This window comes from Staphylococcus schweitzeri, from assembly GCF_002902405.1.
GTDB classification, from domain to species: Bacteria; Bacillota; Bacilli; order Staphylococcales; family Staphylococcaceae; genus Staphylococcus; species Staphylococcus schweitzeri.
The window spans coordinates 43,568-101,238 of the sequence record NZ_PPQS01000012.1 but is presented as its reverse complement, the minus strand read 5'-3'; the positions used below and the strand labels follow the sequence as shown (position 1 = coordinate 101,238).

Genomic DNA, 57,671 nt, shown 5'->3' with positions numbered 1-57,671 from the left:
TTTCAATGATTTTATTAAACACTATAATTTTTAAAATCCGTGTTACTTATTATATACATGACATAGTCATAATCACAAATATTAACAGGTATCTTGAGGTAATTTATAGAATGTTTTATATTAATATCGTGAATCGCTAAAGTCAATAAAAGTGACTGTCATGTTATCTATTAGATAACACAGCAGCCACTTATAAAAAATGATAGAGTAAATTTAAAATCGGCGCAATTCAATTAACGATTGTCTTACGCCTTAATTCGTATATTTATATATTTAACCTTAAACAAGTGTATATGCTTCATGTAATTTAGAAAGTTCTTTTTCAAGACGTAACATAATTTGTTTACCATCTTCACGGTCAACTAAACCTAATTTAACAGCAAAATCTACTTCTTTTTGAAGTCCAAACATTTGAGTATCAAGTACTTCTTCATATAACGGGCATGAAGGTAAAGTTAAATTATCTAGTTGGACTTTGATCAGATGTAAGATTTCATCTGCATCTTTAGTCAATTGTTTCAAAGCTGCATTTTTCATTGTCGATTGTTTCGCCATGACACGCTCCCCCTCTATATAAATTCTAAAGTCTTAATAAAAGTTTATCTTACTAAATATTAAAAAGCAAGTAGATTTAAAATGTGTCTTTGGCAATTTGTGTTAAAATGTTGATATACAAATCATAGGGAGTGGGAAAATGATACAAATTAAAGGAGCCGTAAAGTTTCCTATAACATTAGATAGTACGACTTGGATTTTCGATGATAGAAAAGTCAGCATTGAAGATTTAGAAAAAGGTGTCTTTGATGGTTCAAAGCCGATTGACTTTGAAAATAACCATGAATGGAATCGTGCTATTTTAGAAGGTCAAACTAATCCACCTACGTTAAATTCTGAAATTAAATATAAAAAGCGTGCTATGTTAGAAGGTTCATTTGTAATTAATATGACACCTTTCTTCAAACATGCGGAACCTATAGATTCCGCATCTACAATTCGTTTATCAAATGATCAAAATCATTTAGATATACCTTTGGATTTATTACCATATTTATTTTTCCAATTCGCTAAAGATGGTAAACGTCTATACGACGATAATGGAGTAGATAGCTTTATTTATAATCAAGAAAATGGTTATTCAAATCAAATAAACCATGTCACATACATTGAGGTGTTTTAGTTTGCGACAAGTGCAATGTATTATCTGTGACGCTAAGGTATTTATAGATGAACGTACAACCGAATCTAAAAGGCTAAAAAATAATCCAATACGTACATTTATGTGTGACGATTGTAAGAGTCGTTTAGATACGCCTAAGCAGAGAGCACAACATTATCCTCTCGATTAATAGCGACATTGAACTGTTCAATCAATATTAAAAGAGAAGCTAAGTAAAATTCATCACTTAGCTTCTCTTTTATTTATCTTACTTTAAACATATTTTAATTACTCGTTTTCTTGCATCATTTGTTTAATACGTTTTGCTTCTTTTTCACGAACGTTTTTATTTAAAATTTTCTTTCTCAAACGGATACTTTCTGGTGTAACCTCAACCAATTCATCATCATTAATGAATTGTAATGCTTCTTCTAAAGTTAGAATACGAGGTCTATTCATTGTTTGAGTTTGGTCTTTCGTTGCAGAACGTACGTTTGTTTGATGTTTAGTCTTAGTGATATTAACTGTTAAGTCATTTTCACGATTATGTTCACCAACAATCATACCTTCATAAACTTCTGTACCAGGTTCCATGAAGTTAACCCCTCTGTCTTCAAGTCCTAATATTGCATACGTACTTGCAGATCCTTGGTCCATAGAAATTAAAGCACCATTACGTCGTCCACCGATTTGAGCTTTAATACGTGGTCTGAACTCTTCAAACGTATGATTGATAATACCATAACCTCTTGTCATAGACATAAACTCAGTTGTATAACCAATCATACCACGGGCAGGTACATTGAAGATTAAACGCGTTAATCCATTATCAGTTGTAGTCATATCGACCATTTCACCTTTACGTGCTCCTAATGATTCAATAACTGCACCAGCATTTTCTTGAGGTACTTCACATTGAACACGCTCAAATGGTTCACACATAACTCCGTCAATTTCTTTAATAATTACTTGTGGTTTAGATACTTGTAATTCATATCCTTCACGACGCATGTTTTCAATTAGAATCGATAAATGTAATTCTCCACGTCCAGCAACAACCCATGTATCAGGTGAATCTGTATTTGAAACTTTCAATGATACATCAGTCTCTAATTGTTGATTTAAACGCTCTTGTATTTGACGGGCTGTTACGAAATCACCTTCACGTCCAGCAAATGGTGAATTATTTACTTTAAAAGTCATTTCAAGTGTTGGTTCGTCAATACGTAATACTGGTAATGCTTCTTGATGATCATGTGGTGTTACAGTTTCACCAACGTTGATATCTTCCATTCCTGAAACAGCAATTAAGTCACCAGCCTGTGCTTCTTCAATTTCAAGACGTTTTAATCCAAAGTAACCAAACATTTTAGTTACACGGAAGTTTTTAACTGTACCATCTAATTTAATTAAAGATACGTTATCCCCAACGCGCATTTTACCTCTGAATACACGACCAATACCAATACGACCAACATAGTCATTATAGTCTAGTAATGCAACTTGGAATTGTAATGGTTCATCGCTATTGTCAATAGGGGCTGGAACATAATCAATAATTGTTTCATATAAAGATTGTAAATTATCATCTTGTTTTTCAGAATCTAAACTAGCAGTTCCATTTACAGCTGAAGCATATACTACAGGGAAATCTAATTGTTCATCATTAGCTTCTAGTTCAATAAACAAATCTAATACTTCATCTACGACGCCTTCTGGGCGAGCTGATGGTTTATCTATTTTATTAACAACAACAACTGGTTTCAAGTTTTGTTCTAATGCTTTTTTAAGTACAAAACGTGTTTGAGGCATTGTACCTTCATATGCATCTACTACTAAAACAACACCGTCTACCATTTTCATAATACGTTCTACTTCTCCACCAAAGTCGGCGTGCCCCGGTGTATCTAAAATATTAATACGTGTACCTTTATAATCAACAGCCGTATTTTTGGCTAGAATTGTTATACCACGTTCTCTCTCGATGTCATTAGAGTCCATTGCACGTTCATCAACATGTTCATTTTCTCTGAATATACCAGATTGTTTTAACAACTCATCTACGAGTGTTGTTTTACCATGGTCAACGTGAGCAATAATTGCTATATTGCGGACATCTTCTCTTTTATTAGTCATATAATTAATTTCCTTCTTTCTTAAGTAAAATCCCACTTTTAATTACAACTTTTTTATTATATCATATAATTGAGAAAAGATAAGCAAAAGGTGGGGATAGGATGAAACAAAAAAAATCTAAAAATATCTTTTGGGTATTTTCTATATTAGCTATTATTTTCTTAGTATTATTCAGTTTTGCAGCTGGTGCATCAAATGTGCCAATGATGATTTTAACATTTATATTACTCGTTGCAACCTTTGGTATTGGATTTACTACTAAAAAAAAGTATCGAGAAAATGATTGGTTATAAGCTTTAATGCTAGCATCACGCGTCTAGTGTGAGCAATTTAAATATTTAGATATATAAATATAAACCGTTACCACTTATGAGCGTGATTTTATTTTATAACTATTAAACAGAGTGACATGCTTCCTAAGATTAATAGGACGACATGTCACTCTTTGTTTTATAATTATTTAGTTTTTCTATTAAAACGTTTTTGATGTAAATTGATTAACGCTTCTCGATGAGGATTTAAATAATCTTCCACGATTTCTCTATGAACGCCACGATTTCCAACTAAAATTGAATTTGGACCACTAATTGTTAACGAATCGTCTAATAAGTTTGAAGCTTTACCATTTACTTCATTTAATATTACTAGCCCACCTGCAAAGTCCCATGGCTGTAGTCTTGGTGTCATATACGCTTCTAAATTTCCTGTCGCAACAGATACAATTTCAAGAGCAGCACTACCATATGCTCTTGCACTTCTTGAGTCATTAACGATATCTTTGAAAATATCTCCTAATACCGGTTTAGTTAACCAATTTGGATTTATTCCAATAATACTTTGCTTTAATTTTGAATCTTTTAAAAGTGGCATACGCTGATTTCGTCGGAATGCGCCTTCTCCAACTTTTGCATGGTATAATACATCCGCCATTACATCATATACAAAACCAGCATAAGGTTTTCCTTCAATAAAAATACCAATTGAAATTGCGAAATTTTCTTGTTGGTGTACAAAATTTAAAGTACCATCGATTGGATCTACAACCCATACCGTACCTTGAGATGTATCGATGTCATGACCATGCCCTTCTTCACCTAAAACTTGATGGTCTGGATAAGTTTTTAAAATCGTATCAAAAATGTAATCTTCAGTAGCCTTATCAACATTAGTAACTAAGTCATTTGGGTTTGACTTTGTTTCAATCGTCAAATTTTGCTCCATTAATTGCTTAATTCTGATTCCTGCCTCTTGAATAAGTCCTTGGGCAAATTCGTAAAGTGCCATAACATCATCTCCTAACATACCCTATTATACATCATCATTTTATAAAAATAACTTTTTAAGATTAAAATAAATATGTTTAATTAAATACGAGCGTCTTTATCCGCAATCGAGAGAACATATGCTACAATATTTTTAAAGATGTAACAGGAGGTAACCTATGACAAAATATACATTTACGCCTAAAGATTTTAAAGCATTTGATGTTGATGGCTTAGATGCTAGAATGGAAGCTTTAAATGAATATATACGACCACAACTTTATCAATTAGGAGATTATTTCAGCGATTTCTTTACAAGCCAAACTGGAGAAACATTTTATCCTCATGTCGCAAAACACGCAAGAAGAAGTGTAAACCCTCCTAAAGATACTTGGGTTGCATTTGCAACAAACAAACGAGGTTATAAAATGCTACCACATTTCCAAATTGGAATGTTCAAAGACCAATTATTTGTAATGTTTGGTATTATGCATGAAGCAAAAGATAAGGCATCACGTGCAAAAGTATTCGAAAGAAAGTTTAAAGCTATCAAACAATTACCAAATGATTATCGTGTTTGCTTAGATCATATGAAACCTGATAAACCATTTATAAAAGATTTATCAGATGATGATCTAAAAGAGGCAATTCAAAGAGCCATTAATGTTAAAAAAGGTGAATTTTTTATTGCTCGAGCAATTACACCTCAAGATAAACGATTAAAAAGCGACAAAGCATTTCTTGCTTTTCTGGAGGAAACATTCGATCAATTTTTACCATTCTATACTGCATAATTATTTTGGAATCAAGTTATAATTTCAAATTCAATAAGCGCCTAATCACATCGTTGATTTCGCGCTTATTTTTTTCTTCCAAAACTCACCTGCCAACATAATAGTTAATACTTTTAAAAAAATTAAAATAATTTTAGGTTGACCTAAACATTTTATTAGGTTATTATATTGTCCATAAGAAGTAGAGGTGAGTCAAAATGAATAACAAACAACAATCAACAAAAGAACAATTAAGTTTAGATGAAATTAATAATACTATAAAATTCGATCATCGCAGTTCAAACAAACAAAAATTCTTATCATTTCTTGGACCTGGTCTATTAGTCGCAGTTGGTTACATGGATCCTGGAAACTGGATAACATCTATGCAAGGTGGCGCACAATATGGCTATACTTTGCTATTCGTAATTCTTATTTCAAGCTTATCAGCAATGTTACTTCAGAGTATGACGGTAAGATTAGGCATAGCAACAGGTATGGACTTAGCTCAAATGACAAGACATTATTTATCGAGACCTATTGCAATTATATTTTGGATTATTGCAGAACTCGCAATCATTGCCACTGACATTGCAGAAGTTATTGGGAGTGCAATTGCACTTAACCTACTATTTAATATACCTTTAATTGTTGGCGCATTAATAACAGTACTTGACGTGTTTTTACTATTATTTATTATGAAGTATGGTTTCAGAAAAATTGAAGCTATTGTTGGAACTTTGATTTTTACAGTGCTTTTCATTTTCATATTTGAAGTGTATATTTCTTCACCACAATTAAATGAAGTATTGAACGGATTTATACCACAAAAAGAAATTATTACTAATAATGGTATTCTCTATATTGCATTAGGTATTATAGGGGCAACAATTATGCCGCATAATTTATATTTACATTCTTCAATTGTCCAATCAAGAACATACTCAAGACATAACAATGAGGACAAGGCACAAGCGATTAAATTTGCTACAATTGATTCAAATATTCAATTATCAATTGCATTTGTAGTCAATTGTTTATTACTTATATTAGGTGCATCACTATTTTTCAATTCCAATGCAGATGATTTAGGTGGTTTCTATGATTTATATCACGCGTTGAAAACCGAACCAGTACTTGGTGCGACAATGGGTGCAATTATGAGTACGTTATTTGCCGTTGCATTACTAGCGTCGGGGCAAAATTCAACCATTACTGGTACACTAGCTGGCCAAATTGTTATGGAAGGATTTTTGAAATTACACATACCAAATTGGTTACGACGTTTAATTACACGCTCACTTGCTGTCATTCCTGTTATTGTATGTTTAATCATCTTTAATGGTAACGCAGCAAAAATAGAACAGTTACTAGTTTTCTCACAAGTATTCTTAAGTATTGCATTGCCATTTTGTTTAATACCTTTACAATTGGCTACTAGTAATAAAAAATTAATGGGTCCATTTTATAATAAAACTTGGGTGAATATTATTTCATGGACACTCATCATAATTCTTAGTATTTTAAATGTATATTTAATCATCGAAACATTCCAAGAATTACAAGTATAATAAAAAACCATTAAAATGTATGTCGTGCCTTTTTTAATCAACTACATTTTAATGGTTTTTCTATTTACGATATTAGTTAATGATAAATATATTCATCGTCTTTATGGCGTTTTTCCGTATAGTTTTTTTCAGTCTGTTCTTTTTTAGAAATTAACATAAATATTACAACAATCCATAAAATAATCGCTAATAAATTTAATGCTATGAAACTGATAATGACTGCAAAGACAAAAAGTGATATCGCTAATTTTCTACGCCCTTTTATACAAATTGTTGCAAATATACCATAAAGCGTTGAAATTAATAAAATAATAGCCAGAACGCCTATTGATGTAGTAATCATATCTAAAGACACATCACTCCCATTTTTAGACAACTGCTTTGCTAATTCTTCCCTCTGTGTCGCATTACCATTTTTTAATGAAACATATGATAGGCCTAAGATTAAAAGATAAATAATACTAATACTATTTGCAATCCAAGACATAATTAATTCAGGTTTTCTATTCATGTTATTATCCTTTCTATTTGTATTAGGTGAACTAAGGTATATTTATATTTTAAATATACGAAGTTTAATTTACTTGTATATTACCATATTTCCACTTTCTTTTTTAAATTTTTATCGATAATGCATTAATAATTTAATTTGACTTTTAAGGCATATTCATTTTCAATGCAAGATCTATTTATACTCGTCTTTTGTAGCTGTTATTACAAACTAAAATTAAGTAGCATTGATTTAAAAAAAGCCAAATTAGTATGAAGTAATTCTATATCTTCTACACTAATCTGGCTTAATTTATTTATTCATGTTTGTTATTGTCCTTAACTTCACTTGAATTGCGTTCTTCGGTAATATCATTGTTGTAAATTTGACGTCGCTCTTCAAAATTCATTCGACGTTGACTAACTGCACTAGGTTGGTTTTTTCTGTGTTCTTTCATTCGTTGATTATATGCTTTTCGTTTTTCTTTCTTTTTAGCTTTAATTGCAGCTTTTTCTCTTTTTTGTTGAGCCTTAAGATCTTTAGGATCAACTTCCGGTTCTGAATAATACCCATCATCTTCAATACCTAATTCTTCGGTACTTTTTTGTTTGTATTTAGCTTGTCGAGATAATACTGATGGTTCGCCCTCGCTTGTTTCCACGGTATTATATTCGCTTTCAACTGCACGTTTTGGAAATTGATCATATTTGTCTTTCTCTTGATCATATGCAGTATGTGCTTTCTCCGCTTCACTTTCATGTTTAGGTGCTTCAAAGTATTCATCCCTTGGTTGAGGTCTTTCATAAACTGGTTCCCGATAATCATAATATGGCTCATTATAACCTTCATAATATTGCGGACCAACCATTTCAACTTTATCTTTTCTAATAAACATCATCATTGCAATTATAAAGAATAAAATTGGTATGATTAATGTAACAATAAGTAAGATTAAAGGAATCGTTACAAAAGCTGATATTAAGAATAAAAAGCCTGATAAAATTCTAATATTCATTGAAATAAGTGCTAAAAATGAAATTAACAAACACACAATAAAGTATACGATAATCGCCCATATACCATTTTGTAACCAAATTACAAATTGTGTTGTATTATAGCCGTTACCAGCTAATAATTGCTGAATAAAAGCATTGTTGTTTAATGTATTTTCAAGATTAGCAATTGATGTATTATTACTAAATGAAACAAGTGCTATAAACATAGTAATAATGGTAAGCACTAATAACATTACCCAACTTAGCCAACCTAGAACTTTTTCAGTTAATCTACTTACTGGACGTTTAATTTGAGTAAATTGTTCTCCAGTCATTCGTTACAACTCCTTATAGTACTTATCCAGTTATTATAACTAAATATAAAGCAAATAACTACTATTTATGATTTTTATTTTAATGACATTTTGAAATTCAAAAAGTTTTCGTTGTACTCACTTAGAACTTCTTGTCCTAAATCTTTGTATACTTCAAGACGTTTTTGTTCTTGTTTTGTTGGATAAAATCGGTGATCATCTTTGATTTCTTTAGGTAATAAATCTCGTGCCGCTTTGTTTGGAGTCGCATAACCTACAAATTCCGTATTTTGCTTGTTATTTTTAGCATCCAATAAGAAATTCATAAATTTATAAGCACCTTCTTTATTTTGAGCTGTTCTAGGAATCACCATATTATCAAACCATAGATTAGAACCTTCTTTTGGAATAACGTAATTGTATTTATCTCCTTCTTGTACTAAAGGTGCTGCCACGCCGCTCCAAACTACTGCAATATTACCTTCATTTTGCTGAAGCATCATAGTAATTTCATCACCAACTACACCTCTTACTTGTGGTGATAATTTTGTTAGATCCCTTTCTGCTTCTTTAAGATGGTAAGGATTACGGTCATTAAGATTATACCCAAGTTTATTTAAACTCATGCCCATAATTTCTCTGGCACCATCAACTAATAATATTTGATTTTTAAATTTAGAATTATATAATGATTTCCAACTATCAAATGTTTCATTTGGATACTTTTCCGTATTGTAAAGTATTCCTACAGTTCCAAAAAAATAAGGTAATGAATACTTATTATCTTTATCGAATGACATGTTCATATAATCAGGATCTAAATTTTTAATATTAGGTACCTTTTTATGATTAATCGGTAACAATAGGTTATCTCTTTTAAGTTTTTGTACAGTATATTCACTAGGAAATGCAACATCATAATGTGTTCCACCATTACGAATTTTTGCTTCCATTGCTTCATTTGAATCAAATGTTTCATAAACAACTTGAATGCCAGTTTCTTTTTCAAACTTTTTAATTAAATCCGGATCAATATATTCGCCCCAATTGTAAACATAAATCTTTTGGTTCGTGTGCACTTGTTCTTTTGATTTAAACCAATGACTTACAGCAAGGCATATCATGCCAACAACTAAAGCACCTATAATGAGTTGTAAAAATCTTTTCATTATTTTACACCTCGTTTCATTAGCTTTTTCTTATTCATCACATATTGAATTAAATAATATCCAAGAATACCTAATACAATGACTGCAAATAATAATGTCGAAATTGCATTTATTTCCATACTAATTCCTTTTCGTGCCATCGCATAAACTTCAACAGACAGAACACTAAAACCATTACCAGTTACGAAGAAACTTACAGTAAAGTCATCTAATGAATATGTTAAAGCCATAAAGAATCCGCCTATAATTGAAGGTAAAATATTGGGAATGATGACATTACTTAACAATTGTGGTTCAGTTGCTCCTAAATCTCTTGCAGCGTTTAACATGTTGTTATTCATTTCATAAAGTTGTGGTAATACGATAATAACAACTATTGGAATACAAAATGCAATGTGCGATGTAAGTACTGTCCAAAAGCCTAATCCTAAACCCGTGAAATGACCGATAGTTGTAAACATAATTAAAAATGAAGCACCTATAACCACATCTGATGACACCATTAACACATTATTAAGTGTTAAAAGAGTAACTTTAAATTTCTTATTTCTTAAATAATAAATGGCAATCGCACCAAAAGTTCCAATAACTGTAGATATAGATGCAGCAATAAGTGCCACAGCAATCGTATTAAAAATGACAGACATTAAATGGTCATTTTGAAATAAAGATTGATAATGTTCTAATGTAAAATGCTCAAAGTGAATCATATTACCTGCCGAATTAAATGAATAGAACATTAAAAAGAATATAGGGATGTATAAAATTGCTAATAATATCCCTATATATAACTTTCCATACCATTTCATGTGATTCACCCTCTCCCATTAGATGATTTTGTAATGATTAAAATGAATGCCATAAATACAATAAGGAATATTGCAATGGTTGATCCCATGCCATAATTTTGAATTGTTAAAAATTGTTCTTCAATTGCTGTACCAATATTTATCACTTTGTTACCTGCAATTAAGCGTGTAATCATAAATAGAGATAATGATGGAATAAAAGTTACTTGAATACCAGTCATTACACCTTCTTTAGTCAATGGCATAATCACTTTTCTAAATGTATAAAAAGGACTAGCTCCTAAATCACTAGATGCTTGTAATAAATTATTTGGTATTGCCTTCATACTATTAAAAATAGGTAAAATCATAAATGGTATATAAATGTAACTTGCTACTACTAAAAACGCACCTGTTGTAAATAATAAATTAAACGACGGTAAATTAAATAAATGGAAAAATTGATTAATTAAACCATCATGACTTAATAATCCAATAAAAGCGTACGTCTTCAACAATAAATTTATCCATGTCGGAATAATCATTATCATTAACAAGATGTTTTGAAATTTTGAGCGAGTAATATAGTAAGCTGCTGGATAACTGATAACTAGCGTAATAATTGTAATCAAAGAAGCATATAATATTGAATATGCAAACATTTTCAAATATTTAGTAGTAAAAATTTGTTGATAATTGGTGAAGCTGAAGTTTCCATTAATATCTAAAAATGAGAAATACACGAGTAATACTACAGGTATAATAATAAATATGACCATCCATAATAAGTATGGAATTAAAAGTAATTTATTAGTATTACGCATTGTCAACTTCCTCATAACTTTCAATACGTTTATCAAATTCTTCTTCTGTTTCTCCAGGTACCATAATATGAATGGCTTCAGGATCAAAATAAAGACCAACTTCACTGCCTACTTCAGCTTTTTTAGTCGTTTGTATTACCCATTCATAACCTTTATTGTCTATGCAACATATTTCATAGTGAACCCCTCTAAATAACATAGAATCAACCGTTGCTTTAAACAAACCTTCTTCTGCTTTAATTAACGAAATATCTTCAGGTCGAATAACGACCTCTACTTTTTTGTTTCTAGGAATACCCATATCAACACATTCAAAATCTTGACCATAAATATTCACAACATAATCTCTAACCATGCGCCCTTCAACTATGTTGGACTCTCCAATGAAATCAGCTACAAATCGATTGACAGGCTCATCGTAAATATCTGTAGGTGTACCAAATTGTTGAATCTTCCCATCTTTCAACACAAATAGATAATCACTTAGTGCCAAAGCTTCTTCTTGATCATGTGTAACGAATATAAAGGTAATCCCTAGACGTGATTGTAATTCTCTTAATTCATATTGCATTTCAGTACGTAATTTTAAATCTAAGGCCGATAAGGATTCGTCTAATAATAAAATTTCTGGTTCATTTACAATAGCACGTGCAATCGCAACACGTTGCTTTTGTCCACCACTCATTTCATTAATGTTTCGTTTCTCATAACCTGATAGTTTAACTAACTTTAATGCTTCTTTTACTTTTTCATCGATTTGTACTTTGGATAACTTTTTTAATTTCAAACCGAAAGCAATATTATCATAAACATTTAAATGGGGAAACAATGCATAATCTTGGAAGACCGTATTCACTTTTCGTTTGTTTGGCGGTAAGTTTCCTATTGGTTTGTTTTGATAAATTACTTCACCACTATCCGGATACTCAAACCCTGCTATTAATTTTAAAATTGTTGTTTTTCCACAACCTGAAGGACCTAATAATGTATAAAAGTATCCCGATTCAATATCAATATCTATCTCGTCTAAGATATTAAGATCATCATAGCTTTTACTAACTGATTTAAATGATAATAATGGTTTCATATAAGATCCCCCCTATAAATATGAAGCTGTTGCTACAATAAGTATTCGTGTTTCAACGTTTGATTCATTAGATAAGCGATGATTGTCACGCGCTTTAAAATACAAAACGTCTTCTTCTTGTGCTTGATATATTTCTTTACCTAAATTAAGTGTAATTTGACCTGACATGCAATAAATAAATGTATCAGACTCTGATGGATTAAAAGTTTTATATGAAGCACCAGGCTTTAACGTGAGAATCAATGGCTCCATATCATATTCGTTTGATTTAGATACTAACCAATTTAATATGTAACCTTCATCATATTCATCATAAATAACTTGCTCTGCCTTCTTATATAACACTTTTTCATTTTCAGTTTCTTTAAAAAAATCACTGGGTGTTGTTCCTAATACCTCAATGATGTTTAAAAATGTTTCCATACTTGGCGATGCATGTTCACTTTCAATTTGTGATATATATCCTTTTGATAAGTCTGTACGTTCAGCAAGTTCTTCTTGCGTGAGATTTTTAATTCTTCTAAGATTTTTAATTTTATTACCTATGTTCATTATTTTTCCACCTAAAAAAGCTATATTAAGTTTACTATTATCAAACATTTTGTTTAACACTTGATAAAGGTACCAAAATATAGCTTTATTAGCAATAGATTTTATCGAAAAATCTCTTTAAAATTTATCCTTTCAAACAAATTATTATTTTGCTGTCACATATTGATCTTCAGTGTGAGCTTTAACATTTTGAACAGCTTTGTAACTATTGTATCCGCTACTTTTTTCAAATGTATTGAAAATTTGCTTCTCTTCCGCTTTGCCAGGAACTATTGATTTAAATACTTTATACGCTTGCATAAATTTGCCTGCATTAACTCCTGATTCATAATATTTTTCAACATGATTAAAAAATGTTATTACTGAAAGCATTTCCTCATTGCTCCAGTCTAAATCGATAGGATATTCATATTCCATTGAAAACCACCTCCACTCATTTATTAGCAACGCTAGTATAACATGTCATTTTGATATCGAAATAGTATTTTATAATACTTTGGTTTTAATATACTAAATAAATTAGTCATACATTAAAAAGAGCCGTAGCAAGCGCTACAGCTCTAAAAGAATGAATCTTTATAAAATCAGAAATTACATTGTATGGATTGGGTATCCGATAGCTTTTTCAGCTGCTTCCATAGTCATCTCACCTAATGTTGGATGCGCATGGATAGTTAATGCGATATCTTCAGCATTCATACCAGCTTCAATTGCTAAACCTAACTCAGAGATAATATCTGATGCACCAGTACCTACTACTTGAGCGCCAATTAAAGTATCATCTTCTTTAAGTGTAATAAGTTTAACAAATCCGTTAGTATCATCTAATGATAAAGCACGACCATTTGCTGCGTATGGGAATTTAGAAGCTTTAATTGCTAAACCTTCTTCTTTAGCTTGTGCTTCTGAATAACCAACTGTAGCTAATTCTGGTTCAGTAAAGCATACTGCTGGCATACCAATATAATCCACTTCAGCAGCTTGACCATCAATTGCTTCAGCAGCAACTTTAGCTTCATAGCTAGCTTTGTGAGCAAGTGGTAAACCTGGAACGATATCACCAATTGCATAGATATTGCTGATAGAAGTACGGCTTTGTTTGTCAACTTCTAATAATCCACGATCTGCAAATTTAATGCCTAATTCTTCAAGACCTAATTCATCAGTATTTGGACGACGACCTACAGTTACTAATACATAATCAGCTTCGATTGCTTTTTCTTCACCTTTAGCTTCATAAGTAACTTTAACACCGTTATCTGTTTCTTCAGCTGATTTAGCCATAGCCTCAGTAACGATTTCAACACCTTTTTCTTTCATACCTTTTTTAACAGGTTGTGTCATTTGTTTTTCGAAGCCACCTAAAATATCTTTAGCACCTTCAAGGATAGTTACTTCTGAACCAAAGTTAGCAAATGCTGTACCTAACTCAGAACCAATGTATCCTCCACCAACTACAACTAATTTTCCTGGTACTTCTTGTAAGTTTAAAGCACCTGTTGAGTCGATAACACGTTTACCAAATTTGAAATTAGGAATTTCAATTGGTCTTGAACCTGTTGCAATAATTGCATTTTTAAAGTTGTATGTTTGCGCACTTTTTTCGTCCATAACACGTAAGCTATTGTTATCTACGAAATATGCTTCACCTTTAACGATGTTTACTTTGTTACCTTTAAGTAAGCCTTCAACACCACCAGTTAATTTGTTTACAACTGATGACTTGAATTCTTGAACTTTTTGGAAGTTTAATGAAACGCTCTCAGCAATAACACCTAAGTTTTCAGAATGTTGTGCTTCAACAAAACGGTGAGAAGCATGTAGTAATGCTTTAGAAGGAATACAACCAACGTTTAAGCATACACCACCTAAATTACCTTTCTCAACGATTGTTACTTTTTGTCCTAATTGAGCTGCACGAATTGCTGCAACGTATCCACCAGGACCTGCTCCGATTACAATAGTATCTGTTTCAATTGGGAAATCTCCAACTACCATGTTTTACCCCTCCATTAATAATAATTCTGGATTATTTAATAAACGTTTAATATGATTCATTGCATTTTGTCCAGTTGCACCATCGATTTGTCTGTGGTCAAAGCTTAATGATAATGCTAATACTGGTGCAGCAACAATTTCACCATCTTTAACGATTGGTTTTTGAGCAATACGGCCAATTCCTAAGATTGCTACTTCTGGGTGATTGATAACTGGAGTGAACCATTGTCCACCAGCTGAACCGATATTACTGATTGTACATGTAGCACCTTTCATTTCATCGGCTGTTAATTTACCATCACGTGCTTTAACAGCTAATTCATTAATTTCATCTGAAATTTGGAAAATAGACTTACGATCAGCATGTTTAACAACAGGTACTAATAATCCTCTATCAGTGTCTGCTGCAATACCAATATTCCAGTAATGTTTATGAACGATTTCACCAGCTTCTTCATTGAATGAAGTGTTAAGTGCTGGGTATTTTTTCAATGCAGAAACAAGTGCTTTAACAACATAAGGTAAGAATGTTAATTTAGTACCTTGTTCAGCTGCAATTTCTTTAAATTTCTTACGGTGATCCCATAATGCTTGAACATCAATTTCATCCATTAATGTTACGTGAGGCGCAGTATGTTTAGAGTTAACCATTGCTTTTGCAATTGCTCTACGCATTGCTGGGATTTTTTCAGTTGTTTCTGGGAAGTCACCTTCTAATGATACTGCTGCTGGTGCTGCTGGTGTTTCAGCAACTTCTTCAGTTGAAGCTGAAGCAGCTGATTCATTAGTAGCTGCTGGTGCACCACCATTTAAGTATGCATCAACATCTTCTTTAGTAATACGACCATTTTTACCTGAACCTGGAACTGCTTTAATATTAACACCTTTTTCACGAGCGTATTTACGCACTGATGGCATTGCTTTTACAGTTCTGTTTTCATCTACTTCTTCACTTTGAGTTGCTGCTGGTGCTTGTTCAGCTGGCGCTTCCTCTTTAGCTGGTTCTTCTTTAGCTGATGAATCATCATCATGACCTTTAAATTGCATATCTTCTGCATCTGGTGCATCGATTCTAACAATTACATCACCTACTACAGCTACTGTACCTTCTTCAACAACTACTTCTTCTACAGTACCAGAAACTGGTGAAGGAATTTCTACTACTGATTTGTCGTTTTGTACTTCTGCTAAAACATCGTCTTCTTCAATAGTATCTCCAGCTTTAACAAACCATTTTACAATTTCACCTTCGTGGATACCTTCCCCGATATCGGGTAATCTAAATTCAAATGCCACGTTTTTGCCCTCCTAGATTTCGCAAATTAATCATTTTATTTTAATCAATAAGACTAAAATACGCTAACTTCGTTAATTTTTATATTAATTAAAATTCTAAAGTTTCTTTTGCTTTTTCGATGATGTCGTTTTTGTTTGGTAACCAAACATTTTCAGCTTGTGTGAATGGATAAATAGTATCTGCCGCTGCAACTCTTCCGATTGGAGCTTCTAATGAAAGGATTGCACGTTCACTAATTTCAGCCACTACTGCTGCACCAACACCTGCTTGACGTTGTGCTTCTTGAACAACAAGTGCACGACCAGTTTTTTCAACTGAAGCTACTATTGTATCTACATCAAGTGGTTGAACAGTACGTAAGTCAATAACTTCAACAGAGTAACCATCTTTTTCAAGTTCTTCTGCAGCTTTCATTGATTCTTGAACCATTGCACCATAAGTGATGATTGAAATGTCGTTACCTTCTTTTTTAACATTCGCTTTACCAATGTCAATTGTATATTCTTCTTCAGGTACTTCTTCACGGAATGAACGATATAATTTCATATGTTCTAAATATACGACTGGGTCATTACTTCTAATAGAAGAAATTAATAAACCTTTAGCGTCATATGGGCCTGAAGGAATTACAACTTTAAGACCAGGAGATTGAGCTAAAATACCTTCTAAGTTATCTGCGTGTAATTCAGGTGTGTGAACGCCACCGCCGAATGGGCTACGAATTGTAACAGGTGCAGTTTTAGTACCACCTGAACGGAAACGTGTACGAGCAATTTGTCCAGCAATTGCATCAAATACTTCAAATACGAAACCTAAGAATTGTACTTCCATAACTGGACGGAATCCTTCAACTGCAAGACCCATTGCTAAACCACCGATTCCAGATTCAGCTAATGGTGTATCGAATACTCTATCTTCACCAAATTCTTTTTGTAGTCCTTCAGTAACACGGAAAACACCGCCGTTAACACCAACGTCTTCACCAAAAATTAATACATCTTGGTTATTTTTAAGTTCAGTTTTAAGCGCGTCATTAATCGCTTGAACCATTGTCATTTGTGCCATGGCTTACTTCGACTCCTTCTCTTTGTAAATTTCATATTGTTCTGCTAAGTTTTGAGGCATATCTTCATACATAATTTCCATTAGAGAAGTAACAGTTTGTTTTTCAGTGTTATCAGCCTCTTTGATTGCTGCTTTAATATCAGATTTCGCACGTTCAATAACTTCATTTTCTTTTTCTTCATTCCATAAACCTTTGTTTTCAAGGAATTTACGGAAACGTACTAATGGATCTTTTTTCTCCCATTCAGCATCTTCATCTGAAGTTCTGTAACGAGTTGGATCGTCACCAGCCATTGTATGTGGACCATAACGGTAAGTCATAGTTTCAATTAATGTTGGACCCTCGCCTGCAACAGCGCGATCACGTGCCTCTTTAGTTGCTTGATATACAGCTAATGCATCCATACCATCAACTTGGATACCAGGAATACCTACAGCGATTGCTTTTTGAGCTAATGTCTCAGCAGCAGTTTGCTTGCTTCTTGGAGTTGAAATTGCATAGTTATTATTTTGAATAACGAAAATTGCAGGTGCTTTATAAGCTGCTGCAAAGTTAATACCTTCGTAGAAATCACCTTGTGATGAACCACCGTCACCAGTGTATGTGATTGCTACTGCTTTTTTACCACGTTTTTTAAGTGCGAAAGCAACACCAGCAGCTTGGATATATTGCGCACCAATAATGATTTGTGGGCTTAATGCATTAACACCTTCAGGGAATTGATTTCCTTTGAAGTGACCTCTTGAGAATAAGAAAGCTTCTGTTAATGGTAAACCATGCCAAATAATTTGAGGAACATCTCTGTATCCAGGTAAGATGTAATCTTCTTTTTCTAAAGCGTATTGAGACGCTAATTGTGATGCTTCTTGACCAGCAGTTGGTGCATAGAAACCTAAACGTCCTTGTCTGTTTAATGAGATAGAACGTTGGTCAAGGATTCGAGTCCATACCATTCTTTCCATTAATTCTACTAATTGTTCATCCGTAAGATCAGGTACTAAGTCTTCATTTACGACGTTACCATTCTCATCCAAAATTTGAACCATTTCAAATTTCGATTGAGTATCATTTAAAACTTTTACTGCATCGAATTGGGCTTGTAACTTAGGAGCCATTCAATTCACCATACCTTTCCCATAATTGTATAGAAATTCATTTTATCCTAATTAATTGTACCATAAATAAATGGCACTGTTAAACCATTTGAAAAAGTTCTGTTTTAATAAAAAAGATACAGATAATAGAAACTGTATTAGTTGTTTCTTGTTACCTGTATCATTATTTTATACGAACTGATTTACATCTTGTTTTTCTCTTGCAATCTTTTTATTTACTTTTGAATATTTATCTGTTATTTCTTTTAATTTTTTATAGTTTTGTCCGATTGTTTTTTCTTTTTCTTTTACACCTTGTTGTGTAGCGTCATTTTGACTTAAATATTCAAATAAAGCTTTTTCTGAATTGACAGCTGTTTTATATGCTTCTGCATATTTAACGTGCAACTTATATTTTTCTTTTAACGCATCATTAAGTTGCTCTACCTCTTTACGTTTAACATCATTTCCAATGGTATCGATATGACTCCCTGCTTTTTTATAGTCTTGTTCAGATTTTTTGATTGCATCCTCTTCTTTTTTAAATTCCTTGAGTCGTTCATCTGCATTTTTAATTAAATCTTTGACGGCTTTTTCTCGGACTGATGCATCTTGACTATTTGCATTAGAAGTTAGTTTATTCTTTTTCTCGTCTAATTCAGCAATCTTTTTACCAACTGAATTGATTGGTTCTTCGTCTTTCTTAATTTTATCCATTTGCTCTATATACGCCTTGATTTCTTTTTTATCTGTAGTACATCCGGCAAGTAAGACACTTGATGCTAATACTACTGCGACTGTTTTTCCAAATTTCATTACTTGTACCTCCACTTGCTATATAAATAAATGATAAATAAAATCTTATCGGAAATCAATTTTTAAACAACTTATATCCTAATGCTCCTCTTAAGTATATTTGTTGACAGTTGCGTAATTTATAATATAATTTTTAAAGTTAAGAAGATAATTGAAATTCTATATTAAAATTGCAATACAAAGCTCACTTGGACAATTTTAAATGCAATTCTTAACACATAAAAATTTAAATTACTATCCGAAATAAATTATGATGGTATTAGGTTCGTTTTTATAATATTAATTGAAATGTATGAGTATCTTAACAACCTTCTTACTGTCATTCAACTAAAACAAATTAAAACAACAATTAAGGAAGGTGTATTATATGTTAACAATGAAAGATATTATTAGAGATGGGCACCCTACATTACGTCAAAAAGCTGCCGAATTAGAATTGCCTTTATCTAATGAAGATAAAGAAACTTTAATCGCAATGAGAGAATTTTTAGTGAACAGCCAAGATGAAGAAATTGCTAAACGCTATGGACTACGTTCAGGTGTTGGTTTAGCAGCTCCACAAATAAACATATCTAAACGCATGATTGCAGTACTTATACCGGATGATGGAAATGGCAAGGCCTATGACTATATGCTTGTAAACCCGAAAATTGTTAGCCATAGTGTACAAGAAGCGTATTTACCTACTGGTGAAGGTTGCCTAAGTGTTGATGAAAACATTGCTGGTCTTGTTCATCGTCATAATCGTATTACGATTAAAGCGAAAGACATCGAAGGCAATGATATTCAATTAAGATTAAAAGGTTACCCCGCCATCGTATTCCAACATGAAATAGATCATTTAAATGGTGTAATGTTTTATGATCATATTGACAAAGATCATCCGTTACAACCACATGCAGATGCTGTAGGCGTCTAAATAATATTATGATTTTGGAGGTTCAAGACAAAGAATAGTCTTGAACCTTTTTTATAACAAAGTACTATGTTTTAATTTTACTCATGTGCATATACGATTTTTCTTCATTAAATTTGCTGATTTCCTCATCAAAATTAACAGTTTAAATTATAAACATTAAATCTTTCTTATTAGCATTTCCTAATGTGTGAATTTATTTTTATAAATCCAACTGTACTTTTATTCAAAATCCTAGCTTTTCAGTGAGATAAACTGCTTTATTTATTATCATTCATCATGTAAAATAAGATTTAACTGAAATTTTAGTGATGTTTCACTAACTTTTTAAAATGAACGACAAGATGACCCTAGTTTCTAATCAATATAATTGTTAAATCAATTTTTAGGTTCATAAAATGATTTGCAATAAAAATGATTTTATCGTAGATACTACATTTCGATTTTTACTAGGATTAACAATAAATTAAACAAACATTCTTAGGAGGAATTTTTAACATGGCAGTATTTAAAGTTTTTTATCAACATAATAGAGATGAAGTAATTGTGCGTGAGAATACACAATCGCTTTATGTTGAAGCTCAAACAGAAGAACAAGTACGTCGTTACTTGAAAGATCGTAATTTTAACATTGAATTTATTACTAAATTAGAGGGCGCACATTTAGATTACGAAAAAGAAAATTCAGAACACTTCAATGTGGAGATTGCTAAATAATGAAACAATTACATCAAAATGAAGTAGGTGTATATGCTCTTGGAGGTCTAGGTGAAATTGGTAAAAATACTTATGCAGTAGAGTATAAAGACGAAATCGTCATTATCGATGCAGGTATTAAATTCCCTGATGATAACTTATTAGGTATTGACTACGTCATTCCTGACTACACTTATCTAGAACAAAACCAAGATAAAATTGTTGGCCTATTTATTACGCATGGTCATGAAGACCATATAGGCGGTGTGCCCTTCCTATTAAAACAACTTAATATACCTATTTACGGCGGTCCATTAGCATTAGGTTTAATCCGAAATAAACTTGAAGAACATCACTTATTACGTACAGCTAAATTACATGAAATAAATGAAGATAGTGTTATCAAATCTAAGCATTTCACAATTTCATTCTATTTAACTACACACAGCATTCCTGAAACGTATGGTGTAATAGTTGATACACCTGAAGGAAAAATTGTCCATACTGGTGACTTTAAATTCGATTTTACTCCAGTTGGTAAACCAGCAAACATTGCAAAAATGGCTCAATTAGGTGAAGAAGGCGTATTATGTTTACTTTCTGACTCTACAAATTCACTTGTACCAGATTTTACTTTAAGTGAACGTGAAGTTGGTCAAAACGTAGATAAGATTTTCCGTAATTGTAAAGGTAGAATTATTTTTGCTACTTTTGCATCTAACATTTATCGTGTTCAGCAAGCTGTTGAAGCAGCAATTAAAAATAACCGTAAAATTGTTACATTCGGTCGTTCAATGGAGAACAATATTAAAATCGGTATGGAACTTGGCTATATAAAAGCACCACCAGAAACATTTATTGAACCAAATAAAATTAATACTGTACCTAAACATGAATTATTAATTTTATGTACCGGTTCTCAAGGCGAACCAATGGCTGCATTATCACGAATTGCTAATGGAACGCATAAACAAATTAAAATTATTCCAGATGATACAGTTGTATTTAGTTCATCACCTATTCCAGGTAATACTAAAAGTATTAATAGAACAATAAATGCGCTATATAAAGCTGGTGCTGATGTTATTCATAGCAAGATTTCTAACATCCATACTTCGGGTCACGGTTCTCAAGGTGATCAACAGTTAATGTTACGTCTGATTAAACCTAAATACTTCTTACCAATTCACGGTGAATATCGTATGTTAAAAGCGCATGGTGAAACTGGTGTAGAATGTGGCGTTGAAGAGGATAATGTCTTTATCTTTGATATTGGCGACGTCTTAGCATTAACACATGATTCCGCTCGTAAGGCCGGACGTATACCATCCGGCAATGTACTAGTTGATGGTAGCGGCATTGGGGATATTGGTAATGTTGTAATTAGAGACCGTAAAATGTTATCAGAAGAAGGTCTTGTGATTGTTGTTGTAAGTATTGATTTTAACACTAATAAATTATTGTCAGGTCCTGATATTATTTCACGAGGATTCGTATATATGAGAGAATCTGGTCAATTAATTTATGATGCACAACGCAAAATTAAAACTGATGTTATTAGTAAGTTAAACCAAAACAAAGATATTCAATGGCATCAAATTAAATCTTCCATTATCGAAACCTTACAACCTTATCTATATGAAAAAACAGCTAGAAAACCTATGATTTTACCAGTTATCATGAAAGTTAACGAACAAAAAGAAACAAAAAATAAATAATATTTATAAAACTACTAACACAATATCTTATGTTATTGAACATATCATGTGTTAGTAGTTTTTTGTTTAAAAAAGGGATTGATGAAAAATCAAAAATTTAACATCAATCCCTTTTATTTGTATCATCATTATTTAATAAAACTTGTTCTAATTGTTTTAAATTTACGTCTTTTATGCTCGTATTTGTTTCTTATCTAGTTGCAATATTCTTTTCGAAACGATTTAAATCATTATCATGACCAATCATAATTAGAATATCACCAATTTCTAAATTAATATTTGGATTTGGTGATATGATAAAATCTTTACCTCGTTTGATAGCAATGATATTAATACCATATTGTGCACGAATATCTAAATCTATAATAGATTGCCCTGCCATCTTTTCAGTAGCTTTCAATTCAACAATAGAATGTTCATCAGCTAATTCAAGGTAGTCTAACACACTAGCACTTGCAACATTGTGTGCTATACGTCTACCCATATCACGTTCAGGATGAACTACCGTATCAGCACCAATTTTATTCAATATTTTTGCATGATAATCATTTTGTGCTTTCGCTGTAACTTTTTTCACACCTAACTCTTTTAAAATCAACGTCGTTAACGTACTTGACTGAATATTTTCACCTATAGCAACAATGACATGATCAAAATTACGAATACCTAAACTCTTCATTACTGCTTCATCAGTTGTATCAGCAACTACTGCATGTGTAGCAATATCACTATATTCATTCACTCTATTTTCATCATAGTCAATAGCCATTACATCCATGTCTAATGCATTCAATTCGCGAACTATACTACCGCCAAATCGGCCAAGTCCAATGACAACATACTCTTTACCCATATTCGCCCTCCATCAAATTATATTCATTAATTCTTTAATAAATTAAAATCCGAACTAATATAAATGAGAACCCCAACGAATTAATCTAATTGCAGGAATGCAAGTAAATGAATGTTGGGGTTACATCACAATTTATGATTTCTTTCCTTCAACATATTCTTTGTCGAAAACAAATAACCTTAATAATAATATTAACGATGGAAGTAATAAAAGTAAACCTAAAATAAAGACAATTACTAATGTCCAACCCATTTCAGGATTTACGTATGCATCTGTAATTTTTACAAACGGATATAGTAAGTATGGCAACTTACTTATACCATAACCAAAGAATGCGAACATCATCTGTAAAATAACAAATACAAAAGCCCAACCATGATGTTTTTTTAAATATGTTAAAAGTGATGCTAAAGCAAAAAATATGAAACTTATAGCAAACATCCACCAATATTCAAAAACTGCTGAGTAAAAATGTTCTGCATTTTGAATTCTTAATGATAAAAATACAAATAAGCAAATAATGATCATAGGTGGTCCTAAAAATATATGCCACTGTCTAGTTAAAAGATATGCTGGCTCATCATTAGCCTTTTTCGCATAATATGTTAAAAATCCTGATGAAATATACAATACTGATATAATTGCCAAGAATACTACAGACCAAGCAAATGGGCTTAATAGTAACTGCACCCAATCTAGATCGATAACATTGTTTCGAACATTAATATAACCACCTTCTGTAATAGTTAAAGCAGTTGATAATGAAGCTGGAATTAATAATCCACTTACCCCATACATGATCATCCATGCTAATTTTGTATCTTGACCATAATTTTCAAAGGCATAAAAACTATTTCTTAATGAAATCATGATTAAAGCAATAGATCCTGGAATTAATAACACTGTACCTAAATATTTAATTGATTCTGGAAAGAATCCAACAAAACCAACAAAAAAGAAAACAAAGAATACATTCGTAACTTCCCATACTGGGTTCAAATAACGTGAAATTAAGTGATTAATTTTCTTTTCATCACCAGTTAACTTTGAATGCAATGCGAAGAAACCTGCCCCAAAATCTATAGAAGCAATAATGATATAGCAAAATAAAAACAACCATAACACTGTTATACCGATAAATGCATAAATCATTTTTCTTTTTCTCCTCCTTGCTTCTTGGCTAGACGATTGACATCTTCATACGCCGGTTTATTTTTAAACATACGTATTAATACGTATGCACATGTATACATTAAAATGATGTACAATATGCCAAATAAAATTGTAACGAAGGTTATTCCGCCTGCTTGTGTTGCTGCTTCTGCTACGCGCATATAACCACGAACAATCCAAGGCTGTCTACCCATCTCTGTTAAGAACCATCCAAATTCTATAGCTAGCATTGAAGCTGGTCCTGTTAGAAGTATCCCATAAAGGAGCCATTTGTGAGTTGAGAATTTTCTCAGCTTTTTAAACATTAACGTTAAAACATAAACACCTGAAATGACAAAACATAAAATTCCCATCGTTACCATTAAATCAAAGAAATAATGGACAATCATAGGCGGATGTAAACTTTTTGGAAAATCATTTAAACCTTGTACTTTTGTTTTAACACTATTATCTGCAAGGAAGCTTAATAATCCTGGCAATTCGATAGCACCTTTGACTTGATGCGTTTTTTCATCTAATACACCAAACAGTAATAATTTAGCATGTGATGAAGTATCGAAATGCCATTCATATGCTGCTAATTTTTCAGGTTGAAATTTATGCAAGAATTTTGCCGATAAATCCCCTGCCAGCATAGACAGTAAAGTTGAAAAAAATCCAACTATCATGGACATTTTTAAAGCTTTTTTATGGTAACCTTTATCTTTTGGCTGACGATTTCGTAATAATTTGAAAGCTGCAATTGATGCAATTACAAATGCCATTGTCATACCAGCTGTTGTAATTACGTGAAAAGAACGCACAATAAATGATGGATTGAACATTGCTTCTAATGGCTGTACATTAACCATTTTCCCGTTTTTCAATTCAAATCCTGCCGGTGTATTCATAAATGAGTTCACTGAAGTGATAAAGAATGCAGAGAATGACCCACCAATGATTACCGGTATACTAATTATGAAATGTGTCCATTTATTTTTAAAACGATCCCATGTATATAAATATATACTTAAGAATATTGCTTCAAAAAAGAATGCAAATGTTTCCATAAATAATGGAAGTGCAATAACGTGTCCACCCATTTCCATAAATGTAGGCCAAATCAATGATAATTGAAGTCCTATAATTGTACCTGTAACAACTCCCACTGCTACAGTAATTGTATAAGCCTTAGCCCATCTTTTGGCCATAGCTATATATTGAAGATCATTTTTGCGAATACCTAAAAATTCTGCAATTGCGAACATTAAAGGCATACCAACACCAATCGTTGCAAAAATGATATGAACTGCTAAAGTCATAGCTGTCAAAAACCGACTGATTTCAACTGTATCCATATAAAAACATCACCTTTTTCTTTTTTTGATGACAACACAATGAACTTAATTATAATTGCTATTACGCGCATATTTGAAACATTATGCGCTATGAAATTGTGTATAATTTATGTCAGTTCACAATGTGTTCACAAATTTGTATTTCACAGTATAATTGTGTATATTAATTTAGAAAAATGAAGGAGCGTTTCATATGACAAATATTATCATTTATACACAAAACGATTGTCCACCTTGTACTTTTTTAAAAAATTATTTAACTGAACATCAAGTGACTTTTAAAGAAAAGAACATCAATAATAATAAGTATCGAATTGAGATGATGGATTATGATGCATTTTCAACACCATTTATTTTATTAAATGGCAAACCGATGTATCATGTCGATTTAGAAGAAATAAATAGTGTGTTAAATATTCAAAATTAAAGCTTCTATTTTTAACTTAATATTGTTTATTCAAGATCTAAATCCGCTTCAATAGAAAATCCCCCTCGTTCTCAAACAACAGGAATTACTCAGTCTGAATCAACATTAACTATTCAAGTCTAATTAAAGAATATAATAAAACAAAAAATCCGAAGTTTTCATAATTAAGTATGAAAGCTTCGGATTTAATTTTGACTCTACCTTACATTAGATAGCATTGATTATTTTACGTAATTGTTAACTAATTCAATCACTTCTTCTTGCGTTGCACAGTCCACTGCACGGTTTGCAAGTTCAGTCATTTCATTTTTACTTAAACCATTGATTTGTCTTCTAGCTTTAAGAATAGATGTTGCACTCATTGAGAACTCGTCTAACCCTAAACCTAATAGCAATGGAATAGCTGTTTCATCGCCAGCCATTTCACCACACATACCAGTCCATTTACCTTCTTTATGTGACGCTTCAATAACTTGTTTAACTAAACGTAAAATTGAAGGGTTATATGGTTGGTATAAATAAGATACACGCTCTGACATACGGTCTGCAGCAAGTGTATATTGAATTAAATCATTTGTACCAATGCTGAAGAAATCAACTTCTTTAGCAAAAACATCAGCTAAGGCTGCCGTTGCTGGTATTTCTACCATGATTCCTAATTCTATATCATCTGAAACATCATGACCTTCGTTTTTAAGGTTTTCTTTTTCTTCTAATAATATAGCTTTAGCTTCTCTAAATTCATTGATTGTTGCCACCATTGGGAACATGATATTTAATTTACCATATACTGATGCACGTAATAATGCTCGTAGTTGAGGTCTGAAAATATCTTGTTGCGCAAGACAAAGACGAATTGCTCTATAACCCAAGAATGGATTCATCTCTTCTGGTAAGTTTAAGTAAGAAAGCTCTTTATCTCCACCGATATCTAAAGTACGAACAACAACACGTTTTCCGTCCATTGCTTCTAATACTTCTTTATAAGCTTCGAATTGTTCTTCTTCTGTTGGCATTTGGTCACGACCCATATATAAGAACTCTGTTCTATATAAGCCAATACCTTGTGCACCATTTTCAATAACACCTGGTAAATCATTAGGTGTACCAATGTTTGCTGCAAGTTCAGCATGAACGCCGTCAACTGTAACAGTATCAGCATCACGTAGTTTTTGTAACTCTTTTTTGTCAGCAAAATAACGTTCACGTTTATCTTGATAAGCGATTAACTCATCTTCAGTTGGATTAATAATAACATCTCCGTTTAATCCATCAACGATAATCATGTCGCCTTGTTTAACTTCTTGTGTAATTGATTTTGTACCAACAATTGCTGGAATTTCTAAAGAACGACTCATAATTGCAGAGTGACTTGTTCTTCCACCAATGTTTGTAGCAAAACCTTGTACAAATTCTTTATTTAATTGAGCAGTATCAGAAGGTGTTAAATCATTCCCTACAATAACAACACTTTCATCAATCATGCTTGGATTTGGTAATTCAACACCTAATATGTGTGATAATACACGTTTAGAAACGTCGCGAATATCTGCTGCACGTTCTTTCATATATTCATTATCCATTGATTCAAAAATAGTAACAAATTGTGTTGTTACATCTGTTAATGCTGTTGCAGCATTAGTATTTTCATTTTTAATCTTATCTTGAATTGGTTGAATTAATTCAGGGTCATCTAAAACTAATAAATGTGCATCAAAGATTGCAGCTTTATCAGCACCTAGTTGAACCTCTGCATTATTTCTAATTTTAGTTAACTCAACTTTAGAAGCTTCGATAGCGCTATTGAACTTTGCAACTTCTCCTTCAACATCAGTGACTTTTTCATTTTTGTCGAATGTTAAGTCTGGCTCAACTAATAAGTAAGCTTTAGCAATTGCAACACCATCAGATGCAGCAATACCTTTAATTAATTTAGACATGATTATTTAGTCAATCCTTCTTTTGATAAGACGTCACTGATTGCTTGAATGGCGTCAGATTCATCACTACCGTCAGCATAAATTGTAATTTCAGCATCTTTACCAACACCAAGGCTCATAACACCCATGATTGATTTTAAGTTAACTTTTTTACCATTATACTCTAATTGAATATCTGAATCGAATTTTGAAGCTGTTTGTACTAACATTGTTGCTGGTCTAGCGTGAATACCAGTCTCGTCGATGATTACATATGAATTTTGTTCCATAATTACATTTCTCCTTCGTATAGTTAGAATCTTCAATATTATTACAATACTAACTTAGTTTTATACCTTAACTTTACCAAAACCATGCTTTAAATTCAATTCGTTTAAAACCGGTTTCAGTAAAATTTGCAAATTGCAAAACTATTATAGCACCTACATCACATTTTTAATAACATTTTCGCATTTTTGTATGTGATCTTTTCCAATTTTATTCATAAAGTAGTAACTTATTGATGCTGAAACAGCTTGTCCCACAATTGGAAACCATTTTGTTTGTTTAGCTGCTGTACGTTTCGCAACATCTCTTATCACTATTTTTAAAAATGCACTTGAAATTCTCTTTCCAATAAATTGACTTCCTTGAATTGCTGCCGCAGACATAATTCGTTCTTTGACATCATCACCAAGACTATTAACTTGTTTATGATCTAAACCGTAAATTTTGTTCACATCTTCGATAATGTCTTTCATAAGTTTTAAATCCACACCAAAGTCAAGTCCCGGAATTGGCACAACACTCATTGTAGAAGACATTAAAGACTTTCTTTTTACAATAGCTTCAGCACGTTGACGTCTTTCCCTTAACTCTTGTATTGTTGTTGGCATGGCGCCCTTTTCATTCACATTTTCTATTTTAAAAACTGAATTACCAATTTTATTAGTCAAATTTGATGTTAAATTATTTTTAAATCCCATAGTATTATCACCCTTCTTTTTTTCAATAAAATACTATACCCCTTTTACAATATTTAATGTCTAATATTTACAAAAACTGCTTTTAAATATTTTGATGGTTTATAGTGTGGATGTGTTTTAAAATCTTTTGGTAATCCCATTACCTCAGCTAATTCGAATTCCACACCACTTTCATCTAATGTCTTTTTAATGGTATTTTTAAATTGTTTCAAAGGATATACGCTTGCATTTGTACAAAGTAATAATGTCCCTTCAGAAGATAAAATATTTAATGCGCCTTTAATTAATTGGTCGTAATCTTTTTGCACTGAAAATGTACGCTTTTTACTACGTGCAAAGCTAGGTGGATCAATTACAATTGTGTCATAGCTATGTCCATGACGTGCTGCGTATTTAAAGAAATCAAAAGTGTCCATCACATAAATATATTGAGATTTAGGATCAATAGCATTTAAGCCAAAATTTTCTTCAGTTAAACTTCGAGAGCGGTTTGCCAAATCTACACTTGTAGTCGATGTTGCTTCACTAGCTGCAATTACTGAAAAAGCACCAGTATAACTAAATAAATTTAGTACATGTCGTTCTGAAGCATATTGATCTCTTAATTTTTTACGTACTTCTTTTTGATCTAAAAAGATACCCGTCATTAGTCCATCTTCAAGATCTACATTATAGAACGTAAAGTTTTCTTCAATAATAATTGGAAAGTCGGGTGCATCACCTTCAACAAATCCACCACTATATTCACTATCTTTAAATCTCACTTTTTCATAAATAGATTTATAATCAAATACTTTTCTAATTGCTTCAAGGATTACATATTTAAATTTATAAATACCTTTGGAATACCATTGAATTAATAGATGTCCATCATAATTATCAATGGTTAATCCACCTACACCATCACCTTCAGCATTAAATAATCTAAAAGCATTCGTACCATCGATATTAAAGTAATATTGACGCTCTACAATTGCGTCATTAAATAGTTTAGTGAAAAATGCAATGTTAATTTCTTGAGACTTATCATGTGAAAGAACCCAACCTAATCCTTTGTGTTGGCGTCCGACATAAGCAGTTGCAACATATTGAGATTTATCTGTAACAATTTGAAAAATGTCCCCTTCTTTCAAGTGGTCATGTGAATATATATCCTCTTCATCTACCAATGGATACCCATTGAAATATTTTGTTTCTTTACCTTTATTCAAAGTTGCTAACTTCATCTGTCAACTTCCTTTCTATGTTTCGTTGTAGTTTTTCATATTTATAAACCATTTAATGTTACTGAACTTCATTGTCTTTAATCATTACACTTAATATTGATTTTAACAAATTAATAATTTGAATGATATACAGGTAAAAAACTATTATGCTCATATTGCATATAATTTAAATTTTATAATCCTTAATTTCAAGTAATTTCAGTTTAGGCACTTGAAAACCTTTTATAAGAAGCAAAATGTATCATTACCATTTTAAACTTACGCCTTTTCAATTAATAAAAAAGCACTATCTATAAAATTCATTGAAATGTAACGAATTTAGTTAGTTTTATTTCTAACTAATAGCGTACACATCAAAATGATTAATAGATAGTACTTTTAAATTCATGTCATTATTTATGGTCGTTCTCGTAATTGTAAAGAATAAGAAATAATAATTGCTAATAACATTAAAAGTAATGTTGGTGTAATGAAAACCGAAAGAAGTAATCCATGAATCATTATATTAATAAATTCAGTTAACAACTTGAAGAACAATATACTTCCCATAAACAGTTGTAAATAATAAAACTTACCTTTCAAATGGAATGTTAATGTTGTAGCGATATAAGCAATGATGATAAATAACAAAATTAATAAAGTAACCCATTCGATGACATATTGTGTTTGAGATAACTTCCAATCACCAGACACAAATAGTGCATTACGGTTATTAAATTCTAAAAATGTGAATAAGAAAATAACAGCACCGCAAAATAGTTCAACATACATAGGTTTTACCCATTTTGGTTTTCTCATCCAATTAGGAATATCATCTTCCTGAATATCAATAATATCATTAACTTTCGCTTTGAATTTATCTCTTTTAGCTCTAATTTTATCTAAATCGACACTTCTTCTTGTCTTACGTGCATATTCTGTAGTCTTATCTTGGAGTTGTTTCAAGTGAATTTTAGTTTGATTCGTAACATTTCCTTTACTCGTTCTTGATAATTCTGGCTCTTCTTCTCCTAATTCTTGTTTCGTTAAAGGTAAAGCACGACGCAAGAATAAGAAATTCCAAATAGCCATTTGACCAAGTAACCACATAATAATAAAGAAAGCATTGACACTTAGTATATCAATTGATTCTATCTCGTTAGCATCAATTCTGCCATATAATGAAATTTGTGTAATTAAATAACTTATACCATAACTTATGATAATCCACATGTAATGATTTTTAACATTTTCTTGATTCAATTCATCTTTATAAACGATATAACCAATATGAATCGTAAATGGTATTATAAAAATCACAGCAAAGAAACCATATACTTGCGTCATTAATATAAGTGTAATAATAAAGTACATGATACCGATAACTAAGAAAAAGATAGAAATATCATAGTCATACTTAATTGTTCTATACAATGTATGACCAATCAACATAACTAAAATACCGAATATAATAATCACAATTGCACTAACTATAGGGAAATTACCTATAAATCGACTCATTACTTTTATAATTTCACTGAAAAATGCATTCAGAAATTCCCACACGTTATGAACATGTGTATCAACTTTTTTGCCACCTGTTAATTGTTTAATTAATGGCAAGTTGATTAAAATAATGAGACCAGTGAAGAGTGAAACGATACCGATTAAATAGCTAAAAATAATTTCGGCGTGTTTCCTAAGAAAAGACATTATGTTCACCTCAAAATCATTATATATTAATCTAATGTTGTTGTCTTTATATAAATGAATAAATAGTGCTATAGACTTAGAAAAGTTTATAAAAAGCATAACTGGGTAAAAACCATATGTAAATCATTATCCAACTTTGGGAGGAATTAATCATGACTAATGAAGATAAAAACAAAAAAGCTGCAGAAAAAGCTAAAGAAGTAGAAGAAAAATTAAAAGATAAAAAAGAAGAAAAAACAGACGACATTAATCAAACAAAACAAGATATTCAAGATACACTAAGTTAAAGTTTAAAGAGGTTGAGACATAAAGTTTTTTTGCTCTGGGAAACCGATTAACGGCGTCCCAAAAGCAGGATTTTCGGCAGAAACTCTCACGGTTCGACAAAATTTGGAAAACAATTTTGCTCATCGTTCGGTTCTGCTCAAATCCTAAACGCTTTTGTCCCGACCTCTTTTATGCATGCGCTACACAGGTATACCTTTCCTTTCCCTTACAACTCTTAATTGTTAGGAGATTTTATGCAAATGTTTTCACCATTCATTTCTTTTCTCACATTATAATTTAATTTACTGACAAAAATAATATTATTATTTTTAAAATAAATTTGACTAAATTCAACCCAACAGAGGTATTGACATTATATTGCAAACCCCTTACAGTATAGTTAATTAAATAAATCGCACACACTAGGGGTGTTTTATACTGAGATGAGGCTTGCCCTCAAACCCTTCGAACCTGATCTAGTTTGAACTAGCGTAGGAAAGTGTTACTATACATATGCTTTAATGATATATATTGTGAACGCACAACTTTCCTATGGATGGTTGTGCGTTTTTTATTAGGAGGATGTAAAAATGTCAAAAGGTTTAAAGCTATCTGAAATTCTAGTAACCGTGCTTATTTCAGTAGTATTCGCAGTTATTTACAATTTATGGTGGTTTGTATACAATGGCGTACAAGCTACAGGACTTCACCTCGAGCAACTCACAAACGGTGTTTGGTTTATGGCAGCAATTGTCTGTTATTTAATCATTCCTAAACCCGGTATTGCACTCTTAGCTGAATTTGCTGCTGGTGCAGGCGAAACAATCATTATGGGTCGTTTTGATATACCAACTATCGTTTACGCATTTATACAAGGTTTAGCTTGTGAACTTGTCTTTGCAATTTTTAAATATCAATCTCGTTCAGTTATGGTAGCCATGTTAGCAGGATTTTGTACTGCAATTGCAGCTTTCCCTATTGATTATTACTATGGCTACTTAAATGAAGTTGCAGGTTGGAATTTAACTTTATTCATTGTATTTAGACTAATTAGTGGTGCAGTTGTCGCGGGTGTCTTCTCTTATCTTTTAGTAAAAGCATTAGATAAGACGGGTGTTACAAGATTATTCAGACCTGCTTCTAAAGAAGACTACGACAACTTATAAAAGGAGCATGCAAAGTGTTAAAGGTTAGTGATTTACGACTAAAATATCCGAATGGTCAGCGAAAGATTTTCAATCATCTAAACATCACCATTCAGGATAAAGAAAAAGTACTTTTATTAGGACCTTCTGGATGTGGTAAAAGCACCCTTCTCAATGTATTGAGTGGTATCGTTCCTAATTTAATCGAACTACCTATGAAATATGATGAATTAATTATCGATTCATTAAGTGGAGTTATTTTCCAAGATCCAGATAGTCAATTTTGTATGCCAAAAGTGTACGAAGAACTTGCTTTTGTTTTAGAAAATAGACAAGTACCACGTCAAGATATGGACCAGTTAATTATCGAAGCTTTAAATATGGTTAACTTGAATGTTACATCTGCAACATATGTTAAAGATTTAAGCGGTGGAATGAAGCAAAAGCTTGCAATTGTAGAAACCATTCTCCAGCAATCAAAAACATTATTTTTAGATGAACCGACTGCAATGTTAGACGTCCAAGCAACAAAAGACTTATGGTCCAAGTTAATTGAATTATGGGAAAATCAAACAGTTGTCATAGTTGAACATAAAGTGAATCATATATGGCAACATGTCGATCGCGTAATTCTAATGGATTATGCCGGTAATATTATTGCTGATGCAAACCCTGATACAATACTGAATAAATACGATAGTTTATTAACTGAGTATGGTGTCTGGCATCCTAAAGCTTGGGAATATGCACCAAAACGTGTCGCCTTCCCAGCATCAAAAGAAAATTTATTACACTTTAATGAAGGACGTGTCATTCGAGGCAAATCTACATTATTTACTTTTTCAGATTTAAAAATAGATAAAGGTGAATGGATTACGATTACAGGAGCAAATGGTAGTGGGAAAACCACATTACTCGAATCAATTATGCAATTGATTAAGTATCAAGGTAGTGTACATTTTCAAAATCAACGTTTAACTAAAATTAAACATGCTGCCAAAAATATGTATCTTGTTTACCAGAATCCTGAATTACAGTTCATTACAAATTCAGTTTATGAGGAAATTAATATTCACTTTAATCATCTATCTAAAAATGAAAGTAATAATGAAACGATGCATCTTTTAAAATTATTGAATTTAGAAGATGTCAAAGATCAGCATCCATTTGAATTATCTATCGGACAAAAGCGACGTCTGAGTGTTGCTACAGCATTAAGTTCAAAAGCAGATATCATTTTTTTAGATGAGCCCACATTTGGACTAGATAGTCATAATACATTCGAATTGATCAAACTTTTCCAACAACGAATTCAAACAGGTCAAAGTATAGTGATGGTGACACATGATGATGAAATAATTGCCCGCTATCCATCAAAAAGACTTAAAATTTCGGATGGTAAATTGATAGATTGTGATGGTGATATTAATGTATGAACAATGGAAAATAAGACATTCATTCGTGGATGATGTCAATATTATAACGAAGCTTTTTCTAGGCATCTTACTATTTTTCTTCATTATATTTGTGCATAATTTTGATTTTATGCTTTATACCACCATCTTATTATTAGTATTTTTACTTCTATTTAATGGTACTCAGTTTAAAATCACAGCAATATTTATAGCCATTAGTGTTGGTTTTGCATTACTATCTTCACTTTTCATGATTTTATATGGCAATGGGAGCCATACCATATTGAAATTTGGTTTTATCCATATTACGACAGAAAGTTTAATACGTGGTTTACATGTCTCATTAAGAACAATCGCTATGTCTTTCTTCGGAATATTAATTGCATTAACATCACAAGTAGTAATGATTTTTTACAGCTTAATGCAACATTTAAAAGTTAAATCGAAAGTTGCATACGCATTTATGGCTGCCATAAGAATGTTACCTTTAATGATAAGTTCTTTAATACAATTACGCAGATCCTTAAAAATGCGCTATCAAATGATAGATGCATCAAACTATAGAGGACTTAATAGGTTTAAACATTTAATCATACCTTTGTTAAGCCAAAACATTAGAAAGGCACATCAATTATCAGTAGCAATGGAGTCGAAAGGATTTAAAGATGGTCCTCGAACTTATTATTATAAAGTATCTTTCTCATATAAAGACATTGTCTTTATCATAGTTTTAATTGCCATTATTATATTGGCATATTATTGTTCAATGACATTTCCTATTACAGGTATTGACGATGTTCGTCTAGGTCGTGTCGGTTAAATTTTATCCATAATTGTATAGATATAAAGTTAGAAATTCATTTGTATAGAAAAGAAAACCATTTATTCCATAATACTTCAAAGAGAGGCCACAAACATGTTATATTGTTCATCCAAACATGTTGTGGCTCTCTTCGAAATTGTATATTAAAAATACCGCCACACATTGTAGCATTACGCAATATACAATGTGTGGCGGTATTTATGTGATGTTATTTACGTTACAATGCTTTATTCGCAATGTCGTGACGATAGAATAAATGGTCACTTCTAATATGTGATACTTTATCATATGCATCTCGTTGTGCTTCTGCGACATTGTTACCTTTTCCTACGGCAAGTATGACTCTACCACCCGATGTCACAAATGTATCTCCTTGCTTTCGCAATCCACTAATAAAATAGTTTTCATTTAAGTCAAAACCACTTACTTCATGTCCTTTTTCATACGTATCTGGATACCCTTTTGAAGCTAACATTACTCCAACAATTGTTTCATCTTTCCATTTAAAATGAATTTCTTTACCTTCATCTAAATCAATAATATGTTGCATTAAGTCACTTTCCATGCGACTTAATAATACTTGTGCTTCAGGATCTCCAAAACGAGCATTAAACTCAATTACTTTCGGTCCATCTTTAGTTAAAATAGCACCAATATATAAGACACCAAAGAAATGATAACCTTCATTTAACATTGCTTGAGCAATCGGTTGAGCAATTGTCTCATTAGTCAATTTCAACACATCATCACTTATATGTGGAACTGGACAATAAGCACCCATGCCACCTGTATTTGGTCCTTCATCGTTATCATATGCACGCTTATGATCTTGTGCAATACAATCAAATGGCACTGCTAAATTTCCATTGACAAAGGTCATTAATGAAAATTCTTCACCTTCTAAGAAAGTTTCGAATACTACCGTACCTTCTTCTTCTTCACCATACATGATTTCTATTGCACTTCTTGCTGCTTCAATTGTATCCACAATGATTACACCTTTACCAGCTGCTAAACCGTCTTTTTTAATGACAACTGGTAATTCACAGTCTTCAATATATAATAATGCATCTTTTTTACAATCAACTTCTTTATAATCTGCTGTCGGAATATCATATTTTTCCATTATTTTTTTAGCAAATAATTTCGATCCCTCGATTTGTGCTGCTTGTTTGTTTGGTCCGAATACTTTGAAACCATCTTCACGTAAAATATCTGCCAAACCATCAATCAATGGTTGTTCTGGACCTATAACTACCCAATCAATATTTTGACTTTTTGCAAATTCAAGTATCGCTTGGTGATCTGATTCAGCAATTTCAGTATGTACTTCAGCAACTGGTGACATTGCTTCGTTACCAGGAATTACATAAATTTGTTTTACACTGTCTGATTGATTAAGTTTATATGCTAGTGCATGCTCACGACCACCAGCACCTATTACTAATACATTCATCTAATGTTACGCCCCTTTAAAATTAATGTTTAAAATGTCGAGTGCCTGTAATAACCATTGCAATACCATGTTTATTTGCCATATCAATTGATTCCTGGTCTTTAATTGAACCACCTGGTTGAATGATTGCTTTAATGCCATGTTGAGCTGCAAGTTCAACTGTGTCACCCATAGGGAAAAATCCATCCGATACTAATGCAACACCATCATTGATTTCAATTGCTCTTTCTAATGCAATTTTAGCTGCACCAACACGATTCATTTGACCTGCACCAATACCAACAGTTTGTTTGTTATTACATAATATAATCGCATTACTTTTCACTGAAGGTACGACTTTCCATCCAAGTAACATTGCTTCCCATTGTTCATCTGTTGGCTCAACTTCTGTTACAATTTTCATTTCTTCTTTTGGAACAACATAGTTATCTTTATCTTGAACTAAATATCCACCAGATACAGAGACAAATTCTTCTTCATTACTGTCCAATGTCATATCAATCTCTAACAATCTCACATTTTTCTTTTGAGTCAAAACATTTAAAGCTTCATCTGTAAATTTAGGAGCAATAATAACTTCTAGAAAAATACTGTGCAATTGCTCTGCTAATTCAGGAGTTACAGTTCGATTTAATGCAACAATCCCACCAAAAATCGATTGACTATCCGCTTCAAAAGCATGTTGAAAAGCTTGTTCAATAGTATCACCGATACCAACACCACAAGGATTCATATGCTTAACTGCAACTGCTGCTGGAGTATCAAATTTTTTTACTAAGGCTAACGTAGCATCTGCATCTTTAATATTGTTATAACTTAATTGTTTCCCATGTAATTGTTTAGCGCCTGCAATCGTGTGCTTTGCATTTGAAGTTCTTACAAAATATGCTGATTGTTGAGGGTTCTCACCATATCTTAACGTTTCTTGGTCCCCTTTAAAGAAACGTACAATCGCTGAATCATATTCTGCAGTATGTTCATATACTTTAATCATTAATGATTTTCTAAACTCTTCATCTAATGAATCATTGTTTAAGCGTTCCAATACTTCATTATAATCAGAAGGATGCACAATTGTAGTCACATGTTTATAGTTTTTAGCCGCAGCACGCAACATAGTTGGTCCACCGATATCTATATTTTCAATAGCTTCATCCATTGTTACGTCGGGATTTGCAACAGTTTGTTGGAATGGATATAAATTAACAACAACCATATCTATTAAATCAATTTGTTGTTCTGATATTTCATTCAAGTGCTGTTGTTTATTTCTATCGGCTAAAATACCTCCGTGAACAGCTGGATGCAATGTCTTCACACGTCCGTCCATGATTTCAGGAAAATGCGTTAATTCTGAAACAGAATGAACGGGGATATTTGCTTCATCTAATGTACGTTTCGTTCCTCCGGTAGAATATAATTCATAATCTAACTGAGTTAACGCTTTAGCAAACTCTACAATACCTGTTTTATTTGATACGCTTAAAATAGCTTTTTTCATCACAAATATACTCCTTATTTTACAATTTTAGCTATAACACTTGGATATAATTCATATTCCAATCGCTTAACTTTCTCTTCTAATTGTTCTTTCGATTCGCCCGGTCTAATATCACATTGTCTTTGTTCTATAATTTCTCCCGTATCCATTCCACTATCAACATAATGAACTGTTGAACCTGTGATTGAATCACCACTTTGATAAGCTTGTCCTATTGCGTCAATCCCCTTATATTTCGGCAATAGTGATGGATGTATATTTAAAATTTTCCCTTCATATGAAGCTAATAAGTCTGGACCAATTAATCGCATATAACCAGCTAAAATAATCCACTCCACCTGATCTTTGTTTAATAATGTTAGTAAGTGTTGCTCATAATGCGCCTTTGAACTGAATTGTTTTGGTTCATTTATATATACAGAAATTTGATGTCTCTTTGCTCTATCTATACAAAATGCATCTTGATGATCCGTATATAAAGCTGTAATCTCGATATTTTCTAATTTTCCTGATTCAACATGTTCAACGATATTTTCAAAGTTACTTCCTGAACCTGATGCAAAAATTGCAATCTTAACCATTGTTATACCCCCAACAACTCAATTGCCAAATCTTCATTCTTTACTATTTGACCAATTCGATATGCTTCGACACCTTCTTCTTTTAAAATATCCAAAGCACGTGTCGCGTCTTTTTCGTCTACAATAACTGTATAACCGATACCCATATTGAATATGTTATACATTTCTGTTGTTTCAATTTCGCCTTGTTGTTGTAACCAATCAAATATTTTTGGTGTTGGGAACGATTTTACATCAATTTGTGCAGCATAACCTTCTGGTAACGCACGTGGTATGTTTTCATAAAATCCTCCACCAGTAATATGGTTCATTGCTTTTATAGAGATGTGCTTTTTCAAAGCAAGTACAGGTCTAACATATAATCTTGTTGGTTCCAAAAATACGTCAATAAATGTTCTATTATCAAATTCAGTAGATAAATCAATACCTGACTTTTGAATTAATTTACGTACTAAACTATAACCATTTGAGTGAATACCACTAGAAGCAAGGCCAATAATCACTTGACCTTCTTTAACTTGTGAACCATCGATATAGTCAGCTTTTTCTACTGCACCAACTGCAAAACCTGCTACATCGTACTCGCCTTCGTGATACATTTCTCCCATTTCAGCAGTTTCTCCACCTATTAATGCGGTATTCGTTTCTACACATGCATCACTAATTCCTTTCACTATTTGTTCAATTATTTCTGGCACAACTTTGTTCGTAGCAATGTAATCTAAAAAGTATAATGGTTCAGCACCCGTTGTTAAAATATCATTGACACACATCGCAACTGCATCGATACCGATTGAATCATGTTTACCATTATCTATCGCTAATTTCAATTTCGTACCAACACCGTCGGTACCGGAAACTAATACTGGTGCTGTCATATTTAATTCTGACAAATCAAAAGTAGCACCAAACCCTCCTAAACCACCAATAACTTCTTTACGCATCGTACGTTTAACATGACTCGACATTCTTTCTACCGCTTCATAACCAGCATGGATATTCACACCAGATTGTTCATATGCTTTAGACATTTAAATTTCCCTCGCTATCAAAAAAATGTTTATTTTTAGAAATATATTGTTTCTGTCTCTCACTTAAATGCGCTTTATAATTCGCCTCATAATCATAAAGTCCTGCAGGATAATCACCTGTAAAACTTTCTACACATAAGCCACTGTATGGTGCATCATAATCTAAGCCGATTGATTCGATTAATCCATCTACTGTTAGATATGCCAAAGAGTCAGCGCCTATATAATCCTTTATCTCTTCTGGTGATTTACTTGCAGAAATTAATTCAGCAGTCGTTGAAACATCGATACCATAGAAACTTGGAAACATAAATTCTGGAGATGCTATTCGTACGTGGACTTTATTCGCACCGGAATCCTTTAACATTTTCACAATACGACGAATTGTCGTTCCTCTAACAATCGAGTCGTCAACAAGTATGATATTTTTACCATCTACAATATCTTTCACTGCAGATAACTTCACTCTTACACCTTGTTCACGTAGTTCTTGAGTTGGTTGAATAAATGTTCTGGCAACATATTGGTTTTTTACAAGTCCCATTTCATATGGCAAACCAATTTCTTCTGCATATCCACTAGCAGCTGATAATGAAGAATTCGGCACACCAATCACCATATCTGCATCAACTGGACTTTCTTGCGCTAACTTTTTACCCGACGCTTTTCGAACTGCATGAACATTTTTGCCAGCAATAGTTGAATCTGGTCTTGCAAAATAAATATATTCCATAGCAGAAATAGCCGTTATCGTATGATGTGTATAAGATTTAACAGTAATACCTTCGTCATTAATTACAACATATTCACCTGCATGAATATCTTGGACAAATTCTGCGCCTAACACATCAATCGCACATGTTTCACTAGCAAGAATATACGTATTATCTTTCATTTTACCTACAACAAGAGGTCTAATCGCATTTGGATCAACAGCACCATATAAAGCATCCTTCGTTAAAATAGCAAAAGTAAACCCACCTTTAACTTTGCGAAGACTTTCTTTCAATGCTTCTTCAAAAGTTGGCGCCTTACTGCGACGAATCAAATGCATGATTACTTCAGTATCTGACGATGAATGAAAAATGGCACCTTGTTTTTCCAAATTTCTACGTAACGATTGTGCATTAATAAGGTTGCCATTATGACAAATACCTACACTCATATCGTAAAAGTGATACAAAAATGGCTGAATATTTTCAATACCTTTATTACCTGATGTTGCGTAACGAACATGGCCGATTGCATGCTCATATCCTTTCAGCTGTTCCATTTGATGATTTTTAATAGCTTCAGTTAATAATCCAAGCCCACGTTCACCTTTTAATTCATCATGGTTAGAAACAACAATACCTGCACCTTCTTGTCCTCGATGTTGCAAACTATGAAGTCCCATATAAGTTAATTGTGCTGCTTCAGGATGATTCCAAATACCAAATACGCCACATTCTTCGTTTAATCCTGAGTAGTTAAACATTGAGCAATAGCCCCTTCCCATATTTCTTTAATATCTGAAACATTTTCGCTAACTTCAGTAAATGGCGTTGTTACTTTGAAATTATCACTATCAGTTAATCGACCGATTTCAACTGCATGACCAATATTTAATGTTTCACCTGCTTTAACAGATACAACATAACGCCCTTGTGTTTCACTAAATAATTGAGCATTTGTTAAATCAATAGAAGTATTAAGTCCAATTCCGTAATGAGCACTTATTTTGGCTAACGTTAACAATAAGCCACCTTTACCAACTGTTTGTACATGAGAAATTTTGCCATCACGAATTGCTGTTTTAATTGCCTCACCTTTTGCAACTTCCGAACTTAAATCAAGTGCTTCGAATTCGTGATTTACTCTACCGTAAATTAACTTTTCAAGTTGGCTACCACCAAAGTCATCTTTAGTATCACCAATTAAATATAACTTATCACCAACCTGTGGCTCGAAATCATTTAAATAATCAACATTTTCAATTAAACCAACCATTCCAACGACTGGCGTTGGGAAAATAGAAGTCCCTTTCGTTTCGTTATATAATGACACATTTCCAGAAACAACAGGTGTTTTAAGTATGTCGCAAGCTTCTGCCATACCTTTAGTTGAATCGATTAGTTGTTGATAAATTTCTTTCTTTTCAGGGGAACCATAATTCAAGCAGTCTGTCATTGCTAATGGTGTTGCTCCTACGGCAATTAAATTACGATATGCTTCTGCTACAACCATCTTTCCACCTTCATATGGATTGTTATATACGTATCGTGCTTCTCCATCAATTGTTGAAGCAATAGCTTTATTAGTACCTTCTACACGTACAACAGAAGCTTGAAGTCCTGGCTTAATAATTGTGTTTGCACCAACTTGTTGATCATATTGATCATATAAATAATGTTTTGATGCAAGTGTTGGATGTTGTAACAATTTAAAGAATGTATCTTTAACATCGATTTGGCTATAGTCATTTTTTGAAGTATTGTAGTATTTTTCTTCTCCTTCTAAAATATATACAGGCGCTTCATCAGCAAGTGGTTCAACAGGAATATCAGCAAAAACTTCATCTTCATATGTTAAAACAAAACGATTGGTATCTGTAACTTCACCAATTACTGCACTATCTAGTTCATGTTTATCAAATAAATCTAAAAACTTCTGTTCTGTTCCTTTTTCAACAACTAGTAACATACGTTCTTGTGTTTCAGACAACATCATTTCATATGGTGAGATACCTGGTTCACGAGTTGGGACTTGGTCCAATCGTAAGTGCAATCCACTGCCACCTTTTGCGGCCATTTCAGAAGATGATGATGTTAAGCCAGCTGCACCCATATCTTGAATACCAACTAATTCATCAAATGTGATTGCTTCAAGCGTAGCTTCCATTAATTTTTTCCCTACAAATGGGTCTCCTATTTGGACAGATGGACGTTTACTTTCACTTTCTTCAGTTAATTCTTCAGAAGCAAAAGTAGCTCCATGGATACCATCACGACCTGTTTTCAAACCAACATAGATAACTGAATTGCCAATACCTTTTGCTGTACCTTTTTGAATCATGTCATGATCTATAACACCAACACACATTGCATTAACTAGTGGATTGCCATCGTATCGTTCATCAAATTCAATTTCACCAGCTGTTGTTGGTATGCCGATACAATTACCATAGCCACCAATACCTTTAACAACACCTTTAAGTAATCGTTGGTTCTGCTTATTATCCAATTCTCCAAATCTAAGACTGTTTAATAAGTTGATTGGCCTCGCACCGATTGACACAATATCACGAATAATTCCACCCACACCTGTGGCTGCACCTTGATATGGTTCGATTGCAGATGGATGATTATGAGATTCGACTTTAAATACTACGGCCTGATTATCACCAATATCAACAACCCCAGCACCTTCACCTGGTCCCATTAATACATGTTCACCTGTCGTAGGAAACTGCTTTAAAAATGGTTTAGAATGTTTATAAGAACAATGTTCACTCCACATTACAGAAAAGATACCAGTTTCTGTAAAATTTGGTTGTCTGCCTAAAATGTCACAAACCTTTTCATATTCTTGATCACTTAACCCCATATCTTGATATACTTTTTCAAGTTTAATTTCCTCTACACTTGGTTCGATAAATTTAGACATGTTGTTCCCTCCAACTTTTTACCATTGCTTCAAATAATTTAACACCGCTGTCAGTACCTAATAACTTTTCTAATGCTCTTTCAGGATGTGGCATCATACCACATACATTTCCTTCTTTATTTATAATTCCAGCAATATCAGCATAAGAACCATTCGGATTATTCACATATTTCAGAATAATTTGATTGTTATCAATTAATTGTTTATACATTTCATCTGTACAATAATAATGTCCTTCTCCATGGGCAACTGGATATATTACTTTTTCACCTTTTTTATATAAATTTGTAAATGATGTTTGATTATTAATAATTTCTAACTCTTCGTTTCTACTAATAAATAAATGAGAATCATTGTGTAGTAAAGCACCAGGTAATAAACCAATCTCTGTTAATATCTGAAACCCATTACAAACGCCCAATACAGGCTTTCCTTCTTCTGCTAAACGTTTAACTTCAGAAATAATTGGCGCAACACTAGCCATCGCTCCAGATCTTAAGTAATCTCCAAATGAGAAACCTCCAGGAATAAGAACACCGTCAAATCCTTTTAATGATGTCTCTCTATAATCTACATAATCCGCTTCAACTCCGCTTTTAATGGCAGCATTATACATATCTCTATCGCAATTGGAACCCGGAAAGACAAGAACTGCAAACTTCATCTTATGCATTCTCCTTTTCATCAATCACTTTATAGCTATACTCTTCGATTACTGTATTGGCAAATAATTTCTCACTTAGTGTAGTAATGATGTTATGTACGTTTTCATCACTCGCCTCATCAACCGTCATATATAATACTTTGCCTACACGAATATCATTTACTTGCGAATAACCTAGGTCATGTACTGCTCTATTAAGCGTTTGCCCTTGTGTATCTAATACTTGCGGCTGTAATGTGATATGTAGTTCAATTGTTTTCATTATTTTAAATCCTCCAATTTATTTAAAAATAGTTGATATGTTTCTATTAATGAACCTGTATTATTTCTATAAACATCTTTATCAAAATTTACATTTGTATCTTTATCCCAAATACGACATGTATCAGGAGATATTTCATCTGCTAATAAAATTTTACCTGTCTCAGTTTTTCCAAACTCAATTTTAAAATCAACTAATTTTAAATTCATTTCTTCCATGAATTGTTTCAACACTTCATTGATTGCTAATGCTTTCATCTTCAATATTTTAATATCTTCATCATTTGCAATATTTAATAATTTGATATGATCTTCAGTAATCAAAGGATCATTTAAATCATCGTTTTTATAGAAAAATTCCACAAGTGGTTCTTTAAATATTTGTCCATTTTCTAAACCTAGACGTTTAGTAATAGATCCACTCGCAATATTTCGAACAACCACTTCTAATGGAATGATTTTAACTGATTCTACAAGTTGCTCTGTATCGGATAACCGCTTTATAAAATGGCTTTCAACACCTTTTTCTTGCAAATGTTTAAATATGATTGACGTAATTTGATTATTTAATCGCCCTTTACCAACCATTGTATCTTTTTTTGCACCATTGCCTGCAGTTACATCATCTTTATATTCAACTCTCAATTCATGATTATTATTCGTCGAGAAAATACGTTTTGCTTTTCCTTCATATAAAAGTGTCATGATTTAATTTCTCCCCTCAAATTTAGCGTACATGTCTTGTTCAGTTTGATTAATATCATTAGTTAATACCGTTATATGACCCATTTTCCTATTATCTTTACGTTCATTTTTACCATAAATGTGTAAATGCCATTCTGGGTGTTTTGTAAATTCTTCTTCTAACAAATTTAAATCTTTACCTAACAAGTTCATCATTACTGCTGGTTTTAATAATTCAATCTCATTAGGTAATGATTGACCAGTAACTGCTAAAATATGCGTATCAAATTGTGAATAGTCACATGCTTCAATCGAATAATGTCCGGAATTATGTGGTCTCGGTGCAATTTCATTTACATAAAGTTGGTTATTTCTATCTATAAAAAACTCAACTGTAAATGTACCGATAAAATAAATTGCACTTATGATTTTTTCAACTTGTTCTTTCGCTTCTTCGACTTTATCTATGCGTGCCGGAACAATTGTTTTATATAATATTTGATTTCTATGTTCATTTTCTTGTAAAGGGAAATAAGTAATTTGATTGTTGATTCCTCTTGTAACAGTGAGAGATACTTCTTTTTGAATCTCAAGATATTTTTCAGCGACACATTCATTTTTATCAATTAATGCATAAACATCTTGTAAACCTGCTTGATTTTCTACTAAGATTTGACCTTTGCCATCGTACCCACCAAATCTTGTTTTCACTATGAATGGATAACCTAACGTTGCAATTGCTTTATCAATATCACTAGGTTGTTTAATTGATTGAAAAGGAACTACTTGGGTACCTGCATTTAATAATGTTTCTTTTTCAGTTAAGCGGTCTTGTAATAACTGAATAGCTTGGTACCCTTGTGGAATATTAAATTTTTCAGTCATTAATTTTAATTTTTGTGCTGAAATGTTTTCGAATTCATAAGTAATAACATCACAATTGTTACCTAATTGATTAAGTGCTGCTTCATCATCATAATTCGCGTGTATAAATGAATGTGCAACATATCTACACGGGCAATCTTCATTCGGATCTAACACTATCACTTTATATCCCATTTTCTGAGCTGATTGTGCCATCATCTTGCCAAGTTGACCTCCACCTATAATTCCAATGGTCGCACCAAATTTTAATTTACTGAAGATCATTTTGCATATCCTCCACTTTCTGCATTAAAGCTGCTTCGTACTGATCGAGTTTTTTAACTATCTTTTCATTTTGGATGCTTAACATTCTCGCTGCTAGAATCCCAGCATTTTTAGCACCCGCCTTACCTATTGCCGTTGTAGCAACCGGAATACCTCCAGGCATTTGTACAATAGATAGTAAAGAATCTAAACCTTTTAAACTTTTAGTCTCAATTGGAACGCCAATGACTGGTAATGTTGTTAAAGATGCAACCATTCCTGGTAAATGAGCTGCACCACCAGCACCTGCAATTATAATAACAATACCTTTTTGTCTTGCTTCGGAAGCAAATCGCACCATCATTTTTGGCGTACGATGTGCTGACACAACTAGTTTTTCGTACGGAATTTCAAAATAATCCAACATGTTACAGCTTTCTTGCATAATATTCCAATCGGAAGAACTGCCCATAATGACTGCTACTTTCACTTTGTACACCCTTTCAAAAGTTTGAATTGTGAATTACTTTAGTTGTATATTATAGATATAGCATAACAAGCAATTTCTGCTTTTTCAATCAAAAATCGAACTTTATTTAGAATTTTTGTTTGAATTTACGTCTTTTGCTATGTAAATTAGAAATACAACAATACAAAGTTAGGATATTTTATTAGGAGGAGAAATTTTTATGGTTGCTAAAATTTTAGATGGTAAACAAATTGCCAAAGACTACAGACAAGGGTTACAAGATCAAGTTGAAGCGCTAAAAGAAAAAGGCTTTACACCTAAATTATCAGTTATACTTGTAGGAAACGATGGCGCTAGTCAAAGTTATGTTCGATCAAAAAAGAAAGCAGCTGAAAAAATTGGAATGATTTCAGAAATCGTACATTTAGAAGAAACAGCTACTGAAGAAGAAGTATTAAACGAACTAAATAGATTAAATAACGATGACTCTGTAAGTGGCATCTTGGTTCAAGTACCACTACCAAAACAAGTCAGCGAACAAAAAGTATTAGAAGCAATTAATCCAGACAAAGATGTTGATGGTTTTCACCCAATAAATATTGGAAAGTTATATATCGATCAGCAAACATTCGTTCCATGTACACCTTTAGGAATTATGGAAATATTAAAACACGCTAATATAGATTTAGAAGGCAAAAATGCCATTGTAATTGGCCGTAGTCATATAGTTGGACAGCCAGTTTCTAAGTTATTACTTCAAAAAAATGCGTCTGTTACTATCTTACATTCACGTTCAAAAGATATGGCTTCATATTTAAAAGATGCGGACGTTATTGTCAGTGCAGTGGGTAAACCTGGTTTAGTAACAAAAGATGTTGTTAAAGAAGGCGCCGTTATTATAGATGTAGGTAATACACCTGATGAAAATGGTAAATTAAAAGGTGATGTTGATTACGAAGCAGTTAAAGAAATTGCTGGTGCAATTACACCGGTTCCTGGCGGAGTTGGCCCCTTAACAATAACAATGGTTTTAAATAATACATTACTTGCTGAAAAGATGCGTAGAGGTATTGATGCATAATATGATTTTAAAAACGAATGTGGCAAACTTATATTTTTATAAGCTCGCATTCGTTTTTCTTGTTGAATTTGCGACAAAATGTAAAGGAAATATTAAGATAAGAATTCGATAGTTAGCAACTTTAAACTTGTTAACTGTCGAATTTATACAACAAATTTGCTTTGAATATTTATTTTGTACCTTGAATTAAGTTAACTTTATTTTTAAATTATACTTTGCATATAGTTTTTACAATTGTGGCAGATTTTCAAAACAATAATAATTTCTTCATTAATTATAAATTTATATTTAAATTTCATTCTTTATAAGGTAAGATTAGGACTATAGTATGATGTGTAAATAATAAAATTTAAGGTATAGTAAAGTTAACTCAGAAATGACTTATCATTCGGAGGTTACATTATGAATAAACTATTACAGTCATTATCAGCCCTTGGTGTTTCTGCTACACTAGTAACACCAAATTTAAGTGCAGAAGCAACAACGAATACTACACCGCAAATTAAAGGCGCAAATGATATCGTTATTAAGAAAGGTCAAGATTATAACCTTCTAAACGGCATAAGTGCATTTGATAAAGAAGATGGAGATTTAACTGACAAAATCAAAATTGATGGTCAAATTGATACAACTAAATCTGGCAAGTATCAAATTAAATATCACGTCACTGACTCAGATGGCGCAATTGAGACTTCCACAAGAAGTATCGAAGTTAAATAATTCTATACAAAAAGGTAGCAAAACATTTAATTTGCTACCTTTTTATTTTTAAGATTGCTAATCATTCTCCTATTTCAAAACATTATTTTAATCATACAACTTTTTACAATTAATAATGCTGTAATTAAAAGGATATTTTTCTCACTAACTTATCACAATTTTATTTTAGTAGTTTTTGCAATATATAAATCTATCCAAAATGGTCAAATATCCTTATATTTAATCAGACTTTCGCTTTGCTCATTTTTAAATTTGTAAATGACAATTTTGTTATTATTACAAAAATAAATATTCAAAAATAAATACATGACCGTCTTTTTAAAATATACTTATTTGATAATTCTCAACTTTTTTTATTTTCTTTCAATTCTTCTATAAATGACACTCATTCTCAGATTCCCTTTTAAATATGAAGCTTTTTTTCAAAAATCCTGCTAGTCACAAAATGTACACATAATTTTAACAAATGTGTGAACCCCCGTCATACCTTGATTTCTCTATACTTTTGACACAATTTTATTAATTTTTTTCCCATAAGCCCTTGTAAATATTGTGTAATAACTTAAAATTAATGTTAAGCCCTACATTTGTAGTATTAGGAGGTCAAAAAAGTGTCAAAATTTAAGTCTTTGCTTCTATTATTTGGCACACTAATTTTACTTAGTGGTTGTTCAAATATAGAAATTTTCAACGCAAAAGGGCCAGTAGCAAGTAGCCAGAAGTTCTTGATCATTTATTCAATTATCTTCATGCTTGTTATTTGTTTCGTTGTACTTGGCATGTTCGCCATTTTTATTTACAAGTATAGTTATAATAAGAATGCCGAATCTGGTAAGATGCACCATAATGCCATCATTGAAACAATATGGTTTGTAATACCTATCTTAATCGTTGCTGCTTTAGCTATTCCTACAGTTAAAACATTATACGATTACGAAAAACCACCGAAGAGTGAGAAAGATCCAATGGTTGTATATGCAGTTAGTGCAGGATACAAATGGTTCTTTGCTTATCCAGATGAACATATAGAGACTGTTAATACTTTAACAATCCCTAAAAATCGTCCAGTTGTATTTAAGCTTCAAGCAATGGATACAATGACTAGTTTCTGGATTCCACAATTAGGTGGTCAAAAATATGCCATGACTGGCATGACAATGAATTGGACGTTAGAAGCAGATCAAACTGGTACATTCAGAGGTCGTAACTCTAACTTCAATGGTGAAGGTTTCTCACGCCAAACATTTAAAGTAAATGCCGTTAGTCAAAAAGACTACGACAAATGGGTGAAAGAAGTAAAAGGTAAGAAAACGTTAGATCAAGATACATTTGATAAACAATTATTACCTAGCACTGCTAACAAGCCTTTAGAATTTAATGGTACACATATGGCGTTTGTAGATCCTGCAGCCGATCCAGAATACATCTTCTATGCATATAAACGTTTCAATTTCAAATTGAAAGATCCAAACTTCACTAGTGAAGAAGATATGTATAAAGATGTATCAGACAAACCATTAATACCTGCTCGTAAAGCTCAAATTACAAATGCGAACTACAAACGACATGGTATGAAATTAATGATTCTTGGAAATGACGAACCATATAACAATGAGTTCAAGAAAGATGAATCGAAAAATGCGAAAGAAATGAAGAAAATTTCTAAAGATGCGCAAGATCAAGACAATGATGATCATGGAGGTGGACATTAATGAATTTTCCATGGGATCAATTACTAGTTAAAGGTAACTGGATGATTACAATGGCACAAATTGGTGCCCCATTCTTAGTTATTGGTTTAATTGCAGTAATTACTTACTTTAAATTATGGAAATATCTTTACAGAGAATGGTTCACATCTGTAGACCATAAGAAAATCGGTGTTATGTATTTAATCTGTGCCGTGTTAATGTTCGTCCGTGGTGGTATTGATGCGTTACTTATTCGTGCGCAATTAACAGTACCAGATAACAAGTTTTTAGAATCAAACCACTATAACGAAATCTTTAGTACACATGGTGTAATCATGATTATCTTCATGGCAATGCCATTTATCTTTGGTTTATGGAATATCGTAGTTCCATTACAAATTGGAGCACGTGATGTTGCATTCCCAGTTTTAAACAACGTAAGTTTCTGGCTATTCTTTGCAGGTATGATTTTATTCAACCTGTCATTTATTATTGGTGGTTCACCAGCAGCTGGTTGGACAAACTATGCGCCACTAGCAGGTGAATTCAGTCCTGGTCCGGGTGTTAACTATTACTTAATAGCTATACAAATTTCAGGGCTTGGTACCCTAGCTACCGGTATCAACTTCTTTGTAACAATTTTAAGATGTAAAACACCAACTATGAAGTTTATGCAAATGCCTATGTTCACAGTTACAACGTTTATTACTACATTAATTGTTATTCTTGCTTTCCCTCCTTTAACAGTAGCGTTAGCATTAATGACAACTGATAGAATATTTGATACTGCATTCTTCACAGTTGCAAATGGCGGTATGCCAATGCTATGGGCTAACTTCTTCTGGGTATGGGGGCACCCTGAAGTTTATATCGTTATCCTTCCTGCATTTGGTATTTACTCAGAAATTATTCCGACATTCGCTCGTAAGCGTTTATTCGGACATCAAAGTATGGTATGGGCAACTGCCGGTATTGCGTTCCTTAGTTTCTTAGTTTGGGTTCACCATTTCTTCACAATGGGTAATGGTGCATTAATCAACTCATTCTTCTCAATTTCAACAATGCTGATTGGTATTCCAACCGGTGTGAAATTGTTCAACTGGTTATTAACATTATATAAAGGTCGTATTACATTTGAGTCACCAATGCTATTCTCATTAGCATTTATACCAAACTTCCTATTAGGTGGTGTTACTGGTGTAATGTTAGCAATGGCATCAGCTGACTATCAATATCACAATACGTATTTCTTAGTAGCTCACTTCCACTATACATTGGTTACTGGTGTTGTATTTGCCTGCCTAGCTGGTTTAATCTTCTGGTATCCTAAGATGATGGGTTACAAATTAAACGAAACATTAAACAAATGGTGCTTCTGGTTCTTCATGATTGGATTTAACGTTTGTTTCTTACCACAATTCATTCTTGGATTAGATGGTATGCCACGTCGTTTATACACTTACATGCCATCAGATGGTTGGTTCTTATTGAACTTTATTTCAACTATCGGTGCATTACTAATGGCAATCGGATTCTTATTCCTAGTTGTTAGTATCGTTTACAGTCACTTCAAATCTCCACGTGAAGCTACTGGAGATAACTGGGATGGCCTTGGTCGTACTTTAGAGTGGACTACTGCTTCAGCAATTCCACCTAAATATAACTTTGCTATTACACCAGATTGGAATGACTACGACACATTTGTTGATATGAAAGAACATGGTCGTCATTACTTAGACAACCATAATTACAAAGACATTCATATGCCAAACAATACACCTGTTGGTTTCTGGATCGGTATCTTTATGACTATCGGCGGTTTCTTCTTAATTTTCGAAACTGTTATTCCAGCGTTATTATGCTTATTCGGTATTTTTGGTACTATGATTTATCGCAGTTTCCAAGTCGATCATGGATACCACATCCCTGCTGCTGAAGTTGCTGAAACTGAAGCTCGATTAAGAGAAGCGCGTATTAAAGAAAGGGAGGCTGTAAGTCATGAGTCATGATACAAACACTATTGATTCACGCACACATGAAGGCGAATTAAATAAGCTTGGCTTTTGGATTTTCATTACAGCCGAATTTGCGTTATTCGGTACCCTATTTGCAACACTATTAACTTTGCAACACGGTGGCGATTATGCAGGTAAAATGACTACTGAGTTATTTGAATTGCCTCTTGTTTTAATAATGACGTTTGCATTATTATTCAGTTCTTACACTTGTGGTATTGCAATTTACTACATGCGTCAAGAGAAGCAAAAGTTAATGATGTTCTGGATGATCATTACATTACTTTTAGGTTTAGTCTTTGTTGGATTCGAAATTTTCGAATTCGCACACTATGCATCAGAGGGCGTTAACCCAACTATCGGCTCATACTGGTCTAGTTTCTTCATCCTATTAGGAACACATGGTTGTCACGTATCATTAGGTATCGTTTGGGCGATTTGTTTATTAATCCAAATCCAACGACGCGGATTAGATAAATACAATGCGCCAAAATTATTTATCGTAAGTTTATACTGGCACTTTTTAGATGTTGTTTGGGTATTCATCTTTACTGCCGTATATATGATAGGGATGGTGTATAGCGGATGAGTACAATAATGAAACATACAGTCGGATTTATCGCATCTATCGTATTAACGCTTTTAGCAGTTTACGTAACACTATACACATCATTAACATTCCATGCGAAGGTGACAATTATCTTTGGCTTTGCATTCGTTCAAGCAGGACTTCAATTATTAATGTTCATGCATTTAACTGAAGGTAAAGATGGACGTTTACAAACTTTCAAAGTTATCTTCGCTCTTGTCATTACACTTTGTTTCGTAATCGGAACATACTGGGTTATGCAAGGCGGTCACTCTTCACACTTATAAACGACATTTAAATAATGTAAAGTTTAACCAGCTAACATAAAGTTAGCTGGTTTTTATATTACTATTTAGTTTAGTGAGAATCTCAGCTCAACATAAAAACACTTTCTACATCACTCTATTTATTAAATCACTACCTATCATTAAAACTTTCTATTATATTCCTCTATTTAATTATGTTCATTTACACATGATTTTTATCTTTGTAAAAATGTAATGAGGGCATACATCGTTTTAAGTTTAACCTCAACCTACATTTACCTCTTCTTAAATAGCAATCCAAACTTATATAATCAAAATTGTACTCTTTAAATACATCATTTTATTTTGAACGCTTTTAATTTAAAATCCCCTTCTTTATTTTCAAATCAAAAAAGAAGATATAATTATGCACTATGATCATTTCAGGTTTAACTTTCCCTTAATGTCATTTTGCATATTATACCTTCCATAATTTTATTGAACTATAACACCTTTCGTATTGTAAGGTTTATTTTGTTTTAAAATATTATTATATATGTGCTTGATTCGAACTTCATTATTACCCTTAACATTTAACGCAAGGACTACAACATATTTATCATTATAATACACTGTGAACACTTGCCCGAAAAATCCACCATTTAGACGATTTAATGTTGGTTTAACATAAAAACCATATCGATATTCATCTGGGTATTGTTTTGTACCAAACTCATGCAATAATGGATTAGTTATTTTGGGATTAAATAATTTATTTTGTTGTATTTGTGTAATTAATTTCCCCATATCTGATGGAGTCATATATAAATTACCCGCACCATAGTACTGCTGTAAAATATTGGGCTTTAAGAATGATAGCCCTGTAGTGTTATATGAATATCCTTTAGCTAAGTATTGTTTGAATGGCTTTTCATCATAAAATGCTGAATGTTCTAATTTTAATGGATCACCAATTTTTGTATAGTAGTTTTCTGCATAAGATTTGCCAGTAACTTCCTCTATAACTTTAGCTAGTACTAAATAGTTCCCATCATTGTACATATGTTTCTTGTATTTCTTAGGATCGATACCACGTTTTTGAATCGCTCTAACTGCTTGATCTAAGTTCTTATAGTCTTTTGAAGATTTATATTTGTATAATCCACTTTGATGTAGCATCAAATCTTTTAAAGGAATTGGTTTTGATGTTTTAAACCACGGGATATATTTACTAACAGGATCATTAATGTTTATTTTATGTTCTTCTTCTAATTGTTTTAACAATAACCCCGTTGAAAATTTTTGTGCAGAACCTATTAAAAACATTGTATTTGGTGTGTTTTTAATACCTTTTTCAAAATTTTGATAGCCATAACCTTTACTCATTTTCAATTTACCATTTTCATAAATGGCTACTGACCCATTGAACAATGAACTTTGTAAATACTGATCAATTTTCTTATATTTAGGATCTTTGCTATTATATATGGTCTTTAACTTCGAAGGTGCAGCTTTATTTTTATCTCGACCTACCAAATATTTTTCATTATCAGATAACTTTGTTTCTTTATGTATGGGCTCAAGAGAGTTCGTTTTAGTCTCCCAGTGATGGAAAACTAATGCCAAACTAATAATGATAAATAATAGTACACACGCATGTATAACTAATTTCACTTTATTAAATTTCATTTGATAATTGCCTCACAATGTTTTCGTTTTTTATTTGTAAATAGTTTTCATATAAACTTGATTATATCAAAGCATTATCACTAAAAACCGTTGTTTACATCTAAAACTATTTAGTAATATTTTTTCAATTAAGTTCTTATTACAACAAAATCAATTATACCTTATCGCATTGTATAAATCACTTGAATTTATATTACGCCTTTAAAATTTTTTAGACATCATACTAAAGTCGCATTATATTTTTAAAAATGCTTTTTGTTTTAACAAAACATTCAAATTACAAGAAACATTGGCATAATATTTGTAATTTTTACTATAAAGTACTACAATTTAAGGCTATAATGTACTAGTAATGATGTTGTATTTTTAACGTTCAACTAATTATATTTTAAAATAATGATTATGATTTAACAAAAAATTTAATATAGGAGCATCAATCATGAATAAATTTTTAAAATACTTTTTGATCCTTCTAGCATTGGTTCTAATTGTTGTTCCAATAGTCTATGCTACGTTACTTTTTAAAACGTCTCAAGACGCATTCGAATCTTCTCAAGATAGTAAAAATGCTAATCGTCAATCCAATTTACGTGACAAAAAAGTAAATCCTGAAGAACAGCCTATCTCAATACTATTTTTAGGTATCGATGATAATGATGGCAGAAGAAAAAAAGGGCAAGATGCTGAACACTCTAGATCGGATGCTATGATTTTAACTACTTTTAATCAAAATAAACATCAAATTAGAATGCTTAGTATTCCCCGTGATACAATTAGCTACATTCCAAAAGTTGGATACTATGACAAAATCACACATGCCCATGCATATGGTGGTCCAATTGCCTCAATGGATTCTGTTGAAGCTACAATGAATGTTCCGGTTGATTATTACGTCAGAATTAATATGAAAGCATTTGTTGAAGCTGTCAATGAACTTGGCGGTATATATTATGATGTGCCATACGATTTAAATGAACCAAACACTGATGATACTGGTAAAATCAAAATTAAAAAAGGTTATCAAAAACTGAATGGTGATGAAGCTTTAGCTGTTGCTAGAACGAGACACCATGATTCAGATTTAAAACGTGGTCAACGACAAATGGAATTAATTAAGATTTTATTCCAAAAAGCACAAGAAGTTGATTCTATCGATAAATTAGATAATGTAATTCAAATTGTTGGTAAAAATGCTAAACATAATTTAACGAACTCTGAAATTAAAGCTTTAGCAAAAATGTATTTAACAAATGATGTTAAAATCAAAACTGCACAATTAAAAGGTAAAGATGATATGTTGAATGGTATTTACTACTACCATCCTAGCGTTGAAAGTATTCAAAAATATGCAAACTTACTTCGTGAAGATTTAGAACTATCACCTATTAATGATAAAAATGATTTCTTAGATCAACGTGTTATTAACCATTATGGTTCTTTAATTCCATTAACACCTTTAGATAGTAGTTTATTGAGAAAAGAACAAAATGATACGACTGATAAAGAAAAAGATAAATCTTCTGAAGATAATAGTGACTCTAATAGCCAACAACAATCTGGAACAGATCAAAATACAAATCAAAACCAAAATAATGTACAACAAGCACCACAGTCTTCAAATAACCAAAATGGCGTAATAAATTAACTTTAATTAGTAATTAATCTTTAACATAAACTATTTATGAAAGGAGCATCATATATGAGTCGAAAAACATATGAAAAAATCGCTAATATAAATGGTATGTTCAATGTGTTAGAACAACAAATTATTCATAGTCAAGATATGGCTCATTTTAGGAGTGAATTTTTTTACGTCAATCATGAGCATCGCGAAAATTATGAAGCACTCTTAATATATTATAAAAATAGTATTGAGAACCCTATTGTAGATGGTGCATGTTATATATTGGCATTACCTGAAATTTTCAATAGTGTCGATGTTTTTGAATCAGAATTACCATTTTCATGGGTTTATGATGAAAATGGCATTACTGAAACAATGAAATCACTAAGTATTCCATTACAATATTTAGTTGCAGCAGCGTTAGAAGTGACAGATGTGAATATATTTAAACCTTCAGGATTTACTATGGGAATGAATAACTGGAATATTGCCCAAATGCGAATTTTTTGGCAGTACACAGCTATCATTAGAAAAGAAGCACTATAAACTATTGTTTTCATAAGCTATAAAGATGATTAACTTGAATCATTTTTATAGCTTTTTTATTTGTTTTTAA

57 protein-coding genes and 1 riboswitch are annotated in these 57,671 nt (G+C 32.2%); of the genes, 21 read left to right on the top strand and 36 right to left on the bottom strand.

Annotated features, from left to right (window positions below; translation table 11 throughout):
• Positions 1-279: 279 nt before the first annotated feature.
• Positions 280-555, bottom strand: coding sequence for an Fpa/YlaN family protein (locus tag CD116_RS02895; RefSeq protein WP_047424904.1), 276 nt, complete (start codon positions 553-555; stop codon positions 280-282).
• A gap of 139 nt (positions 556-694) precedes the next feature.
• Between CD116_RS02895 and CD116_RS02890 the strand changes: the two genes are divergently transcribed.
• Both CD116_RS02890 and CD116_RS02885 read left to right on the top strand, forming a co-directional pair.
• Positions 695-1,177, top strand: coding sequence for a hypothetical protein (locus CD116_RS02890; RefSeq protein WP_047424902.1), 483 nt, complete (start codon positions 695-697; stop codon positions 1,175-1,177).
• A 1-nt stretch (position 1,178) separates the two neighbouring features.
• Positions 1,179-1,346, top strand: coding sequence for a YlaI family protein (locus CD116_RS02885; RefSeq protein ID WP_001250275.1), 168 nt, complete (start codon positions 1,179-1,181; stop codon positions 1,344-1,346).
• Positions 1,347-1,444: 98 nt separating this feature from the next.
• Here CD116_RS02885 and typA read toward each other — a convergent pair whose 3' ends face one another.
• Positions 1,445-3,292, bottom strand: coding sequence for a translational GTPase TypA (gene typA / locus CD116_RS02880; RefSeq protein WP_047424899.1), 1,848 nt, complete (start codon positions 3,290-3,292; stop codon positions 1,445-1,447).
• Positions 3,293-3,393: 101 nt separating this feature from the next.
• Between typA and CD116_RS02875 the strand changes: the two genes are divergently transcribed.
• Positions 3,394-3,585: a DUF5325 family protein gene (locus CD116_RS02875; protein WP_047424897.1), complete on the top strand. Its 192-nt coding sequence runs from the start codon at positions 3,394-3,396 to the stop codon at positions 3,583-3,585.
• Positions 3,586-3,748: 163 nt separating this feature from the next.
• On the opposite strand, the gene CD116_RS02870 is transcribed toward CD116_RS02875, so the two are convergent.
• Positions 3,749-4,576: an inositol monophosphatase family protein gene (locus CD116_RS02870; RefSeq protein WP_047550888.1), complete on the bottom strand. Its 828-nt coding sequence runs from the start codon at positions 4,574-4,576 to the stop codon at positions 3,749-3,751.
• A gap of 157 nt (positions 4,577-4,733) precedes the next feature.
• Between CD116_RS02870 and CD116_RS02865 the strand changes: the two genes are divergently transcribed.
• Together CD116_RS02865 and CD116_RS02860 are read left to right on the top strand one after the other, a co-directional pair.
• A complete protein-coding gene (locus tag CD116_RS02865; RefSeq protein WP_047550885.1) occupies positions 4,734-5,348 on the top strand; it encodes a YktB family protein in 615 nt (204 codons plus the stop codon).
• A 197-nt stretch (positions 5,349-5,545) separates the two neighbouring features.
• Positions 5,546-6,898 (top strand): Nramp family divalent metal transporter, encoded by a 1,353-nt coding sequence (locus tag CD116_RS02860; RefSeq protein WP_047550882.1) that lies wholly within the window; start codon positions 5,546-5,548, stop codon positions 6,896-6,898.
• A gap of 76 nt (positions 6,899-6,974) precedes the next feature.
• Here the strand turns inward: CD116_RS02860 and CD116_RS02855 are convergent, their stop codons facing one another.
• The 13 genes from CD116_RS02855 to CD116_RS02795 form a co-directional block, all read right to left on the bottom strand.
• Positions 6,975-7,409 (bottom strand): DUF4064 domain-containing protein, encoded by a 435-nt coding sequence (locus tag CD116_RS02855; protein ID WP_047550879.1) that lies wholly within the window; start codon positions 7,407-7,409, stop codon positions 6,975-6,977.
• 295 nt (positions 7,410-7,704) lie between these two features.
• Complete coding sequence (gene auxB / locus CD116_RS02850) at positions 7,705-8,718, bottom strand: lipoteichoic acid stability factor AuxB (RefSeq protein ID WP_047550875.1); 1,014 nt, start codon at positions 8,716-8,718, stop codon at positions 7,705-7,707.
• Positions 8,719-8,792: 74 nt separating this feature from the next.
• Positions 8,793-9,866 carry an ABC transporter substrate-binding protein gene (locus CD116_RS02845; RefSeq protein ID WP_047424885.1) on the bottom strand — a complete coding sequence of 358 codons (1,074 nt, stop codon included), beginning with the start codon at positions 9,864-9,866 and terminating at the stop codon, positions 8,793-8,795.
• Entirely contained in the window at positions 9,866-10,675 is an 810-nt protein-coding gene (locus tag CD116_RS02840; protein ID WP_047447548.1) for an ABC transporter permease, read from the bottom strand. Before CD116_RS02840 ends, CD116_RS02845 begins: the two co-directional genes overlap by 1 nt.
• Before the next feature lie 5 nt (positions 10,676-10,680).
• On the bottom strand, positions 10,681-11,478 hold the full coding sequence (locus tag CD116_RS02835) for an ABC transporter permease (protein ID WP_047424881.1): 798 nt from the start codon (positions 11,476-11,478) through the stop codon (positions 10,681-10,683).
• Positions 11,471-12,565: an ABC transporter ATP-binding protein gene (locus CD116_RS02830; RefSeq protein WP_047424880.1), complete on the bottom strand. Its 1,095-nt coding sequence runs from the start codon at positions 12,563-12,565 to the stop codon at positions 11,471-11,473. The genes CD116_RS02835 and CD116_RS02830 overlap by 8 nt, the downstream gene beginning before the upstream one ends.
• Before the next feature lie 12 nt (positions 12,566-12,577).
• Complete coding sequence (locus CD116_RS02825; protein WP_047550872.1) at positions 12,578-13,117, bottom strand: helix-turn-helix domain-containing protein; 540 nt, start codon at positions 13,115-13,117, stop codon at positions 12,578-12,580.
• Positions 13,118-13,261: 144 nt separating this feature from the next.
• The gene (locus CD116_RS02820; protein WP_047424876.1) at positions 13,262-13,534 is read right to left on the bottom strand and encodes a UPF0223 family protein; all 273 of its coding nucleotides are present in this window, start codon (positions 13,532-13,534) and stop codon (positions 13,262-13,264) included.
• Between the two features lie 174 nt (positions 13,535-13,708).
• The gene (lpdA, locus tag CD116_RS02815) at positions 13,709-15,115 is read right to left on the bottom strand and encodes a dihydrolipoyl dehydrogenase (RefSeq protein ID WP_047550869.1); all 1,407 of its coding nucleotides are present in this window, start codon (positions 15,113-15,115) and stop codon (positions 13,709-13,711) included.
• A gap of 3 nt (positions 15,116-15,118) precedes the next feature.
• On the bottom strand, positions 15,119-16,411 hold the full coding sequence (locus CD116_RS02810; protein WP_047447557.1) for a dihydrolipoamide acetyltransferase family protein: 1,293 nt from the start codon (positions 16,409-16,411) through the stop codon (positions 15,119-15,121).
• 88 nt (positions 16,412-16,499) lie between these two features.
• Positions 16,500-17,477 carry an alpha-ketoacid dehydrogenase subunit beta gene (locus tag CD116_RS02805; protein ID WP_047550866.1) on the bottom strand — a complete coding sequence of 326 codons (978 nt, stop codon included), beginning with the start codon at positions 17,475-17,477 and terminating at the stop codon, positions 16,500-16,502.
• A gap of 3 nt (positions 17,478-17,480) precedes the next feature.
• Positions 17,481-18,593: a pyruvate dehydrogenase (acetyl-transferring) E1 component subunit alpha gene (gene pdhA, locus CD116_RS02800; RefSeq protein WP_047424869.1), complete on the bottom strand. Its 1,113-nt coding sequence runs from the start codon at positions 18,591-18,593 to the stop codon at positions 17,481-17,483.
• 168 nt (positions 18,594-18,761) lie between these two features.
• The gene (locus CD116_RS02795) at positions 18,762-19,388 is read right to left on the bottom strand and encodes a YkyA family protein (protein WP_047550864.1); all 627 of its coding nucleotides are present in this window, start codon (positions 19,386-19,388) and stop codon (positions 18,762-18,764) included.
• A gap of 367 nt (positions 19,389-19,755) precedes the next feature.
• Here CD116_RS02795 and def point away from each other — a divergent pair, with 367 nt between their 5' ends.
• The 3 genes from def (at position 19,756) to rnjA (ending at position 22,718) form a co-directional block, all read left to right on the top strand.
• Complete coding sequence (def, locus tag CD116_RS02790) at positions 19,756-20,307, top strand: peptide deformylase (RefSeq protein WP_047424865.1); 552 nt, start codon at positions 19,756-19,758, stop codon at positions 20,305-20,307.
• A 495-nt stretch (positions 20,308-20,802) separates the two neighbouring features.
• Positions 20,803-21,021 (top strand): DNA-dependent RNA polymerase subunit epsilon, encoded by a 219-nt coding sequence (locus CD116_RS02785; protein WP_000257888.1) that lies wholly within the window; start codon positions 20,803-20,805, stop codon positions 21,019-21,021.
• Positions 21,021-22,718: a ribonuclease J1 gene (gene rnjA, locus CD116_RS02780; protein WP_047424862.1), complete on the top strand. Its 1,698-nt coding sequence runs from the start codon at positions 21,021-21,023 to the stop codon at positions 22,716-22,718. Before CD116_RS02785 ends, rnjA begins: the two co-directional genes overlap by 1 nt.
• Positions 22,719-22,908: 190 nt before the next feature.
• Here the strand turns inward: rnjA and CD116_RS02775 are convergent, their stop codons facing one another.
• The 3 genes from CD116_RS02775 to CD116_RS02765 all read right to left on the bottom strand — a co-directional run bounded on the left by CD116_RS02775 (position 22,909) and on the right by CD116_RS02765 (position 26,081).
• Positions 22,909-23,571: a potassium channel family protein gene (locus CD116_RS02775; RefSeq protein ID WP_000514292.1), complete on the bottom strand. Its 663-nt coding sequence runs from the start codon at positions 23,569-23,571 to the stop codon at positions 22,909-22,911.
• A 132-nt stretch (positions 23,572-23,703) separates the two neighbouring features.
• Complete coding sequence (locus CD116_RS02770; protein WP_047424860.1) at positions 23,704-24,723, bottom strand: cytochrome d ubiquinol oxidase subunit II; 1,020 nt, start codon at positions 24,721-24,723, stop codon at positions 23,704-23,706.
• Entirely contained in the window at positions 24,720-26,081 is a 1,362-nt protein-coding gene (locus tag CD116_RS02765) for a cytochrome ubiquinol oxidase subunit I (protein WP_047550859.1), read from the bottom strand. Before CD116_RS02765 ends, CD116_RS02770 begins: the two co-directional genes overlap by 4 nt.
• Before the next feature lie 193 nt (positions 26,082-26,274).
• Between CD116_RS02765 and CD116_RS02760 the strand changes: the two genes are divergently transcribed.
• A complete protein-coding gene (locus CD116_RS02760) occupies positions 26,275-26,508 on the top strand; it encodes a glutaredoxin family protein (protein ID WP_047424856.1) in 234 nt (77 codons plus the stop codon).
• Positions 26,509-26,729: 221 nt separating this feature from the next.
• Here CD116_RS02760 and ptsP read toward each other — a convergent pair whose 3' ends face one another.
• The 5 genes from ptsP to auxA all read right to left on the bottom strand — a co-directional run bounded on the left by ptsP (position 26,730) and on the right by auxA (position 32,331).
• Positions 26,730-28,448, bottom strand: a complete 1,719-nt coding sequence (gene ptsP / locus CD116_RS02755) for a phosphoenolpyruvate--protein phosphotransferase (protein ID WP_047447563.1) — start codon at positions 28,446-28,448, stop codon at positions 26,730-26,732.
• A gap of 2 nt (positions 28,449-28,450) precedes the next feature.
• On the bottom strand, positions 28,451-28,717 hold the full coding sequence (locus CD116_RS02750; RefSeq protein ID WP_000437472.1) for a phosphocarrier protein HPr: 267 nt from the start codon (positions 28,715-28,717) through the stop codon (positions 28,451-28,453).
• 153 nt (positions 28,718-28,870) lie between these two features.
• Entirely contained in the window at positions 28,871-29,413 is a 543-nt protein-coding gene (locus CD116_RS02745) for a hypothetical protein (protein WP_047424850.1), read from the bottom strand.
• Positions 29,414-29,466: 53 nt separating this feature from the next.
• Positions 29,467-30,639 carry a class I SAM-dependent rRNA methyltransferase gene (locus CD116_RS02740; RefSeq protein ID WP_047550856.1) on the bottom strand — a complete coding sequence of 391 codons (1,173 nt, stop codon included), beginning with the start codon at positions 30,637-30,639 and terminating at the stop codon, positions 29,467-29,469.
• Positions 30,640-31,035: 396 nt separating this feature from the next.
• Positions 31,036-32,331: a lipoteichoic acid stability factor AuxA gene (gene auxA / locus CD116_RS02735; protein WP_047424846.1), complete on the bottom strand. Its 1,296-nt coding sequence runs from the start codon at positions 32,329-32,331 to the stop codon at positions 31,036-31,038.
• 152 nt (positions 32,332-32,483) lie between these two features.
• Between auxA and graF the strand changes: the two genes are divergently transcribed.
• From graF to CD116_RS02715, 4 genes are all read left to right on the top strand, one after another.
• Positions 32,484-32,618: a glycopeptide resistance-associated protein GraF gene (gene graF, locus CD116_RS02730; RefSeq protein WP_047424844.1), complete on the top strand. Its 135-nt coding sequence runs from the start codon at positions 32,484-32,486 to the stop codon at positions 32,616-32,618.
• A 394-nt stretch (positions 32,619-33,012) separates the two neighbouring features.
• Positions 33,013-33,113: riboswitch (TPP riboswitch) on the top strand.
• Positions 33,114-33,188: 75 nt separating this feature from the next.
• Positions 33,189-33,764: an ECF transporter S component gene (locus CD116_RS02725; protein ID WP_047447570.1), complete on the top strand. Its 576-nt coding sequence runs from the start codon at positions 33,189-33,191 to the stop codon at positions 33,762-33,764.
• 14 nt (positions 33,765-33,778) lie between these two features.
• The gene (locus CD116_RS02720; RefSeq protein ID WP_047550853.1) at positions 33,779-35,179 is read left to right on the top strand and encodes an ABC transporter ATP-binding protein; all 1,401 of its coding nucleotides are present in this window, start codon (positions 33,779-33,781) and stop codon (positions 35,177-35,179) included.
• Complete coding sequence (locus CD116_RS02715; protein WP_047550850.1) at positions 35,172-35,978, top strand: energy-coupling factor transporter transmembrane component T family protein; 807 nt, start codon at positions 35,172-35,174, stop codon at positions 35,976-35,978. Before CD116_RS02720 ends, CD116_RS02715 begins: the two co-directional genes overlap by 8 nt.
• Positions 35,979-36,198: 220 nt before the next feature.
• Here the strand turns inward: CD116_RS02715 and purD are convergent, their stop codons facing one another.
• Genes purD through purE form a run of 11 tightly spaced genes read right to left on the bottom strand, consistent with a single transcriptional unit; the run spans position 36,199 to position 47,422 of the window.
• Positions 36,199-37,437, bottom strand: coding sequence for a phosphoribosylamine--glycine ligase (gene purD / locus CD116_RS02710; protein ID WP_047550847.1), 1,239 nt, complete (start codon positions 37,435-37,437; stop codon positions 36,199-36,201).
• A 22-nt stretch (positions 37,438-37,459) separates the two neighbouring features.
• Positions 37,460-38,938, bottom strand: a complete 1,479-nt coding sequence (purH, locus tag CD116_RS02705; protein ID WP_047447577.1) for a bifunctional phosphoribosylaminoimidazolecarboxamide formyltransferase/IMP cyclohydrolase — start codon at positions 38,936-38,938, stop codon at positions 37,460-37,462.
• Between the two features lie 14 nt (positions 38,939-38,952).
• Positions 38,953-39,519 (bottom strand): phosphoribosylglycinamide formyltransferase, encoded by a 567-nt coding sequence (gene purN, locus CD116_RS02700; protein ID WP_047424832.1) that lies wholly within the window; start codon positions 39,517-39,519, stop codon positions 38,953-38,955.
• A 2-nt stretch (positions 39,520-39,521) separates the two neighbouring features.
• Positions 39,522-40,550: a phosphoribosylformylglycinamidine cyclo-ligase gene (gene purM, locus CD116_RS02695; RefSeq protein WP_047550844.1), complete on the bottom strand. Its 1,029-nt coding sequence runs from the start codon at positions 40,548-40,550 to the stop codon at positions 39,522-39,524.
• Positions 40,543-42,027, bottom strand: a complete 1,485-nt coding sequence (purF, locus tag CD116_RS02690) for an amidophosphoribosyltransferase (protein WP_047424828.1) — start codon at positions 42,025-42,027, stop codon at positions 40,543-40,545. Before purF ends, purM begins: the two co-directional genes overlap by 8 nt.
• Positions 42,006-44,195 (bottom strand): phosphoribosylformylglycinamidine synthase subunit PurL, encoded by a 2,190-nt coding sequence (gene purL, locus CD116_RS02685; protein ID WP_047550842.1) that lies wholly within the window; start codon positions 44,193-44,195, stop codon positions 42,006-42,008. Before purL ends, purF begins: the two co-directional genes overlap by 22 nt.
• Entirely contained in the window at positions 44,188-44,859 is a 672-nt protein-coding gene (gene purQ / locus CD116_RS02680) for a phosphoribosylformylglycinamidine synthase I (protein WP_047550839.1), read from the bottom strand. The genes purL and purQ overlap by 8 nt, the downstream gene beginning before the upstream one ends.
• Position 44,860: 1 nt before the next feature.
• The gene (gene purS / locus CD116_RS02675) at positions 44,861-45,121 is read right to left on the bottom strand and encodes a phosphoribosylformylglycinamidine synthase subunit PurS (RefSeq protein ID WP_047530574.1); all 261 of its coding nucleotides are present in this window, start codon (positions 45,119-45,121) and stop codon (positions 44,861-44,863) included.
• Complete coding sequence (purC, locus tag CD116_RS02670; protein ID WP_047530576.1) at positions 45,121-45,825, bottom strand: phosphoribosylaminoimidazolesuccinocarboxamide synthase; 705 nt, start codon at positions 45,823-45,825, stop codon at positions 45,121-45,123. Before purC ends, purS begins: the two co-directional genes overlap by 1 nt.
• Positions 45,826-45,828: 3 nt before the next feature.
• Positions 45,829-46,953, bottom strand: a complete 1,125-nt coding sequence (purK, locus tag CD116_RS02665) for a 5-(carboxyamino)imidazole ribonucleotide synthase (protein WP_047550836.1) — start codon at positions 46,951-46,953, stop codon at positions 45,829-45,831.
• Entirely contained in the window at positions 46,940-47,422 is a 483-nt protein-coding gene (purE, locus tag CD116_RS02660) for a 5-(carboxyamino)imidazole ribonucleotide mutase (RefSeq protein WP_047550833.1), read from the bottom strand. Before purE ends, purK begins: the two co-directional genes overlap by 14 nt.
• 199 nt (positions 47,423-47,621) lie before the next feature.
• Here purE and folD point away from each other — a divergent pair, with 199 nt between their 5' ends.
• The 6 genes from folD (at position 47,622) to qoxD (ending at position 53,784) form a co-directional block, all read left to right on the top strand.
• Positions 47,622-48,482 (top strand): bifunctional methylenetetrahydrofolate dehydrogenase/methenyltetrahydrofolate cyclohydrolase FolD, encoded by an 861-nt coding sequence (gene folD, locus CD116_RS02655; RefSeq protein WP_047550830.1) that lies wholly within the window; start codon positions 47,622-47,624, stop codon positions 48,480-48,482.
• 402 nt (positions 48,483-48,884) lie between these two features.
• A complete protein-coding gene (locus CD116_RS02650; protein ID WP_047530587.1) occupies positions 48,885-49,202 on the top strand; it encodes a DUF5011 domain-containing protein in 318 nt (105 codons plus the stop codon).
• A gap of 611 nt (positions 49,203-49,813) precedes the next feature.
• The gene (gene qoxA / locus CD116_RS02645; protein WP_047424812.1) at positions 49,814-50,914 is read left to right on the top strand and encodes a cytochrome aa3 quinol oxidase subunit II; all 1,101 of its coding nucleotides are present in this window, start codon (positions 49,814-49,816) and stop codon (positions 50,912-50,914) included.
• On the top strand, positions 50,914-52,902 hold the full coding sequence (gene qoxB, locus CD116_RS02640) for a cytochrome aa3 quinol oxidase subunit I (protein ID WP_047530589.1): 1,989 nt from the start codon (positions 50,914-50,916) through the stop codon (positions 52,900-52,902). The genes qoxA and qoxB overlap by 1 nt, the downstream gene beginning before the upstream one ends.
• The gene (gene qoxC / locus CD116_RS02635; protein WP_047424808.1) at positions 52,892-53,497 is read left to right on the top strand and encodes a cytochrome aa3 quinol oxidase subunit III; all 606 of its coding nucleotides are present in this window, start codon (positions 52,892-52,894) and stop codon (positions 53,495-53,497) included. Before qoxB ends, qoxC begins: the two co-directional genes overlap by 11 nt.
• An 8-nt stretch (positions 53,498-53,505) precedes the next feature.
• Positions 53,506-53,784 (top strand): cytochrome aa3 quinol oxidase subunit IV, encoded by a 279-nt coding sequence (qoxD, locus tag CD116_RS02630; RefSeq protein ID WP_191239266.1) that lies wholly within the window; start codon positions 53,506-53,508, stop codon positions 53,782-53,784.
• Positions 53,785-54,237: 453 nt separating this feature from the next.
• On the opposite strand, the gene fmtA is transcribed toward qoxD, so the two are convergent.
• A complete protein-coding gene (fmtA, locus tag CD116_RS02625; protein ID WP_047550827.1) occupies positions 54,238-55,431 on the bottom strand; it encodes a teichoic acid D-Ala esterase FmtA in 1,194 nt (397 codons plus the stop codon).
• Between the two features lie 439 nt (positions 55,432-55,870).
• Here fmtA and CD116_RS02620 point away from each other — a divergent pair, with 439 nt between their 5' ends.
• Entirely contained in the window at positions 55,871-57,076 is a 1,206-nt protein-coding gene (locus CD116_RS02620) for a polyisoprenyl-teichoic acid--peptidoglycan teichoic acid transferase (RefSeq protein WP_047550825.1), read from the top strand.
• 54 nt (positions 57,077-57,130) lie between these two features.
• Entirely contained in the window at positions 57,131-57,601 is a 471-nt protein-coding gene (locus CD116_RS02615) for an osmotic stress response protein (protein ID WP_047550822.1), read from the top strand.
• Positions 57,602-57,671 lie beyond the last annotated feature (70 nt).

Bases quoted from the DNA above. Each gene is read 5' to 3' on its own strand.
- purQ (WP_047550839.1), bottom strand. From the start codon at position 44,859: ATGAAGTTTGCAGTTCTTGTCTTTCCGGGTTCCAATTGCGATAGAGAT.
- CD116_RS02865 (WP_047550885.1), top strand. From the start codon at position 4,734: ATGACAAAATATACATTTACGCCTAAAGATTTTAAAGCATTTGATGTT.
- CD116_RS02750 (WP_000437472.1), bottom strand. From the start codon at position 28,717: ATGGAACAAAATTCATATGTAATCATCGACGAGACTGGTATTCACGCT.
- auxA (WP_047424846.1), bottom strand. From the start codon at position 32,331: ATGTCTTTTCTTAGGAAACACGCCGAAATTATTTTTAGCTATTTAATC.
- CD116_RS02715 (WP_047550850.1), top strand. From the start codon at position 35,172: ATGTATGAACAATGGAAAATAAGACATTCATTCGTGGATGATGTCAAT.
- fmtA (WP_047550827.1), bottom strand. From the start codon at position 55,431: ATGAAATTTAATAAAGTGAAATTAGTTATACATGCGTGTGTACTATTA.
- rnjA (WP_047424862.1), top strand. From the start codon at position 21,021: ATGAAACAATTACATCAAAATGAAGTAGGTGTATATGCTCTTGGAGGT.
- CD116_RS02845 (WP_047424885.1), bottom strand. From the start codon at position 9,866: ATGAAAAGATTTTTACAACTCATTATAGGTGCTTTAGTTGTTGGCATG.
- pdhA (WP_047424869.1), bottom strand. From the start codon at position 18,593: ATGGCTCCTAAGTTACAAGCCCAATTCGATGCAGTAAAAGTTTTAAAT.
- CD116_RS02760 (WP_047424856.1), top strand. From the start codon at position 26,275: ATGACAAATATTATCATTTATACACAAAACGATTGTCCACCTTGTACT.
- CD116_RS02740 (WP_047550856.1), bottom strand. From the start codon at position 30,639: ATGAAGTTAGCAACTTTGAATAAAGGTAAAGAAACAAAATATTTCAAT.
- CD116_RS02890 (WP_047424902.1), top strand. From the start codon at position 695: ATGATACAAATTAAAGGAGCCGTAAAGTTTCCTATAACATTAGATAGT.
- CD116_RS02840 (WP_047447548.1), bottom strand. From the start codon at position 10,675: ATGAAATGGTATGGAAAGTTATATATAGGGATATTATTAGCAATTTTA.
- qoxB (WP_047530589.1), top strand. From the start codon at position 50,914: ATGAATTTTCCATGGGATCAATTACTAGTTAAAGGTAACTGGATGATT.
- def (WP_047424865.1), top strand. From the start codon at position 19,756: ATGTTAACAATGAAAGATATTATTAGAGATGGGCACCCTACATTACGT.
- purS (WP_047530574.1), bottom strand. From the start codon at position 45,121: ATGAAAACAATTGAACTACATATCACATTACAGCCGCAAGTATTAGAT.
- CD116_RS02820 (WP_047424876.1), bottom strand. From the start codon at position 13,534: ATGGAATATGAATATCCTATCGATTTAGACTGGAGCAATGAGGAAATG.
- lpdA (WP_047550869.1), bottom strand. From the start codon at position 15,115: ATGGTAGTTGGAGATTTCCCAATTGAAACAGATACTATTGTAATCGGA.
- CD116_RS02620 (WP_047550825.1), top strand. From the start codon at position 55,871: ATGAATAAATTTTTAAAATACTTTTTGATCCTTCTAGCATTGGTTCTA.
- auxB (WP_047550875.1), bottom strand. From the start codon at position 8,718: ATGACTGGAGAACAATTTACTCAAATTAAACGTCCAGTAAGTAGATTA.
- CD116_RS02745 (WP_047424850.1), bottom strand. From the start codon at position 29,413: ATGGGATTTAAAAATAATTTAACATCAAATTTGACTAATAAAATTGGT.
- CD116_RS02765 (WP_047550859.1), bottom strand. From the start codon at position 26,081: ATGGATACAGTTGAAATCAGTCGGTTTTTGACAGCTATGACTTTAGCA.
- CD116_RS02860 (WP_047550882.1), top strand. From the start codon at position 5,546: ATGAATAACAAACAACAATCAACAAAAGAACAATTAAGTTTAGATGAA.
- purL (WP_047550842.1), bottom strand. From the start codon at position 44,195: ATGTCTAAATTTATCGAACCAAGTGTAGAGGAAATTAAACTTGAAAAA.
- typA (WP_047424899.1), bottom strand. From the start codon at position 3,292: ATGACTAATAAAAGAGAAGATGTCCGCAATATAGCAATTATTGCTCAC.
- CD116_RS02835 (WP_047424881.1), bottom strand. From the start codon at position 11,478: ATGCGTAATACTAATAAATTACTTTTAATTCCATACTTATTATGGATG.
- ptsP (WP_047447563.1), bottom strand. From the start codon at position 28,448: ATGTCTAAATTAATTAAAGGTATTGCTGCATCTGATGGTGTTGCAATT.
- purN (WP_047424832.1), bottom strand. From the start codon at position 39,519: ATGGTTAAGATTGCAATTTTTGCATCAGGTTCAGGAAGTAACTTTGAA.
- CD116_RS02830 (WP_047424880.1), bottom strand. From the start codon at position 12,565: ATGAAACCATTATTATCATTTAAATCAGTTAGTAAAAGCTATGATGAT.
- CD116_RS02805 (WP_047550866.1), bottom strand. From the start codon at position 17,477: ATGGCACAAATGACAATGGTTCAAGCGATTAATGACGCGCTTAAAACT.
- CD116_RS02795 (WP_047550864.1), bottom strand. From the start codon at position 19,388: ATGAAATTTGGAAAAACAGTCGCAGTAGTATTAGCATCAAGTGTCTTA.
- CD116_RS02875 (WP_047424897.1), top strand. From the start codon at position 3,394: ATGAAACAAAAAAAATCTAAAAATATCTTTTGGGTATTTTCTATATTA.
- purM (WP_047550844.1), bottom strand. From the start codon at position 40,550: ATGTCTAAAGCATATGAACAATCTGGTGTGAATATCCATGCTGGTTAT.
- CD116_RS02825 (WP_047550872.1), bottom strand. From the start codon at position 13,117: ATGAACATAGGTAATAAAATTAAAAATCTTAGAAGAATTAAAAATCTC.
- purF (WP_047424828.1), bottom strand. From the start codon at position 42,027: ATGTTTAACTACTCAGGATTAAACGAAGAATGTGGCGTATTTGGTATT.
- graF (WP_047424844.1), top strand. From the start codon at position 32,484: ATGACTAATGAAGATAAAAACAAAAAAGCTGCAGAAAAAGCTAAAGAA.
- CD116_RS02775 (WP_000514292.1), bottom strand. From the start codon at position 23,571: ATGGGTAAAGAGTATGTTGTCATTGGACTTGGCCGATTTGGCGGTAGT.
- CD116_RS02770 (WP_047424860.1), bottom strand. From the start codon at position 24,723: ATGATTTATGCATTTATCGGTATAACAGTGTTATGGTTGTTTTTATTT.
- CD116_RS02785 (WP_000257888.1), top strand. From the start codon at position 20,803: ATGGCAGTATTTAAAGTTTTTTATCAACATAATAGAGATGAAGTAATT.
- qoxC (WP_047424808.1), top strand. From the start codon at position 52,892: ATGAGTCATGATACAAACACTATTGATTCACGCACACATGAAGGCGAA.
- purH (WP_047447577.1), bottom strand. From the start codon at position 38,938: ATGAAAAAAGCTATTTTAAGCGTATCAAATAAAACAGGTATTGTAGAG.
- purD (WP_047550847.1), bottom strand. From the start codon at position 37,437: ATGAATGTATTAGTAATAGGTGCTGGTGGTCGTGAGCATGCACTAGCA.
- qoxD (WP_191239266.1), top strand. From the start codon at position 53,506: ATGAAACATACAGTCGGATTTATCGCATCTATCGTATTAACGCTTTTA.
- CD116_RS02870 (WP_047550888.1), bottom strand. From the start codon at position 4,576: ATGGCACTTTACGAATTTGCCCAAGGACTTATTCAAGAGGCAGGAATC.
- purC (WP_047530576.1), bottom strand. From the start codon at position 45,825: ATGACACTTTTATATGAAGGAAAAGCAAAACGTATTTTCTCGACGAAT.
- folD (WP_047550830.1), top strand. From the start codon at position 47,622: ATGGTTGCTAAAATTTTAGATGGTAAACAAATTGCCAAAGACTACAGA.
- CD116_RS02615 (WP_047550822.1), top strand. From the start codon at position 57,131: ATGAGTCGAAAAACATATGAAAAAATCGCTAATATAAATGGTATGTTC.
- CD116_RS02855 (WP_047550879.1), bottom strand. From the start codon at position 7,409: ATGAATAGAAAACCTGAATTAATTATGTCTTGGATTGCAAATAGTATT.
- CD116_RS02650 (WP_047530587.1), top strand. From the start codon at position 48,885: ATGAATAAACTATTACAGTCATTATCAGCCCTTGGTGTTTCTGCTACA.
- CD116_RS02895 (WP_047424904.1), bottom strand. From the start codon at position 555: ATGGCGAAACAATCGACAATGAAAAATGCAGCTTTGAAACAATTGACT.
- purK (WP_047550836.1), bottom strand. From the start codon at position 46,953: ATGATCTTCAGTAAATTAAAATTTGGTGCGACCATTGGAATTATAGGT.
- CD116_RS02725 (WP_047447570.1), top strand. From the start codon at position 33,189: ATGTCAAAAGGTTTAAAGCTATCTGAAATTCTAGTAACCGTGCTTATT.